Origin of the sequence: Sinorhizobium sp. P24N7, from assembly GCF_042436655.1 — a bacterium.
Lineage (GTDB): Bacteria > Pseudomonadota > Alphaproteobacteria > Rhizobiales > Rhizobiaceae > Sinorhizobium > Sinorhizobium meliloti_A.
Genome location: NZ_JBHMIW010000003.1, coordinates 449485 through 492654 on the forward strand (window position 1 = coordinate 449485; position 43170 = coordinate 492654).

A 43170-nucleotide genomic window follows, 5' to 3' on the forward strand; every position below is an offset into this window, starting at 1 on the left:
CCGAGGTAGGGAAACGCCACCCACTCCGGCAGCGCCAGATCCTGCGGACACGGAAAATAGCCAGGGAGTGGTTCGCCTATCCGCTCCCCAAAAAGGCATATTACCAGATGGCAGTTCGGATCACTGGTACGATTGATGTGTTCTTGCCAGGTTTCATGAGAATTCCAAGCAATATCCGCGTTCTTCCAGTGATAAAGATCGAATTCTTCTCCGCTCGGAAGGGTGGTGTTTAAGCCGTCTACTACGGCCTTGATCATCGGTAAAGTATTCGCCATGTCTCGTGAGCAAGAGACAAAAATCGTCCTTCTTTGAAAACGCTTGAACACGGCGAAACCCTTCAAAAGGACACACCTATAACAAAAGCGGAATGACACGGGCTTCCGAAGCTCGTGTCAAGTGATCGGAATTTGCCGTTCGGCCGCCCTTTTCGCCAGCTCATAAAGCCGTGTCATCGAACCTGGGCTGGCAATATCGCGCAAGCGATAGAGCTCGAGCCATTTGACGTCCTCTTGCAATTCCTGCATTAGCCACTTGCTCTCCAGCATCAGGTTGTAGCGATAGAACGTGAAGAGCGGCGTTCCGGCTACCATCGCGTCACTCAGATCGCCGATTTCCGAATTTATCCACCAGGGCGTCACATTGCGGCTGAGGGCCTGCATCAGCATCAATGTCTGCTGCTCGCTGTCGGTAAGTGCGGAGCGCAGCGTCGAGATCGCAAAAAAACTGGCAATTCGCGACAGCCGGCTATCCCTTTCCACGCCGTAACGGGCGCTGCCTGTACCGATCGACGTGATTTCCAGCCGGTGCGCGCCGATCGGCCAATTATAGCGGTAGGCTGGGATCGTCACTAACAGGAACAGAGCGAGGCATGGATTGTTGTAGGGTGAGACACCTCCGTCGATGAAGGTGCCGGCCTTCTCTCCGGCGACTATGCTGAGCTCTTCCGGATCAAAATAGTGTGGTGCGGCCGTCGATGCACGCAGGACATTTGCGAGGAGGTAGTTGCGGTTGCCCACATAGCTGCCGTCGGCCGGGTCGTCCCAGAATTTTCCTGCCGCGTTGTTGTTGAAAATCCAGACAGATCCGGTGTCGACACGTTTGGCGATGACAGCAAGCCCGGTGCGGATATCCGTGGAATCCAGGCGCCGGTCACCGGCGATCTCGAAGATTTCCCGGCGCAGCTTTTCGGAATCAAAGACGGAGTGAACAAACGGGATCGCGGTCCATGCTCTGCGAAAGACATTGGGCGCGAGTTTGAAATAATAGTGCTTGATCGCAGCGAGTGGCTTATTAAGGGCAAGGGCGGCCGCGATGAGTGCGCCGGTGGATGTACCACCGATGAGGTCGAAGTGCTCATGAAGTGCGATCGGGCGACCGGCATTGACCGAGAGCTTCTGCTCTAAGCGTTCGAGAAAGGCGATGGTGGCAACACCGCGCAGGCCACCTCCATCGAGCGCCAAGACGCGTCGGGGCCTCTCATTCTCCATCCCCCCCCTCCCGCAGGCATTGCAGCTGGTGCATGTCAATCCTGACCCATTTGAGGCTCAGTCTTGCAGTTGCGTCAAGTACCGTGCAGACTAAAGCGATAAAAACGTCGAGAGCGGATTGCTGGCTGTCCTGGCCCTGCGGTGTCGTTACAACAGTGTCCGCTCCCGATCGGATGGGTGGGGGCTGGATTGGGGATGTCCAAAGACGACGATGTTGCCTTTCTGCTTGAAGCGCCGATCGCAGGCGATTGGGTGACGCTGGACCGAGACCATGCCGCGATTCTAGCCGCGCGGTTGGCGGAAACGGGATTCCTGGGGGACGGACTCGTCCAGGTGGATGCGATGCGCCTGTTGCCGCTCGATTTCTATCCCGGCTGGGTGCTCTGCGACATACAGACTGGCCGGAAGCCGGCGGCGACCGAGAACCCCCGAGCAGGAAGGGCAGCAAGGGATCCCGAGCAGGCACTCGGGCGATTTCCAGATTCCGGCATTCACAGCTTCCTTTACGGTCCTGACGGTTTTGCTGCCCTCGATGGAACCGCACCACCGATCCACGAACACAACGAATTGCATGGCGTGGACCTCTCCGACCAGCCGAGGCGCGAGGCTTATTTGAGGTTCTTTTGCTTTTTCGTGCGCGGCGGACTCAGCCCGTTCGAAGTGCTCGATGATGCGCGCCGGCTGGTCTTTCCAGCGGCTGGGGAGGCCGGGGTTCCGCCCATTGTCACTCCGCCCGCAAGTCTCGCCGCCACGGACGAACTGGCCGGCCGGTTCCGTGCTCATGTTCTTTACGGCCGGACATTGTTCGAGGTGACTTTCGAGATGCATCGATCCGGCTTCATCGACATGACTGACGACAAGCTGATCGCAGATGGCGTTGGTCGTGTACCCGATCTTGGTTTCATCAAGACCATGCGCTACCCTCTCATCGCGTCCAAGCCCAACGAGTAGACGATGCAATCGCTCCCATTCTCACAGGCCGTATACGCATCCCATACTAAGCGTTCTCTGCCGGAAAAGCTCGACTCGCAGGGAATTCTGGTCGGCTGGTCGATGGAATACGCTCACGAACGCACGCCGATGGGGTTCACATTCGGCGATCCGGACTGCACGCCCGACAACGGTTTCGTCGACCCAATCCTGATGGAAGGCGAAGGGCATCTGCTGACAATTGCTCCGACCGGTGCCGGCAAGGGCATCGGCTGCATCATACCGGCGCTGCTGCGCCATACGGGACCGGCAATCGTGATCGACCCTAAGGGCGAGAATGCCGTGGTAACGGCTAGACGGCGGCGGGAGATGGGGCACGAGGTCGTGGTCATCGATCCGATGGGCATCACAGGCTGTGATGCTGGTATGCTCAATCCTCTCGATATCATAGATCCACATGATGCAAATGGGGTCGACACGACTGCCGCGCTTGTTATGGCAATGCTGCCATCGTCGTTGAATTCGGAGAAGAACCGCTTCTGGATCAATCGCGGGCGGCAGTTGCTCACCGCGGTTGCGCTGCATGTCGCGGCGGATCTGCCCGAAAGCGAGCGGACGCTCGCCAAGATGCGGGAATGCGTGAACGAAATGGCCGCCAATCCGGCGGCATACGGTGAAAGGTTCCAGGCCTCCAGGCACCCTGAAGTACGAATGATCGACGGCAATCTCAGAATTGGTGCCCCCGAAACGCTCGGGGGAATCATTTCGTTCGCGCAGGAGGGGGTGGATTTTCTCCGCGGTCCACAGATTCAGCAGGCGACTGCCCGCACATCTTTCACTTTGGATCGAGTGACTCGCGGCGATCCGTTAACGATTTACATCGTGCTGCCGCCGCATCTGCTCGAAAGCCACGGACGAATCCTGCGCCTTTGGATTAGCATGCTCTTGACGCTGGTGATGCGCCGCCGCAGCCGCCCTGCCAAGCCCACTCTTTTCATACTCGATGAAGCAGCGCAGCTGGGCGAGCTGGCCGAACTTCGGACCGCCATTACGCTGTTGCGAGGATATGGCTTGCAAACCTGGAGCTTTTGGCAGGACGTCAGCCAGATCAGGCATTTGTATCCGCTCGATTGGCAAACGATGGTGAACAATTGCCGTGTAATTCAGTCCTTCGGGCCGAACAATCTCAATGCTGCAACAGACATGACGCGTCTCGTAGGCTTTCTTTCTCCGGAGCGCTTCCTCGATCTGGAGCGCGGCGAAATGTTGCTCCAGATCGCCGGCGACGAAGCGGTCATTGCGCAACGCCCCAACTATCTGACCGACCCGATCTTCAATGGGCAGTTCGATGACAATCCGCTCTTCGATCCGACGCGTGATCCGGTGCCGAAGCCCAATCACATCCGCGAATACCTGCGCCCGGAAAAGCGCGTTGCACCGGCAAAAGAAGCTGGAGAGGCGAGGAAAGCCGGATCCTTCTATCTCGGTGCGGGCGCGCGAAACCCGATCGACAGCCTGATTGCCGATAGCCTGCTACGCTACTGCCGAGGCAAGCGACCGGCTAGACGATAGAGGCACCAACGCAGCGAGTGGTCGCGTTGCTTCAGATGGCGAGAACCCATTCCGGGGCGCCGATCGCCGTGCCTTCTGCCGGAATGCGGAGAACGGGGCAGCCCTTCTCGAGTGCGGCTGAGACGACTTCAGCCGTGCCACCCGGCTTGCCCGCTTCACCGTTCCAGACGGCGACCAGCAGATCGGCGTTGGCGACGAGGACGGCGCCGAGACCGGAATAATCGGGGCCGCCGTCTTTGCCCCTCGCCAGCACAGTCACGACGACGTTTTCTGCGGCAAGTACGGTGTTAAACGCTGCAACGGACGTCTCGCGATCGCCGGCGGCTTCCTGTCGGAGGTGGGCGCGCCATTCATCGACAGGAAGCGGAAGGACGACCTCCAAGACCCAATGCGACGGTCGTTCGAGCGCTGCGCAAAGATCCGTTCCTTCCGCCATGCCGTTGAGAAGCCTCACCGGGCGCTTCGCCGCGGCGTCGATCGCAGAGAACAGGTCGCGCAGCACCTTTCGCAAGTCGTCTGCAGAGGAAGGGAGAATACGGTTCCAGCGGTGGCCGGTAATAGCAAGGCGCAACGGAAAGGTGTCGTCCTGGCCTGCGAGCAACGCGGACAGGGGCTCGAGAAGGGCCGTCAACAATGGAGGGATCGTGGCTATCGGCGACATCGGTCCAATTTCGTTAGCGTTCTCTCAGCAAGCAGCAAGATGGAGACGAATGCAAGCCATCAAGGGCTTAGCCCGCTCGACCTGGAGCCGCGGCTTTACAGCGGCGCGCGTATTACCAGAGGTGCAAAGGTCGCGTAACACTTTGAATTGCTGCGTCGGCGGGACACGCGTTCGCTTGGTCCGCAATTGAGCGCGATGGGGTTGCAGAAGGAGTGATTTCGTAGCAGCCTTACGGAGATTGCACAGGGGCATGGGGCGATGGCGGGGAAAAGACGCCGCTTCTTCGTATCCGGCGTTTCGAGCGAGTTTCGCCACGTATGCGACGAGATCGCCAACGATCTCCAGGCGCACAGCTGCGACGTTGCCGTTCAGCGCAGCTTTGGCACTGATCCTCGCGCGCCGTCGTTACTCGCCATGCTGCATGACTTCATCCAGGAATGCGACGGCCTCATCGCGCTGATCGGCGCGAGGAGCGGCGATTGCCCTCCGGACGAAGCGGCCGTTGCTTACGCCGATATGCTGCCGGAGGGCTTTGCGCGAGCCAGCTATACGCAATGGGAAGTCTTCTTCGCTGAAGCCCATGGCAATCCCGTTGTCTATCTCCGCGCACGCCCGGATTTCGTGCCCCATAATCCGGTCCCTTCCGATGTGGACTTTCCCGACCTGCAAGCCGCCCACATCCGCCAATTGGAGCGGCTCAACCGCTATATGCCGGAGTTCTCCAACTTGGCCGAAGCCTGCCGGCACGTCGGGCGCGTCCGGTGGGAATTCGCCGATACTGCGGCAGACGTGGCCTCAAGGCACAAGCCGCGCAATCTCCCGCACGGTTCGATCGGATCGCTGTTCAAGGGGCGCGAGCAATTCCTGAACGAGCTGCGCGCCAGCTTCGAAGGGTCTTCCGCGACGACAATCGCCGGCATGGTTGTGCACGGGCTTGGCGGGATCGGTAAGACCAGGGCGGCGATCGAATATGCGCTGAGATATGAGGGGGAATATTCGGCGGTGTTATTCGTCACTGCCAAGTCGCGGGAAGAGCTGCGATCAAATCTTGCCGCCCTCGTCGGGCCGCTGGTGCTGGATCTTCCGCAACAGAATATCGCGGAAGAGGAGGTGCGGCTTGCCGCCGTGCTGCGCTGGCTGGAAGACAATCCCCGCTGGTTCCTGCTGATCGACAATGTCGATACCGAAGCCGCCGCAACGGCGGTCGAAGAGCTGTTGGCACGGCTTTCGGGGGGCCATGTGCTGATAACGAGCCGCGTCGGCACCTGGAGCCAGCAGGTCGAGGCTCTGGAACTCGACCTGCTTGCTCCAGGCCCGGCCGTCGAATTCCTGCTCGAGGCTACGCTGGGGCGAAGGCGCACCGCAAGCGACCGGGAGGACGCCGCAAGGCTCTCCGAAACGCTCGGTCGTCTCTCCCTCGCGCTTGCGCAAGCCGCAGCTTTTATCGATCAGAGGCGGAGTTTCACCGCCTATCTCAAATCCTGGGAGACGGCGCGAAGAAAGCTCCTCGACACCCATGATCCGCGGAAGCTCGCATACCCTTTGCCGGTCGCGATCACTTGGCTCACGACCTTTGAGCAGTTGAGCGAAAGCGCCCGCGATCTTCTGGGGTTGCTTGCTTTCTTCTCCATAGAGCCGATCCCCGAAAGCCTTTGCGACGCCGTGCCAGAGGACGTCCGGCATGAGCTCGATCTTTTCGGGGCGCTTGACGAGCTTGGTCGCTACTCCCTCGTTTCGCGGGACCGCGATCGTCCGGAGTTTTCTGTTCACCGCCTCGTGCAGGCTGTCGCGCGCGACAGAATGAACGAAGACGAGCAGCGGTTGACCATTAACACAGTTGTCAACTGGCTGTCTTGGGCCGTTCGTCACCTCAATCCAGGCGACATTTGGCCCGGTATTGAATCGTTGCAGCCTCATTTGAAAGCCGCGTTTGCCCACCTGGAGAGATTAGCGCCAGGCGCCATGGAAGGCCTGGCATGGCTGTCGGCCAATTCTGGAAAGCTACGTCGGGAGAAAGTCCTTGACCGACAAACCGAGCCGATGTTTCGGCGGGCACTTGCTACCCTGGCAAAACATTATGGGTCGGATTCTGCCTTGGCTGCTCCACTGCTCGAAAAATTCGGCGAACTGTTGATGGACGCCAATCGCCTGGATGAGGCCGAAGCAATACTTAAGCGGGCGCTTGAGATCAGCGAGAGGGGCGGCTCATGGGGTCACTTTCTTGCGGTCGACGTCAACCGCAATCTGGCGAATCTGCTCTTAGCCGCCGGCCGGGGCGAAGAGGCCGAGACTGCGCTCAAGCGATCGCTGCAAGCCTTACTAAAATTCGCGGCGTGGGCCGGCAGTCAACCTGTCGGTCTGATGACAACCGTGCGTGACTACGGCGCAATTCTTGAAGATCGAGGCAAGAGCGCTTCCGAATCCCGTGCCATCATAGACGACCTCTTCCGTGAGGCGGGGGTAGAGCCTCCAAGACGAGACGGCCAGGAGGAGGGCACATGAGGCGGTCGAGGGTCAATCTCACACAGCTCCTCGAAGCGCCCTTGCATTGGCTGGAGCGACTGCACGCAGCCATCATGCCACTCCTGCCGAACCGCGATCGTTTCCTCTTCGTCCTTTTTCTCGTCGCTGTTGGCTGTGGTGTGCTCGGGTTCCAGGCGAGCCGCAGTGCGGTTATCTCTGAAAATTTCGGGAGCAACTTTCTCGACAATTTCTACCGCACGGTTCAGCTTTTCAGTTTCAACTATGAGGTGGAGGAGGCGTGGAAGCCGGAGAGTGGGTGGCTTCTCCTTGCCCGCTATCTCGCCGCCTTCCTGACAACCTATGCGGTTATTACTATCTTTGCGCGGCGCCTGATCGAACGGACGTGGTTCTGGGTCCAGCGCAAGCGACGCGAACACCATGTCATTCTTGGCTTCGGGGTCGTTGGTCGAACCTTCGCAAGGGAACTCCGCCACAGACGCAAGCCCGTGACCGCCATTGATAATCAGTTCGATGATGCCGACCGGGCATTCGCTCGCGATCACGGTATCCTTCTCGTCAGCGGCGACCTCTCGGATCCGGAGACCCTTTCGCGCGCCCGGATCGGCGGTGCGAGGCGCATAATCGTCGCATGCGGAAATGACCTCACCAATGTCGAAATAGGCACCGCAGCGGCTGCGGTCGTCGAGGCTTGGCATGCGAACCGAGTCAAGACCGAACACGACGCGAAGAGACCGGCCGCGCCGCGCCGCTTTGGCTGTAACGCTGAGGGAGAGCCTGTAGTCAAGGTGCACCTCGCCTCGACCGGTCTCCTCGCGGATCTTGCCGAGGGTGCCGGCACCAGTTCGGCCGACAGCGGTGCTTTCGAGAGCTTTAGCCTCAAGACGGACGCCGCACGCGCACTGCTGGCGAAAGCGCGGCTGCCGATGCGTGCGCGCGACTGCGGCCAGTCGCGAGTCCATCTCGTCATCGTCGGCGTCGGCGATCAGGGAGAGGCGATCCTTTTTTCGGCATTGGCTGCCGGGATGGCGGCGGGCCTAAGGCCGCCGAAGGTGACGTTGATCGACCAGTGCGCCAAAGACGTACGGAAAAGGTTAAGTGCACTACGCCCGCGCCTTTTTGATGGGTCGATTCCCAAGGATGCAAGACCCAGTCTTACGTTCGTGAATTTGGACATTGGCGCCGTATCGTTCGACCTCGACGAAAGCGTCCTCGCTATCGACCACGGTGATGACCCGCCGACGGCATGGGTGTTCTGCAGCGGGCGGGATGAATTGGATCTCGCGGCGGGCCGGCGGCTCGAACTCGCCATGCATCAGCGCGGTCGCCGCCCCGCTCCAATCTTCATACGGCGCTGGAGCGCCAGGATGCCGGAGGAGCTTGCGGGGAATGCCGATCCGTTGCGGTTGACGAACTTCTTTGGCGATATTGCCAACACGGTGGAAAAATCGGAAGTGCTGGATGAAAGGGCCTTTCTCTTGCCCAAAGTGATTCACGACGCCTATCGAGGGGGCCCGACCGCGGCAGGATCGCCTATCGATATCGATCAATTTCGCCAAAGCTGGAACCGGCTTCCCGAGAATGTCCGAGAAGCGAACCGTTCGACTGCACGCCACATCGCCCAAAAGCTCATCGACCTTGGCTTTCTGTGGCGGGGAATGGACAACGGCGGTCTTCCGACGCTCTCTGCTGAGACGGCGGGCGCTTGCAATGCCTTGATCGATGCCGCCGGGGAGGACGGGTCTTCGGTGCCGGGTGAGCCCTGCAAGGCCACCGAACGCGACAAAATACTGCGTACTGAACACAACCGGTGGTTGGTCGACCGGGCGATTGCCGGCTGGATGGCTGGGCCGCGCGACGACAAAGGCATTCCACGTCGCGACAACCGGCGGCGCCTACATGACAACATCCGCAGCTTTGACGAACTGGATGCAGAAACGCGAGCCAGATACGCACGGCCGCTTGCTGCGGCCATCCGCATGCTCGAAAGGCCCGATATCGATCTTGATGCGCGGCGCCGCGAAACGGGCGAGATCCGGTTGTGCTCGGCCGATGTGCTCGAAGTCCATTCTCAGGATCCCGACTTCGTTGGCGTGAGCGAGCTGATCATTCGTGTTGGCGAAACATGCACAACGGTCGCTATACCAATCCGGACCACACTGCGCGGGCTTGTCGCGGATTGGGCTGGGCAACGCGCGGCTTGCCGTCTCCTCGTCCTGCTCGAAGGCCCGGTGGAATCCGTGCTGATAGATGATGATGACGAAAAGAAGAGTTTCACGACAATGGAGGTGCTGTGTGAACTCAGAGATTTGTTGGCAAGCGGCATCATCTACGATCTCGCGAGACTTTACCGGTGAGTTCAGCGCGTCGCAGCCCAGGCGAAGATGTCCGCTGAAATTTCGCTTGACAGCGTGGCACGCCCGGACCGTCAGGAAAGGCTCTTTCGGGTTTCTGGTCATCCTCCATGTTGGCGACCATCATGCCGTCACGACGGAGCATAGGTTCTTGATTCCCCGCTGGGGTCAAGCGTCTCAAGTCTGGTCTCTGTCCACAAGGCCTGAGGGTAGCGTCGTGCCGCTTTTCCGCGTCAATCAAGAATCCGGTGTATCGGTGACTCCTCACTTCCTTCGGCTTGTTGCATCGGTTGCGAATGCTGTCGCACGGGAAAGGCAAGCATCCGGTAGCTTATCGCGCGTATATAGTTCTAAGGGAAGAAGTCGTGTGAACGGTGCTATGCAGTTTCTCAACAGTCTGGGTCTGATGGCTTTATTGGCCATCCTCTATGGCTCGTTACTTCGTCGACTCATTTCCGAGAGCCTCCGGAATCTGGTGATCGGGATTTTGTTCGGAGGCGCCGCGGCAATGGCCGTCTTCCAACCCGTCTACCTCGGTTCCGGCGTATTGGTCGACGCGCGCAATCTCATCGTCGGCTGCGCGGCGGCATTTTTTGGGCCCGTCGACGCGTAGGCGACACTGCTGATCACGGCAACTGCCCGCGTCCACGCAGGAGGCCTCGGTGTTCCGGCGTGCGCGTCCGGGTCTTCGCGTCCGAGGCAGCTGGCGCTCACGAGCACGGCAACGCTCGGGCTTGCTCCCGAGCCGGAAAGCGATGGCTTGCGCCACATGTATGCGCGATCATCGATCCTCGGATCGAAGCCGCTCAAGACCGGATATTCAAAGTTTGTCTGCCCCCATCAAACGCGATGCTGTGTAAGGTTCCCCAATCGGACCGTTACGATGGCCATCAGAGCCAAGTATAGGTTCTCTCCAGACTCGGGGAAATCAATGGATCTGCAGAAGATCAAGACGCTTCTTGATTTCGTGGGGCGTTCGCGTGTCTCGGAACTGAAGGTCAGCGACGCCGGCACGACGGTCATCATTCGAAATTCCTCCCCAATGGTGGCTGCCGGCGGGGAGTCTCTCACGCCGGAAACGCAGGTCTCCGTTCCGCCTGAGTTGGCCGACCAGAATAACGAGCCGGACGTTCGGGTTGTACGTGCAGCCGCCACCGGCATTCTCCACCAAGCCCAAAGCCCCGGTGCGGCGCCGCTCATCGCCGTTGGCGATCGGGTCGAATCCGGTCAGGCGCTCTGCATCATAGAGGCGATGAAGGTCTTCACGACGGTTAACGCCTCTTTCGGTGGAACCGTCAAGCGCATCTTCTTCGAGGACGGGCAGGAGGTCGGTTTCGGCGATCCGCTCGTAGAGATCTGCTGATGCCTGCGCCCTTCACCTCTGTCCTCATCGCCAATCGCGGCGAGATCGCCGGGCGCATCGAGCGCGCCTGCCTGGAACTCGGGCTGAGGCCCGTCCGCATCGCCTCGGAGGCCGACAGATTCGGACAGCCAGGACGGGGGGCGGGAGGCCCGCTCGTGATCGGGCCGTCGGCGCCGGGGCGCAGCTATCTAAACCAGGCGGCCATTCTGCTCGCCGCCCGCGTGACGGGAGCCGAGGCGGTGCATCCAGGCTACGGATTCCTGTCGGAAAGCGCCGATTTCGCAGAGGCGATAGAACAGGCGGGCTTGGTTTTCGTCGGCCCGCCGGCATCGGCGATGCGTGTCATGGGCGACAAGATCGCCGCCAAACGCGCGATGATTGCGGCGGGCGTGCCCTGCGTGCCGGGGCCGGGCGAGCCGCTGCCCGATGAACTAGAGACGGTGCGGGCGATCGCGGATGGGATTGGTTATCCGGTCATCGTCAAGGCGGCCGGCGGCGGGGGCGGCCGCGGCATGCGCGTCGTGCGCGAAAGCGCCGAAATTGCCGATGCAGTCGCCATCACGCGCGAGGAGGCGCGTCGCGCCTTCGGCAAGCCGGAGCTTTACCTGGAGAAATTCTTGGAACACCCACGCCACGTGGAGTTTCAGGTGCTTTGCGACAATCACGGCAATGCAGTTTGGGTGGGTCATCGGGATTGCTCGGTCCAGCGGCGGCACCAGAAGGTAGTGGAGGAGGCGCCTGCGCCGAATATCGCGCCGGAACTAGCTGGGCGCATCGGTATGCGCTGCGCGGACGCCTGTCGGCAGATCGGCTACCGTGGTGTCGGCACGTTCGAATTCCTGTACGAAAACAATGAGTTTTATTTCATCGAGATGAACACCCGCCTGCAGGTCGAGCATCCAGTCACCGAAATGACGGCCGGTGTCGACCTCGTGCACGAGCAGTTGCGTGCGGCGCAAGGGGCGGCGCTCGAAAGCGCGCGCTTTAGCGGCGAGGCGCGCGGCCATGCCTTTGAATGCCGGATCAATGCCGAAGATCCCTCTACCTTTGTCGCTGCACCGGGGCGCATCACGGCAGTCCATTTCCCGAACGGCCCGGGCATTCGCGTCGATACCCACATCTCAGCCGGATACTATGTCTCGCCCTACTACGATTCGTTGATCGCCAAGCTGATCGTACACGCCCCGACTCGCGAAGGGGCAATCCGTCGGATGCAAGTCGCCCTGTCGCAAACGCGGATCGAGGGCATTTCTACCAACCTTCCGCTACATGCGCGCATCTTCGCTGATCTCGATTTCGTTCGCGGCGGCGTTGATATCCACCACCTCGAAAAACGGCTGAGGGAGGAACCTCGTGTTGAAGCGTGACCGCGCGCCGGGCGCAGGCGCGATCGGCGATTTCTCCGATCCCGCGCTCATTTCGACGCTCTCCGAATGGCTGGAAGCCTCCGGCGCGCGCGAACTGGAAATCGCTACCGCGGACGGGCGCGCGCTGAAAATCGTGCTTGGTGCGGGCCCGAATCCCGCCGCGCCGAGAGAGAAGCCTGTCGTGCCTGCCGTGCCGCCCGCCGAGCGCCACGCCGTTAAGGCGCCGGTCGCCGGCCGCTTCCGAGACAGGCACCCATCTGCCGAAGTGGTGCCGCTTGCTGGCAAGGGAGGGAGGCTGGAGGCGGGCGCACTCGTCGGCTTTGTTGAGATCGGGCCCGTGCTCCTTCCCGTGCGCGCGAACGAGACGGCTATCGTCGCCGAGATCCATGTTCGAGCCGGGGATCTCGTCGGCTACGGCGACGCAATTTTGACAACGGAGGCTAAGAGATGAATATTCTCCAGGCGGAACCCTTTCCCTCGCCTCCCGCCATCGTTCCCGATACGGAGGGGGTGGCTAAGATCTCCTTTATCGGCACGCGTGCCTTCCTCATCGAGGCGCCCGGGGCCTTCGACCTGCCCAACCAAAGGCGCATCTGGGCGCTCTCCCTTGCTTTGAAGACCCGAAAGGAGGTGGCCGAGATCGTGCCGGGGATGACGAACCTCTTGGTGATCCTGAAGGAGACGCCGGACATGCCGGACGCCGTCGTCCGTGCGCTCCAGGAGGAATGGCGGCGCGCGCGGGGCGTCGATCTTGCCGGCCGGGATATCGAGATCGCTGTCACCTATGGCGGCGAACACGCGAGCGATCTGCCGGCGCTCTGCGACCGGTCCGGTCTCAGCGACCGCGAAGTGGTGCGCATTCATTACGAGGGCACATACCGCGTCTTCGCGCTCGGCAGTGCGCCTGGCTTCGGCTATCTGCACGGGCTTGATCCGCGTATCCACATGCCGCGCAAAACTGTGCCCTCGCTCAACATGGCGCGCGGCTGCGTGACCATCGGTGGCATGCAGACCGGCGTTGCGGTGCTGACCGGGCCAAATGGCTGGAACTCCATTGGCTTTGCCGAGCTGCAGATGTTCGATCCCATGGCCGCTACCCCGGCGGTTATGGCCCCCGGCGACACCGTCCGATTCCGGCCCGAAAGGATCGAACTGTGATTGAAATCGTAGAAACCGGACCGCTGAATACAATCCAAGATCTCGGCCGTCCGGGTTACCGCAATGTAGGGGTGACGGGTTGCGGGGCGATGGACCCGCTAGCGCTCCGGATCGGTAATATCTTGGCCGGCAATCCGGCGGAGGCGGGCAGCATCGAGGTGCAGACCTTTCCCTTTCGCCTGCGCTTTGTCATTCGCGGAGTCTTCGCCGTTACCGGTGCGGATTGTCGGGCAAAGCTTGATGGCGTCGAAATGCCGCCCTGGTCGGCCGCCGAGGCCGAAGCGGGGCAGGTGCTGGAACTCCTTCCGCCGATGAAGGATGCGCGGGCCTATGTCAGCCTAGCTGGTGGCGTCGATGTCGCCCCGATCATGGGCTCGCGCAGCACGTCACTGCGCGGCGGCTTCGGCGGGTTCGACGGTCGGGCGCTGGCGGCGGGTGACAGCATCGCGACGGGCGCGGCCACGCCGCTCTTCCTACCGAAAGGGGGCTTAGGCGTGGTGCCGCCTGCGGTGGCGCTGAAGGACGTCTTTCCCGTCGCCGAGGGCGGCGCGCTTGTCATCCGCGCCTTGCCAGCCGGCGAACACGATCTCTTCGGGGCCGATGCGGAGCGCTTCTGGAACCAACCGTGGAAAATTTCCGCGCGCAGCGACCGCACTGGCTACCGGCTCACCGGCGATCCGATCCATCCGACGGAAGCCGTCGAGATGCGCTCACATGGCATAGTGCCGGGCGTCATCCAGGTTCCGCCGGCCGGAGAGCCTATCGTTCAGATGAGCGACGCCAACACGGCGGGCGGCTATCCGAAGATTGGCGGCGTTATCGAGGCCGATCTCTGGCGGCTCGGTCAGGCGCGCATCGGCTCAATGCTGCGCTTCACGCCGGCGACGCATGGGGAAGCGAAGGCTCTAGAGAAGGCGCTCGCCGTTTATCTCCACGACATCCGGCAGACCGTCGGGCTCGTCGCTGCGGCTCTTGCCGCCATGGCATAGGGAGGATTTCATGCAGGTGGATCTCAATTCCGACATGGGCGAGGGCTTCGGCCCTTACAGGCTCTGCGATGACGAGGCGATGATGGATGTCGTCACCTCCGCCAACATCGCCTGCGGCTTCCATGCTGGTGATCCCGATACAATGGCGCGCATGGTGCGCCTGGCGCGGGCAAGGGGTGTTGATGTCGGCGCCCATCCGGGACTGCCCGACCGGCAGGGTTTTGGTCGCCGCGAGCTGCCCTTTGGCCCGGACGAACTACGCCAGCAGATGCTCTATCAACTCGGCGCGCTGATGGCGATTGCCAGGGCCGAGGGCGTCACCGTCTCCCATGTCAGCTTCCATGCGGCGATGGGCAACATGGTCAATCGCGACCCCGCGCTGGCGAGCGCGATGATGGACGCGATTCGTACCGTCGATTCCGGCCTGATTGTCTTCGGTACGGCTGACAGCAATATCGAGCAGGCTGCGATCAAAGCCGGTCTCAAGACGCTAGCCCTTTTCCTCGCCGACCGTGCCTACGACCCTCAGGGCGCCCTCGTGCCCCGCGGCCAGCCGGGTGCTCTCGTCAAGGACGAGATATCCGTGCGCGCCCGCGTGCGGCAGTTCCTTCTCGATGGAACCGTCACGGCTATAGGTGGGATGGTCATTCCCATGCGGGCGCGCTCCATCCTCGTGCACAGCGATACGCCTGGCTCTCTCGATCTCGCCCGCACCGTCCGCAGCGAGATCGAAGCCGCCGGCGGCGCAGTCACATCCGTCTCCAAGCTGCTGTTATGAGCCTCGTTCCGTCGCCCGTCCCGTCCGTTCAATCGAAAGCACGATCATGCCTGCCACTGCCGACCGCCTGAAAAACGTTTCCGTCTCCGCATCTGCCGCCATGACCCAGCGCGCGCGCGATCTTGCGGCCAAAGGCGTCAAGGTAATTAGCCTTTCCTCCGGCGAGCCCGATTTCGCGACCCCCGCCAATGCCGTCGAGGCCGCCCATGCGGCGGCCCTTGCCGGCGATACGAAATACCCTCCGCTGGACGGCACCCCGGCACTGCGCCAAGCGATTTCCCGCAAGTTCAAGCGCGACAACAATCTCGACTACGACCCCTCCGAAATCGTCGTTGCCGGCGGCGGCAAGCAGATCATCTTCAACGCTGTCATGGCCACCTGCAATCCGGGCCACGAGGTAGTCATCCCGTCGCCTTCCTGGATCAGCTATGCCGATATCGTGAAGCTCGCGGGTGGCTCACCGGTGCCAGTCACTTGCCCGCAGCAGAACGGCTTCAAGCTGCGCGCTGAAGACCTCGACGCTGCTATCACCCCTCGCACCAAGTGGCTGTTCCTGAATTTCCCGAACAATCCGACGGGCGCGGCCTGCACGCGGGCGGAGATGAAAGCAATTGCCGAGGTGATGCTGAAGCACCCGCACGTCTGGATCATGACCGACGATATGTACGAGCATCTGATCTATGACGGCTTCGAATTCTGCACCATCGCCGAGGTCGAGCCGCGGCTGAAAGATCGCGTGCTGACGGTTAACGGCGCCTCCAAGGCTTATGCGATGACCGGATGGCGACTGGGCTTCTGCGGCGGGCCGAAGGATCTCATTAAGGCGATCAGCAACGTCAACGGCCAAAACAGCGGCGGCACCTCCACTATCACCCAAGCTGCCGTCGCCGCGGTGCTCGACGGGCCGCAGGACCTTCTGAAAGAGCGCGCGGCGATCTACCGGGAGCGGCGCGATTTCGTAGTTTCGCGGCTCGGCGAGATCGAGGGCATCCGCTGCCATAAGCCTGAGGGCGCCTTCTACGTCTTCCCCAATATCGCCGAGCTCGTCGGCCGAACCAGCAAGGGCGGGCGAAGGATCGAGACCGATACGGATTTCGTGCTAGCGCTGCTCGATGAGCAGCATGTGACGACCGTGCAGGGAGCGGCCTATGGCATGAGCCCCTTCTTTCGCATCTCTTATGCGACAAGCATGGAGCAACTTGATGAAGCCTGCGGGCGCATCGGTGAGTTCTGCGCGGGGCTCTGCTAGCTTGGCCTTTTGAGGCGCGCGGTCAGCTCCATGAGGATAGACCGCACCGCCAACGCTGGCTCGGAGAGTTCGCTCTGATCGGAAACACAAAGCGACAGTGTCTCCTCAATCTTCGGCGCGACGACCCGCGAGACGAGTGGTTCCGAGGATTCGGCGACAATCCGCTCGGCGATGGCGCGCGGCATGATGGTCGCGCCGACACCACGGCTCACGGCCCGGCCCAGCGTCCGGACGATCTCCAATTCCGCCACGACATTCAGCGACAGGCGGGCGCGGGTGAAGGCGATATCGATGGCGCGTCGGACAAAATTGTAAGGTGGCGGCAAGAGCAGGGGAACTTCGTTGAGGGCGTTCACCGGCAGGGGTGTCTCGGCCGGCTCGATGCCGAAATCGCGGTGGGCAACCAGGTGGAATTCCTCCACGAAGACGGGTTCGAAGCGCACGCCTTTTATAGGGCCTGTGCCGTGGATCAGTGCCATTTCCAGCCGGCCGTTCATGATCATCTGGCTATAGGTTTGGCCGACGCTTTCGGTGAGGTGCAACAGAATGCCCGGATGGCGCTTGCGCGTTTCAGTGAGTAGGTCGACGGAAAGCGTCGCCGCACTGGAGAAGGGCACGAGGCCAACGGAGACGCGCCCCACGAGCGTAGAGCCGGCCGCCTTCACGTCGGCCTGCGCCTGATCCATCTGGCGCAAAATGATCTGGGCATGGCGGTAGACCGCCTTGCCCGCTTCTGTCATGGAGACGCCCTGCTGGCTGCGGATCAGGAGCTTTTGCCGGAAATGATCCTCCAAGGCTGCGAGCTGCTGGCTAAGCGCGGGCTGAGCGATATGCAGCACGTCCGCTGCGCGGGTGATGCTGCCGGTGTCTACGATGACGATGAATGATCTGAGACGCCTGATGTCCATATGCGAGTCTGCCCTTTTCCGCTCCGCATGTTACAGCCCGACGGGGCGGCGGCAAGCCCATAAGCCTTCCTTATCCATCCAGATGCAAACGGTCTTAGTCAGAGCCGGAAAGCTTCGCTACTCTCTCTGTTAATAACAGGGGAACTCCAATGTCATTTTCCGATTACAGAACCGCGCTCGTGACTGGTGCCTCCTCGGGAATCGGCGCAGCCCTCGTCGAACGGCTTCGGCGCGAGGACCTCGAAGTGCATGCCGTCGCCCGCAGCGAGGGTGCACTCGAGGAATTGGCCGCACGCACAGGCTGCATTCCCCATAGCATTGACGTGACGGACCGCGCCGCGCTTGCGAAGCTCGCCGGGGTGGTCGAATTCGATATCCTGATCAACAATGCCGGCGTCGATCGTCCGAAGAAGTTTTTGGAGGCGGAGGATGGCGACATCGACCTCCTCGTCGATGTTAACCTGCGCGCCGTCCTCCACCTCTGCCGGCTTGTCGTGCCAGGCATGGCGGCGCGCGATCGCGGTCATGTCATCAACATTTCCTCGATCGCCGGCAACTACAATTTTGGCGGCAACTCCACCTATCACGCCACCAAGGCCGGCGTCAGCATGCTCTCCAATCAGCTGCGTATCGACACGTTCGGCAAGCGCGTACGGGTAACGGAAATTTGCCCAGGACGGGTCGCCACCGACATCTTCAACCATGTGCACGGCGACGACCCGTCGGTTCGAGAGCGCTTCATCGACGGCTTCGAGCTGCCGCAGGCGTCCGATATCGCCGACGCCATCGCCTTTGCGATCGCCGCACCCATCGCCGTAAACATCGGCCATATGGAGATCACTCCGACGCTCCAAGTGATGGGCGGCCTTCAGACGGCGAGGCCGCAGGCGAAGGAGCCGCAGCGGTGAAGGGCTTCGACCTCGCCGCCATCCTTGGCAATCCCGAATACATGGCCATGCTGGCGCATGGCATCGAAATGACCTTCATCATCGCCATTGGCTCGTGGCTATTGGCAATGAGTCTTGCGATGCTGCTGCTCGCCGTTCGGTTCGCGCCCGGCCGCATCGGCAATTCGGTGGTGGCGGCCTACGTTTCCTATCACCGCAACGTGCCGACCCTCGTGCAGCTCATGCTTTGGTATTTCGGCATCTACACATTACTGCCCTCGGTCGTCTCGGATTGGCTTTCAGCCCATTCGGCGGAAATGATCTTCGCCGTCGTCGGCCTCGGGCTTTGCCAGGCGGCCTATTTCAGCGAGGATCTGCGCTCGGGCCTCCGCTCGATCAATCCGGGCCAGATGGAGGCGGCGCGGGCTCTCGGCCACGGTTATATTTCAGCCATGCGCTTCGTGCTGATCCCCCAGGGCGTGCGCAATGCGCTTCCGGCCCTCGTCAACCATAGCGTCTCGCTCTTCAAGAATTCGAGCCTTGCCATCGTGATCGGCGGGCCGGAACTCAGCCATGCTATCAAGGAAATCGAGAATCTCAGCTTCCGCACCTTCGAAATCTATTTGATCGGCACGGTCCTATACCTCTTTTTCTCTCTGATCATTATGGCTGCAGGCGCCTATCTCACCTGGCGGGCCGATCCGGTGAATGGAGTCACCCGATGATCCACGACCTGATCGCCATCATCGACGAGTACTGGCTGCTGCTCCTCATCGGTCAATATCCGAACGGACCTCTCGGCGGCCTTGCCAACACCCTGATCCTCTCCGCGCTCAGCATTGTCATTGCCTTCCCGTTCGCAATTCTGCTCGCCTTCGCGCGCCTGTCGAAATACCGGGTGCTGCGCTGGCCGGTGACGCTTCTGGTCTACGTGACGCGAGGCGTGCCGCTGCTCATGCTGGTACTTTGGAGCTACTTCCTCGTGCCGCTTTTGACGGGCGCGGACGTCCCGAGTTTCCTGACGATGCTGACAACGCTGGTTGTCTACCAAGGCGCGTTCCTTAGCGAGATCATCCGCGCCGGCATCGTCGCGCTGGGGCAAGGGCAGATGGATGCGGCGCGCGCCCTCGGCCACAGCTGGTTCGGAGCAATGCGTTACGTCATCCTGCCGCAGGCGCTCTACAACATGATCCCGAGCATGCTGTCGACCTTCGTGGCGACGATCAAGGACACGACTCTCGGCTACGTGATCAACGTGCCGGATCTCACCTTTGCGGCAAGCCAAGTCAACAATCAGCTGCTCACGCAGCCCTTCCAGGTCTTTTTGATCCTGGCGCTCACCTATTACGTCATCTGCTGGTCGCTCACGGCGGTCACAAATGTCGTCGAGCGACGCATCACACGCCGTCGCGCCGGCCTCGCCGCCCCGAAGCGTCAGCTTCCGGTTTCCCTGACCCCAAACGCCACGGAGCAGCCATGACCCCTTCAGTATCCGCCCCCGCGAAGGATCAGGAGATCCGGCTTGCCGACGTCCGCAAGAGCTATGGGAAATTCGACGTGCTGAAGGGCATCGATGCCACGGTCTCGCGGGGCGAGGTGGTCGTAATCTGCGGCCCCTCCGGTTCCGGCAAATCGACGCTTATCCGTACCGTCAACCGACTGGAGGAGATCAACAGCGGTTCAATCTTCTTCGAAGGGCAGGACATCCACGCGGCGATGAGTGGCCGCGACCTCAACCGGCTGCGCAGCCGCATAGGCTTCGTCTTCCAGAGCTTCAACCTCTTCCCGCATCTCTCAGCGGTCAACAACGTTGCCATGTCCCCTATTCGTGTGAAGGGCGTACCGGCGGCCGAAGCGGCCGAGAAGGCGCTGAAGCTGCTTGATCGAGTGGGCCTGCGCGAGAAGGCCGACGCCTATCCGGCGCAGCTCTCCGGCGGCCAGCAGCAGCGCGTGGCCATCGCCCGTGCGCTCGCCATGGAGCCGCCCGTCATGCTCTTCGACGAGCCGACCAGTGCGCTTGACCCGGAAATGGTCGGCGAAGTGTTGAGCGTGATGAAGTCCCTCGCGGCCGAAGGCATGACCATGATGTGCGTGACGCATGAAATGGGGTTTGCCCGCGACGTTGCGGATCGCATTTGGTTCATCGATCAAGGCCAGATCATCGAGACCGCGACGCCGGAAGAATTCTTCAACAAGCCGAAACATCCCCGCGCACAGAGGTTCCTCGCCGACCTGCGCCACTAATACCAATCACGAAGGAGAACAGCCAATGAAGTACCAGCATCTTATTCTCGCAGCGACCGTCGCGGCGGCAGCCCTTGTCGGCCCCGCCAAAGCCGACCAGCTTGACGATATCATCGCCAACAAAACGCTGCGTTGTGCAACCTTTGCCGACGTGCCACCGTTTGCTTCTCCTGACCCGCAGACGCGCGAAATGGTCGGTTTCGATGTCGATCTGTGCGGCGCGATCGCAAAGGAGCTGGGCGTAAAGGCTGAGATTAAACCGGTGTCGGTGGAAGCTCGCGTGCCGGAGGTAAAGCTTGGCCGTGTTGATATCACCGTGGCCAACCTCGCTTATACTCAAAGCCGCGCCGAGCAGATCCAGTTCAGCGACCCTTACTACCTTGCCAAGGAGATGCTGATCGTTCCAGCGGATGATCCCGGCAAGTCGAAAGCCGACTATGTCGGTCAGCGCATTGCCTCCACCAAGGGCTCAACGTCGGAAATGTCGATCAAGCTCAACAAATCCGAGCCTCTGACCTTCCAGGATACCGCTTCCGCCTACCTCGCCGCTCAACAGGGCAAAGCGCGTGGCATGGTTGCCAACACCATGACGACCACCAAGTTGGTCAACGAGTCCAAGACGCGCGGCAAGGAGATGCGCATGATCCCCGAGCCCATGCTCTTCCAGCCAATCGGAATTGGCATGGCGAAGGATCAGCCGGCGCTCACGGCCAAGATCAACGAGGTGCTGCGCAAGCTCGACGACAGTGGCGAGATCAACCAGATCTGGGACAAGTGGCTCGGGCCGAGCACCGAGTACAAAATGACCCGCACCGACAAGGTCGCGCCGCTCTCGGAATTGAAGTTCGATCCTATCCCCTGAGGGAAGGGGCTTCCTGTCCGCATCCCAGTGAAACGAACAGCGAGCGGCGGGCTCGGCGTCCGCCGCGACGATCATCCGTGGGAACAATCATGACGCATATCAAGAAAATGCCTATTCGCCCGAGTGCCGCCGAGATCGAAGCGCTCGCCAAGTTCTCGCCGGCCACGATCCACGAGGCGCAGGGTCGCCGCGGCGCGCTCTCTTCGCGCCTCAAGCCAGTCGATTACCGCATGAAGCTGTGCGGCCCGGCCTTTACCGTACGCTGCGCACCGCGGGACAACATCATGCTGCAGCTCGCCATCAACTATGCGCAGCCGGGGGACATCATCGTCGTTTCGGCCGGCGAATACGAGGAAGCCGGTTCTTTCGGCGACGTACTCGCCAATGCCTGCCTTGCCAAGGGTATCGGCGGGCTGGTGACCGACAGTGGCGTGCGCGACACGCTGCAGCTTCGCGAACTCGGATTTCCGGTCTTCTCGCTCAGCGTCTCAATCAAGGGCACGGTAAAGGAGACCCTGACCGCCACCAATGACCCGGTCGTCGTCGGGGGTGAGCTCATCCACCCCGGCGACATCATCGTCGGCGATGCCGACGGCTTGGTCGTCATCCGCCGAGACGAGGCCGCCGAGGTCGCACGTCTGTCACAGGCGCGCGAAGAGGCAGAAGCCGGATACATCGCGGCCTACAAGGCCGGCAAATCGGTGATCGAAGTCAGCAAGCTGGAGCCGATTCTAGAGGCGAAAGGCCTCATCGTCGAGGCATGACCTAAGATGATAAGCCTGATGGAAGTTCGTCTGGCAGCCTAGGTGGCTGCCAGACAAGACCAGTGACCCTCAGCGCCGAGCCTCTTGACTACGCCCTGGAGAACTTTTCGCACCTCTATCGCGGCACGCGTTGCCGGATGGTTGACCGGCATATCCAGAACAAGACGCCTGGTGAGGCCGGGGCGAGTTAGTGCGGCCGCAGATAAAGTCCCAATTTCCTGGTCCGAATGGACTGCACCGCGCCCAAGAACTGATAGTCCGAGGCCGGCGCGGATCGCTGCCTTCGTGCTTGCAACACCTTCTATCTCGCGCACGATATTGAGCGCCCGTCCGGAGATCAGGGCCTGCCGCTCAAGGAGAATGCGGATCCCATGGCGGCGTGTCGGCATGATCAGGGGTAGGTCGAGCACCTGTTCTACGGTCAACTCGGCGTCACGCGCAAATTGCCCGGAAGGACCCACCACATAAAGCGTTTCATCGAAAAGGGACACCGACGTCGCTTTGGCAACACTGTCCAAAGTGACCGCGAGATCGTGGACCCGGGTATCGATGGCTGTCCGAAGCGCCTGACTGTCGCCCTCACTAATCGTCAAGCGGATCTTCGGAAAACGCTGAGAGCATTCTTCGATCACCGGGATCGACAGCGTTGGACAGATTGAACTCAAGATGCCTAGCGAGACGTCGCCGGTCGGATATTTCGCCTGCTCTTTCGTCGCGGCTTCCGCCTGGTCAAGGGCACGAAGGATAGCATTGGCGTGCGAGAGCAGCGTCTGTCCCGCCTCGGTGGCGGTAACGCCTCGGGGGGTTCTGTTCAGAAGTTGCACGCCCAGCTGGTCTTCGAACCCACGCATGTGCAGGCTGAGCGCCGGTTGTGCCACACCGAGTTCGCTCGATGCGCGCGTGAACGATCCCAGCTCGGCAATCTTGACGAAGTAGCGCATCTTCAACAGGTCGAGTGTCAAGGCAAGCTCCGAAAAACTCTATACTGAATCGCTATATCAACTATCTTCAATATATATTTGTTTGAATTTTCCTTCAAATCTAAAACGACCTGGACAGCGCGAGGATGCGCTGCGGAGGAGGAAAAATGAAGCTGAAGCTATTTCTGGTTGCCGCTGCTTTTGCCGCTGCGGCTTCGCATATGACCACAGCATCCGCTGATCAACTCGACGACATCAAGGCCGCCGGCACATTGAACTGCGGTGTGCTGACGAACTCGCCGCCACTCGGCTTCCAGGATCCGAATACACGCGAGCCCGCCGGCTACGAGATTGATCTTTGCGGCATGTTCGCCGCCCATCTCGGCGTGAAGCCCAAGCTCACCCCGGTTTCGCCGCAGACCCGGATGGCGGAGCTGACCCAGGGCCGAGTCGACATCCTGGCGTCGCTCCTCAGCTATAGCAAGGAGCGTGCGGAGCAGGTCGATTTCAGCGGCGCCTATATCGCGGAAGATTTCAATTTCGTCGTTCTCGATGCTTCGGACATCAAGACCGTCGACGACCTCGCAGGCCAGCGCATCGGTCTCGTTAAAGGATCGGTTCTCATTCCGTTGACCGAAAAGCGGCTTCCCGACGCCCGCGTGCTGTCGTTCGAGACAAGCGCTGCGTCGTTCCTCGCTCTCCAGCAGGGCAAGGTCAAGGCGACGGTCTATCGCTACTCCGAGGGCAAGGCTGTCGAACGAAATGCGGGTGACGACATCAAGGCCTTGCGCTTCCTCGACGAACCACTCCTGTCGATGCCATCGGGGTTTGCCTTCCGCAAGGGCTCTCCCGAACTCGTAAAGGCGGCTGACGAATTTCTGGCAAGCATCGAGAAGAACGGTGAAGGGCAGAAGCTCTATGACAAGTGGCTTGGTAAGGACTCGGATCTGAAGGCAACGCGGAAATTCGAGTTCGGTAAACCACAACCGACCTGGTTCACGAACTGATCCTGACGAACGGCGCGGGCTTGCAATATCATGGGCTACCAGCTCGATTTTGGTAAAGTCCTGCAGGGTGAGTATCTTGAACTCATCCTGCAGGGCGTTCAGACCACGATGATACTTTTCGTGCTGTCGTGGATTTTCGGGCTGGTGCTCGCGATTGTCCTGACCGTCGTCCGGGCCATCGAGTTTCGGCCGACGCAATGGCTCGTCGCTGCTTTCGTCGAATATCACCGAAATGTTCCGGTATTGATCCAGTTGTTCGTCTGGTATTTCGGCTTTGCCGTCGTGCTGCCCGACGCCGTCAACGATTATCTGAACGAAATCGGAGCGGAGATCGGTTACGCGATCGTGGCGCTGGCGCTGAACAAGGCCGCCTATATGTCGGAAGATTTCCGCAGCGGAATCCGATCCATTCATCCGGCGCAGATGGAGGCCGCACGCTCTATCGGCCTGACCTACCTCGGCGCAATGCGCTGGGTCATCCTGCCGCAGGCCTGGCGTCTGGCGCTGCCAGCTCTTCTCGGTCAGACGCTTATTCTCTTCAAGGGCACCAGCCTTGCTGCGGGCATCGGCGTTGCGGAGCTGAGTTATCAGGCACGCTACATCGAGGAACAATCCTTCCGGATCTTCGAAGCGTACGGCATAGCGACGGCCATCTACATGCTGATCTCCTTCGCGATCATGTGGCTCTCCTCGGTTCTGTCCGATCGATTCCGGCTGAGGGTGAAATAATGTTCGAGATCATTCGCGAATACGGTCTCATGCTGTTCATCGGCGAATATCCGCATGGAAAGCTGGGCGGTCTTGCCTTGACGCTGATCATCTCGATCGCCAGCCTTGCCTTTACTTTTCCTTGCGCTGTACTGGTCGCGTTGGCGCGAACCGGCCAGTCTCGCGCTTCCAAGGCGATCGCCAGCGGGTTCGTGCACAGCGTGCGCGCCATTCCGCTTTTGATGCTGATCTTCTGGGCCTATTTCGCGCTTCCAATGGTCATCGGCTTCCCGATCGACGCTACCTACACCTTGATCCTGGCAATCGTCATCTATCAGGCCGCCTATCTCGGCGAGATCATCGCCGCCGGGATCGAAGGGTTGCCGAAGGGGCAGATGGAAGCCGCCAAGGCCTTAGGCCTCGGCTATATCCCGACAACCTTCCGCGTGATCCTGCCGCAGTCGCTGTTCAATGTCATTCCCGGTATCGTCAATCAGCTGACTACGATCATCAAAGAGTCTTCACTTGGTTCGATCATCGCCGTCTCCGAGCTTTCCTATGTGATGTTGCAGGTCAATTCGAATGAGGTGACGAAGCCGCTGCAGATCTTCGGGATTCTGGCGGCCACCTATTTCATCCTCTGCTTTGCCCTCAGTCAGGCAACGAGCTGGTTGGAACGGGGCATCGCAAGCAAGCGGACAGGGCGTGTGGTTGTGGAGGCCGTGGCGTGATCGAATTCCAAAACGTCTCGAAGTGGTTCGGGGCCGTCAGCGTACTCAAAGACATTTCCGCAGCGGTCGAGAAAGGAACGACCATCGTTCTATGCGGCCCCTCGGGTTCGGGAAAGTCGACGCTGGTGCGGACCGTCAACCGCCTGGAGCCAATCCAGCAAGGCACGATCAAGGTGGGCGGGAAGGACATCCATGCCAAATCGATGAACGTGAATTCACTCAGAACAGGCATCGGATTCGTCTTCCAGCAGTTCAATCTTTTTCCTCACCTGACAGTCGTCGACAATGTCATGCTGCCGTTGCGCCGGATCCACTGGCAATCTCGCAAGGAAGCATTGCCGACCGCGCTCCTGATGCTTGAGCGTGTCGGCCTCGCGGACAAGGTCAACTCGCTTCCGGCTGACATTTCCGGCGGGCAGGCGCAGCGGGTGGCTATTGCACGATCATTGATCCTGAAGCCTGAGGTCCTGATCCTCGATGAGCCGACCAGCGCTCTTGACCCTGAGATGGTGGGAGAGGTTCTGAGGCTGCTTCGCCAGCTATCGAGCGAAGGCATCACCATGATGTGCGTGACCCACGAAATGGGCTTCGCCCGCGAGGTGTCCGATCGCATCTGGTTTCTCAAGGGTGGCGAACTGAGGTTTGACGCCAAACCTGAACTCTTTTTCTCGAACGACACCCACCCGGATGTGCGGGGCTTCCTGTCCTCGCTCCATTGAACGCAGCAACTCAAAACAGTCGAAGGTCCCCCATGAGCCACATAAAGCAGGTTTTCCAACGGCCGACCGCCTCCGAGATTGCGGCGCTCGCGAAGTTCTCGCCGGCGACGATCCACGAGGCGCAGGGTCGCCGCGGCGCGCTCTCCTCGCGCCTCAAGCCCGTCGATTACCGCATGAAGCTGTGCGGCCCGGCCTTTACCGTACGCTGCGCACCGCGGGACAACATCATGCTGCAGCTCGCCATCAACTATGCGCAGCCGGGGGACATCATCGTCGTTTCGGCCGGCGAATACGAGGAAGCCGGTTCTTTCGGCGACGTACTCGCCAATGCCTGCCTTGCCAAGGGTATCGGCGGGCTGGTGACCGACAGTGGCGTGCGCGACACGCTGCAGCTTCGCGAACTCGGATTTCCGGTCTTCTCGCTCAGCGTCTGCATAAAGGGCACGGTAAAGGAGACCCTGACCGCCACCAATGACCCGGTCGTCGTCGGGGGTGAGCTCATCCACCCCGGCGACATCATCGTCGGCGATGCCGACGGCTTGGTCGTCATCCGCCGAGACGAGGCCGCCGAGGTCGCACGTCTGTCACAGGCGCGCGAAGAAGCAGAAGCCGGATACATCGCGGCCTACAAGGCCGGCAAATCGGTGATCGAAGTCAGCAAGCTGGAGTCCGTGCTGAGCGCAAAGGGTTTCGTTGTCGAGGGATGACCAGAGGACATATCATGAGCAAGATCGAACTATTACAGGTTGGCCCGTACCCGACGTGGGATGAGGAACGGCTGAACGCGTCTTTCAAGATGCACCGCTATTTCGAGGCGGAGGATAAGGCGGTGTTCCTTGCCGAATACGGCTCAGACATCCGTGGGATCGCCACGCGCGGCGAGCTTGGCGCGAACCGGGCGATGATCGACGTGCTGCCGAAGCTGGAAATCATCTCCGTCTACGGCGTTGGCTTCGATGCGGTGGACTTAGCTGCCGCCCGCGAGCGCGGCATCCGCGTCACCAACACGCCAGATGTCCTGACCAAGGACGTCGCCGATCTGGGCGTCGCGATGATGCTGGCGCAGGCGCGCGGCGTCGGCGGCGGGGAAAGCTGGGTGAGGAGCGGCGACTGGGCGAAGAAGGGACTATATCCGCTGAAGGCCCGTGTACACGGCAAGCGCGCTGGCATCCTGGGGCTCGGCCGTATCGGCTATGAAGTGGCCAAGCGCCCCGCGGGCTTCGATATGGAGATTGCCTATAGCGATACCGGCCCGAAGGAATATGCCAAGGACTGGGCTTACATCGCCGATCCGGTGGAACTGGCCGCCCGCTCCGACTTTCTCTTCGTCACACTCGCCGCCTCGGCCGAGACGCGCCACATCGTCGGCAGAAAGGTCATCGAGGCGCTCGGACCCGACGGCATGCTGATCAACATCTCCCGCGCCTCCAACATCGATGAGGTTGCGCTTCTCGATGCCTTGGAAACAAAGGCGCTCGGATCCGCCGCGCTCGACGTTTTCGAGGGCGAGCCGAACCTCAATCCGCGCTTCCTTGCGCTCGACAACGTGCTTCTCCAGCCGCACATGGCCTCCGGTACGGTCGAGACCCGCAAGGCGATGGGCGCGCTGGTCTTCGACAACCTGTCGGCGCATTTCGACGGCCGGCCGCTGCCGACCCCGGTTCTGTGAGGTTTAGATGAAAGCGATCGTCATCCATGCGGCCAAGGACCTGCGCATCGAGGAACGGGAGCCAGAGAGACCCGGCCCTGGCGAGGTGGAGATCCGCCTTGCCGCTGGCGGCATCTGCGGCTCGGACCTGCACTATTACAACCACGGCGGCTTCGGCACGGTGCGCCTCAAGGAGCCGATGGTCCTCGGTCATGAGGTCGCCGGTCACGTTGCGGCGCTCGGCGAGGGCGTATCGGACCTTGCCATCGGCGATCTCGTGGCGATCTCACCATCGCGTCCCTGCGGGGCCTGCGAATACTGCCTGAAGGGCTTGCCGAACCATTGCTTCAACATGCGCTTTTATGGTTCGGCCATGCCATTCCCGCACATCCAGGGCGCCTTCCGCGAGCGCCTTGTCGCGACAGCCGGTCAGTGTGTGAAGGCGGACGGCCTTTCGGCCGGCGAGGCGGCGATGGCCGAACCGCTCTCCGTGACGCTGCACGCCACGCGCCGCGCCGGCGAGATGCTCGGCAAGCGCGTCCTTATCACCGGCTGCGGCCCGATTGGCACGCTGTCGATCCTCGCCGCCCGCCGCGCGGGCGCGGCCGAAATCGTCGCGGCGGACCTTTCCGAGCGGGCGCTCGGTTTCGCCCGGGCAGTCGGCGCGGACCGCACGGTCAACCTGTCGGAAGACCGGGACGGGCTCGTTCCGTTCGGCGCCAACAAGGGGCATTTCGACGTCCTCTACGAATGCTCGGGCGCACAGCCCGCGCTTGTTTCCGGGATCCAGGCGCTGCGGCCGCGCGGCGTCATTGTCCAGCTCGGCCTCGGCGGCGAAATGAGCCTGCCGATGATGGCGATCACCGCCAAGGAGATCGACCTGCGCGGCTCCTTCCGCTTCCACGAGGAATTCGCGATCGCGGTGAAGCTGATGCAGGGTGGTCTCATCGATGTCAAGCCGCTGATCACTCATACCTTGCCGCTCGCCGATGCTCTTGATGCCTTCGAGATCGCCTCGGACAAGGGCCAGTCGATGAAGACGCAGATCGCATTTTCCTAAGGAGAAGCCATGAGCACCCAACTCTTCGACCTGACGGGCAGGCGCGCCCTCGTCACCGGCTCCTCGCAGGGCATCGGCTATGCGCTCGCCAAGGGTCTTGCCACGGCCGGTGCTGACATCATCCTCAACGGACGCGACGAGGCCAAGCTGACGGCGGTGGCGGAGAGCCTCAGCGCAAGACACACGCTCGCCTTCGACGCCACCGACCACGCGGCGGTGCGCAAGGCCGTCGATACCTTCGAGGCGGAGGTCGGCGCGATCGATATCCTCGTCAACAATGCCGGCATGCAGCACCGCACGCCGCTCGAGGATTTCCCCGCCGACGCTTTCGAGCGCATCCTGAAGACGAACATCTCAACGGTCTTCAATGTCGGCCAGGCCGTCGCCCGCCACATGATCAACCGCGGCGCGGGCAAGATCATCAACATCGCCAGTGTCCAGACAGCGCTCGCCCGACCGGGCATCGCCCCCTACACCGCCACCAAGGGCGCGGTCGGCAATCTCACTAAGGGCATGGCAACGGATTGGGCGAGGTACGGTCTGCAATGCAACGCCATTGCACCCGGCTATTTTGATACGCCGCTGAATGCCGCGCTCGTCGCTGATCCGGCCTTCTCCGACTGGTTGGAAAAGCGCACGCCCGCCGGCCGCTGGGGCAAGGTCGAAGAGCTGGTCGGCGCCTGCATCTTTCTCTCCTCCGACGCTTCCTCCTTCGTGAACGGACACGTGCTCTATGTCGATGGCGGCATCACAGCCTCGCTCTAAGGCGGGCTTTCTCCCTCCGCCGCGCCGCATCGTCCTGATGGGTGTCGCCGGCTGCGGGAAATCTGCGGTGGGCTATGCGCTCGCCGCCCGCATCGGTGCGTCCTATCTCGACGGCGACGACCTGCACCCGCCGGCCAACATCGCCAAGATGAGCCGTGCCGAGCCGCTGACGGACGAGGACCGCTGGCCCTGGCTCGCGCTTGTCGCCCAAAAGCTCGCGGCTGCGGACGGGGTCCTCATCGTCGGCTGCTCGGCCCTCTAACGTCGTTACCGCGACCATATTCGCGCCGAGGCAGCCAGCTCCGTCACCTTCGTCCATCTCTCCGGCACCAAGGACCTGATCGCCGCGCGCATGGGCGCCCGCGCGGGGCACTTCATGCCGGCGAGCCTCATCGACAGCCAGTTCGCTGCGCTGGAATCACCTGCCTCCGACGAGCACGCGATCGCCGTCTGCATCGACCGTGCGTTAGAGAGGATTGTTGATGAAATTGTTGAGCATTACATGGCGGATAAGCCGGGTCAGCGGTTCTGATCCATTCAAGGCGAGGGACTGTTCGGTGGCGGTATTCGGAGTCGAGTATTGATCGCCTCGCACACTCGCAGGGAGCCACGCCTCAAGCTGACCTACCCATCATTGGTTTGTAGGACCTTCCGAAGGTTTTGGAGTGCGGCCTCGTGCTTAGCCTCCGGCATCCGCTCCAGGTTCTGCATCTTCCAGCGAACAGCCGGCAACTTATCTGCTCCGTCGACGCCGAGCAGTGACCAGTCAGGGTTTCGAGACTTGAAGGATATCAGGAACCGTTTTTGATCGTCGGTCACCGCCTTGTTGATCTCCACGATCAAGCGCTCGCGTACGTCCAAAAGCGCGTCAAGACTGATTTCTTCCTGAGCCATTTGCAGAAACTCACCTTCGTAGAGGCCGGAAATGTCCTTGCGCACCGGGCGCGCCAGCTCGCCCATCGTTCGGTTGTGGCTAATCAGGTATACGATAAACGTCTTGATGAGATCGGGCGTCAGCCCCTCGTTTTCCATATGGAGCTTCACGTCGAAAAGATCGCGAGGGTGCTGGCGGTCGAGGGCGGCGCAGATTTTGCCGGCATAAAGGTCGGGGAGCGAGAGCAACGGCATCTCGACGTAGCCGAACCTTTCTTCGACGCCGGGCGACAATTCCCGCAATTGCAGAACATTTTCCACTTCGATTTGACGCCAGGTGGAATGACAGCCATCGAGCAGCAGGGCTTCGCTTGAAGCTCGATCTTGATGCGATCGCCTCCTTGCGAGACGAAGAAGCCAATGGACGACCGCGAGACAGCACTGACTAACATTGCGGCCGCACTCGGCCGCATCGCAGATTCAATCCAGAAGGCAATGCCTAGCTCCGAGATCATCCGGTCGTTCGAAGATCGCGCCGATGCGCTCAGACTGAGTAGACGAGATCGATGTCGACCGAGAGGCGCGGGAGATCCCGGATAAAGAGATTGATGGCGGTGCCACCCATCAGGGCGAAGCACGGTTCTTGCGCAACAAGAGGCAGAATGCGCGTCAGGAGCCTGACTTGTCGGTAGTAGGTGCTGGCGGTGTCCACATATCCTCCGGAACGGTTATCATGTACTTCTTGTCAAGTTTGCCGCCCTTGGCCAGCATCCTGTTTCCGCGACCAAGTCCGAGCCCATCGAGGGTGTCAGGCTGAGGCAGTTTCTTGAGCCAAGGGTAGGAGTGACGCTCTGCCATCCAATAGAAGAGTCGCCGCACTTTGACATGGGTGCATTTGCGCAAGAGCCGCTCCATGACGCGAGGCGAAAGCGTTGTCATGCCTTGCAGAAGCTGCTCGGCGTGTTCGAAGGATATAGTCTCCGGTCGTCCTGGAGAACTTCGAGGTATGCCCGTTCGGGTGACGACATGGTAAATGGCCACGCGCTTTTTCGCTGCCCGCGTGTCTCCGGCCTGAAGAGTGTCCGCTCCTGCGAATCGTATTCGAAATTGGAAAGACCGGCCGCTCCCAGATTTGGGAGAGGAAGGTGGCGGACGAATTCTATATCAGGCAGAGCTGCGGCAAGCCATTTCGGAATGGCGTCCTTGCCGTAAAGATGGATTTGGCGCTTACTTGATATCGGGAGATAATGAAGTGAGGCGACCACACTCTCCCAGCTCATCCGCGTGCCTGGCCGCAGATAAACGGCATGAGCTATGGACACAAGCTGGCGGCTCTTTAGCAGATTGTCTACGGCGTGCCGATCCATTGTTGGTTCTTGGCGTATGAGCCATGACCTGGTCACCGGCATCGCCTCGGGGAGCAGATCCAAAAGAAGCAACCCTCGTTCAGCGTCAAGAGGCATGGTTTTCGATCTGAGGCGTTTGCGGCGACTATCGCCGCAAACTGTTCTCACGGTAAATATCATAGTCAATGCAGTTTATAAAACTGTCGACATGCGGCGACCATCGCCGCAAACAACTAAATTCATGTCACTTAGCAATCAAACGTGAGAATGCGGCTGTTTCAGCCGGTTTGCAGTTAATTTGAGAATCCGAGCGACCGGATTCTCAAATTAACTGCAACTGCGAAGACGCCATTGATCGGCACGTATGGGTCATGATCTCACTGATGGCGCTGCTGAAACGCGCTTGATTCTCACCCATCATTTGCCCGCGCAACATTTCGAGCATCTCGGGTCCGGCCCGCTCGACGATGGCCACTCCGGCCAGCAGAGCTCGTCGCAGATGCAGCGGCAGGAGGGGATTTGCCGGTGTCGGCAGGCTTCTCCGTTCGACGACTTCATCGAGATCTAGAATGATTGCGCCGAGCACCCTGAATCGCCACGGTTCGTATCCTCGGGGGATGGGTCTCGGCACGCGACGCATTAGCAGAAGGCGCGCGAGTTCGGTCGGCGCGCTCGGCCTCGTCGTCGAGGAGCCGTTCTCCGATAAGCGCAGTCCCAAGGTAGCGGCCGAAAGGAGACGGGCGGCCATGCCTGCCTGGGTGCCGGAGCAGGCCACCACACAACGGGCAGTTCATGCGCCAGCCGAGAAGCTGGCTTCCAGCCAATGCTGACCTCGCACACATGGCCTGGAGCTTGGAGAACGGCCCACTGGCGGAACATGTCGATTTAAACGCTGTGCGTGAGATCAATCCGGAAATCCTCTCTTTCCGCTCCTGGCTTGGTACGAGCGGACGCAGAGCCCTCGAAGAAGCCTTGGGTGCGAGTGCCACCTGACCGTTAGGTTTCTTGGGGATCCCCGTCGCCGTTTCGCATAGATAACGGCCACAAGAGCTGTCGCAAGTTCGACAACTATCTACTTTCGGAAGCCAACAGCCGACTGTCGGTTTCCACCCCCTAGCTGGACATTCACCGCATAAGCCGACGGCAGCTTTCAGGAGAACCCGCAGTGCGTCGGATCGGCCGTACGGGGCCGCGAAGCGGCGAATTAACCCTGAGGAGACCAAGGTCTCCTCAGGGTCGAAGGGAGCCGTTCTTCAAGAGCCCCATACACGGCTTGTTGCGAGGATGTTCACGTTCTAGGCTAAATGATCGCGTAATGTATCTACTGGATACATGCCTTGCCACGATCCGCTGAACGGAAGTGTGGATCGAAACCAACCCATTTAGGCGACTTGCTGGTCTGCTTAGTCGCGAGGTACTCTTAGGCTCTGGGTTCGCGCGCCGGAAAGGAGATGCTTGATGGGCCATGCCAGCTCCGCAAAGGTCACGATCATCGCACCTGCCGGGCAAGTGGAAGAAATGCTTCGTCAGGTACTGACCCCGGCTGAGCGCGAAGCGGTCAAGCTTGAAGCATTCACGGAGCCGGTTGATCCACTCAGTGCAGAGCGCCACGGCGAATACGAAGTGGCGCGTGTCGTCCTTGAGTACTTGGCAGCCGCAGCCGCGAGTGGCGTCACCTACGATGTTATGAAGAAAATTGCGGCGGCTGCCATTGCGAAGTTCGGACCCAAGAACGTGAAATAGGTTATGGCACGTCTGGACGAATTCTTGCCCGAGCGTATCGGCTCTTCGGGGGATCGGGCTTCCTTTTGGCCGGAAACGCTTTTTGTCGAGAGCGAAGTTCCGGTGGCGTTGAACACTCACTGGGACGAGACGCCTGAGGGACTTCTTTCCGCATCCGGGCTTTTCCATGAAAACATTCATTGGTCCCAATGTAATGCAAGCACCTTGGGTGTCTTCACGTTTCTTCTCCGGCATCGGCGCGCCGAGTTAATTGAGTGCTATTTGCGCGAGTTGAATTTGCGTGAACGTAGAACGGTTTTGCGTCGTTGGGAAAAAGGGGCGCCGTTATGGCGCTTCGACGGGGGCGCCCTGCACATCGATGGCGTTCCTTCGGATCGGATGCGCGTCTCGGCCCATTGGAACGCCCTTCTCGTTTGCGATCTAGTGTTTCGCAGGGGACTTCCGGAAATGGCGGCAAAGTTCTGCCTGCATGAACTACTGAGGGTGGCATACCTTCATGCTGACGGCGCATACGAAGTTGAACACATCACTCGCAGTCCTGATCCGTACTTTTCTGCTGAAGTTCCATCGGAGGCTGATGCACACCCGTCTGAAATATTTTCTATATTCGGGAAGCTATCGTGTCGAGCGTTGGAAGAATGTTCGGCGGTTCTCAATCAGCGGGAGTTTTACGGAAACGGACACCACACTTGGGGGAATGGCGATATTGGAACGGAAATGGCCGCACGCCTTGAGGACGCTCATAGACTGAGGTGGGAGATGCACCAAAAGGACCCTGGGAGACTCTATGTGGCATGCGTGAACTACTTCACGGAAGTTAACAAGGATCTCGACATCAACGACGACGGTGTGCTCGGAGTTTTGTTCGCGATCGTAGATATTTCGCTGAATCCACCTTTGCCTCCGTTCTGTAATCTCTCCCCGCGATTCCCGAAGGATGGTACGAACGAACTCAGAATGGGTGATCTCATACAACTTCACCCTGTCTTCCGTTTTATTGCTCTGGTCGATGCGCTCTCGACAGTGGGTTTACCGAAGGGCGGGAACATCGTTTTACAGGAGCCCAAAGCGTACAACGACTACGCAGCGCGCCTCTGCAAGGCGGCGAACCTGATGGATCCTAGAAAATATCTGTTTTCCAACCCGATACATGAGAGAGGGAGCCCAATTTGGAGAACAATAGACGACTCTCCGCTAACCCATGTCAAAAACCATGTACTGTCACATCACTGCAGGTCAACGCGGATCAGAAGGCGACAACCCTCGGCATTTGCTTCGCCGGCGCACAATCTCCTATATCTCCCACATTTTGCTGAGAGGCTGGAAAAGAATAGTCTCACAAGCGTCCTGGTCGCTCCCATGCAACTGATCGAGGGAACGGGTTATTTTAGCGGTATTACAGACAACGAGTATTTCAACGTTCTCGAATCTGTCAGCTACTCCGAAGCGCTCTCGTCTTTTCTGCGAAGTCCGGGGTCGTTTGCATCTGATGGACTGCCACGAGACGACGTTCATCGACGTTGGGTCGAAAGATCGCAGAAGATGCTGCTGGACCGACTTATGGGGTAGAACCTGCACGTATTATGATGGGTGCGCCGCATTGGGCGGGGCCAGTGGTTCGAATCTGCTCAAGGCGAGAGCATCCGCTTTTTCGCTCGACGAGGATGAAAAAAGGCCCGTCACTGAGGACGGGCCAATCCGCTCACGGGAGTTAGTGAGCGGAGGGGAACTGTGCGTTGGTGTTAGTTATGCGCTACCGCCACCTCTGGAGGGGACCGCTTGTTGACTGCCGCCAAGGCGAGGCCGCCCAGGATGAGCGCAACACCCGTCGCGAAAATCAGCCCAAGCTGGTCGCCAAACAGAACAGAAGCAGCTGCAACTCCAAAAACCGGCTGTAGATATTGTACGCTCGCCGCAACGCGGGCCGGAACCGCTCGCAGTATGAATAGCCACAACAGCAGGCCCGCGACGGACACCATGGAGCCGAGGTAAATAATCGCCCAGATCGCCTGTGTCGTGATCTGAACGGGTGCGTGCGCCATCTCCCATCCGGCGAGGGGAAGGATTGCGACCAGGCCAGCCAGGGAATTCCATGTCGTGACTGCGAGCAGGCCGAATTTTACGGTCAGCTCGGCACTCCAGATGAAGTAGAATGCGATGGCAACGGCCGAGACCAGCATCCAGGCCACACCTGCGACCGTGGTCTCGGACAGGTCGTCGACGCCAGGCCCGCTCCCGACCGCGACCAGCGCAATTCCCACAAATGCCGCGAACAGGCCAACCCAATGCCGACTTGCGACATGCTGTTTGAGGCGTATGGCCGCGAAGATGACGATAAAGATCGGAATCGTTGCGGAAATGATCGTACCGACAGAGGCCGATGTGCCCTGGACGCCGAACGATTGCGCCACGTTTCCGAAAGTGATGCCCATGACCCCAAGCGCGATGATGCTCGGCAACGCTTGCCACGGCAACCGGAGCTGGCGAGCTGACAGGACGAGCAGCAACGGCACCGCCACCAGGAAGCGCATCGCGGTTAAGGTCAAAGGAGGAACCGTCTCAAGGCCAAGCTTTGTGATCGGAATGGAAAGGCCCCACATGATGGCGAGCAACAGCATTGCGCCGAAACTACCCATGGAGATCGCACGCGCAGGTATCTCGATGGAGGAAAGGGCAGTGGAGTTCGTGGCGTTCTCGGTCATGGGCTGAGGCCGATTCGAATTGGCAGCGACGTGCATCTGTGTCATGTCTACTGCCGAGCAAATACTGCTGACAAACCATTTGTCCTCACAGGATGCGTGAACACTGATCACGCATAAGCACCAGATGCCGGACCAACTTCCTCCGCTGCAGACTCTCCGTGCCTTCGAGGCTACCGGCAGAAGAATGAGCATGACTTTGGCGGCAGAGGAGCTGCATCTGACCCATGGTGCGGTGAGCCGTCAGATCAAGGCGCTAGAGAATCATCTGGGCGTTCCCCTTTTCCGTCGCATGACGCGACGGATCGAGCTGACCGACGCGGGTATCTCCTTTTTCGGGGCTGTCACCCGTCTCCTGTCGGAGCTTGCACGCGAGGCTGAAGATGTTCGCCGGAGAAACGACACCACTCGCCTGGTCGTCAGTTCTGGCGTTTCCTTCGCGAGTAAATGGCTGACGCCACGCCTGCATAGGCTGATGGCGCGATATCCGGATTATGACGTCCACCTCGAAGTGACCGATGCCCAGGTGGACTTCTCCACAGGCCATGTCGATGTCGCCCTACGATATGGAACCGGCAACTATCTCGTCGCCACCGCCGAGCGCATCATGAACGAGACGGTGTCTCCAGTCTGCGCGCCGGATTATCTTTCTCACATTGGCGGGCTTCGATCGCCTAGTGATCTGGTCAGGTGCCAGCTTATTCACGAGATCGGCATGACGACGACCTGGGAGCGGTGGTTCGCGATGGTGGACCTGCCATATCCCAAAATGCGCGGTCCCGGGTTTAGTCATGGCAGCATGTCGATCGAGGCGGCGATCAGGGGTGAAGGCGTCGCCTTGGGCCGCAGCGTGCTGGTTGCAGAAGACCTTGCCCAAGGTCGACTTGTCGCACTGTTCCCACATGCCAAGCTGGAGGTCGAATGGGGATACGACCTTGTCTATCGGATCGGCAATCAGGATCACCCAAAGGTTAGAGCATTCAGAAACTGGATGGCGGACGAGGTACGGGAGTTCACGGGCGCCAATGTCACGGAGTAGCAATCGCCGTTGCGCACCGGAACAAGGATTTGCTCACCTCTGATTTTCCATCATCAAAGTCCGAGAGTGAGTTGGTAGCGCGGAACATGGGTGCCCGCGGTGGCGAGCGATGAAATGGTCACCCCAAGCAACCGGACAGCAGGGCGTTTGAACGGATGGACGGCAGCAAGAAGTTGCGATGATGCGTCCAAGATTTCAGCCGTGTTGGCAAACGGCAATGACACAGTTCGGCTGCGCGTCGCCTGGGTGAAGTCCGAGTATTTGATTTTCACGGTAACCGTCTTGCCGCCGATGCTTTGCGCCTCGCAGTAGCTCCAGACCCTTTCAGCAAGGGGTTTGATCAAGGCCACCAAGTACTCGTCTTCGACGATCAGGATTTTTGGGCCGCAAGAACTTAAGTTCCATCAGCATTCCGCACCATCTGGTGGGATATCCGGAAGCTCGATCTGGATCGTGCAGACTACTCCGGTTGGCTGAAATTCGCGATGAACCGTGGCCCCGGGCAAACTCTTCTCGATCAACACGCCGCCGAAGCCTTGCGTCATCGGCGGGTCGACGTGCGGGCCACCTTGCTCCACCCAAATAACGGTGAGATGGCGTTCGTTGTTTCCAAGTTGCCAGCTGAGCCTGACCTGCCCGTTTTCGGTAGAAAAGGCCCCGTATTTAGCGGCATTCGTGGCGAGTTCGTGGAGAACGAGGCCGAACGGCGTGGCGAGATCCGGCGGTAGCGTTACCGGCTCGCCCTCGATCTGCAATCGGCGCTGATCGTTGCTGACGTAGGCCTCGAGCTGGCGGAGCGCGAGGTCGCCGAGTTCGGCCCCACGCCATTCCGAATCAAGGAGCAACTTGTGGGAATTCGCAAGCGCGGTGAGACGTCCTTCGAAGCGCTGAACGAAATCCTCGCTTGACTCAGTGGTACGCAACGTCTGCCGCACAAGAGATTGCACGACTGCCAGTGTGTTCTTTACCCGATGGCTGAGCTCGTTCTGCAGCAACTGCCTGCGCCGTTCCCAGCGCTTGCGATCGGTCACATCGCGGGTGCTTTCAAGAACCAAACGGCGGTCGCCCAACGGTAGGAGTTCGATCTGGCTCTCCACCGTCAACACGTCCCCACCTTTGGTGGTGTGAAGCAGCTCGCCGCTCCAGTGGCCCCTTTCGATAAGCGTCTGCCGAAGATTTTCAAAGGAGGAGCCTGGAACCGCGGTTTTGAGCAGTTGCTCCTTTTGTTTCCCGGTGGCTTCCTCACGGGAATAGCCGTAGAGCTCCTCACTGCCACGATTCCACTGTTTTATGCCGTCATCGAAGTCCCACACGAAGATCGGCGAGCGTGAGAGCTCGACAAGGCGCATCTCCTGCTCGAGCCGCTGTTTGCTGTCCCGTGCAGTTTCTTCGGCCTTGCGACGCTCCGTGATGTCGACGAATGTCGCCACGACGCCGTCGATTTTGTCGTCAATCGTGCGGTAGGGACGCATCCGAACAAGATACCAACCGTCCTTGCGGCTCTTTACCTCGCGTTCGATCGGGGTGAGGTTTTCCAATACGGATTGTGCGTCTTCAGCCAGATCGGCATATTCGAGATGATGCGTAAAGTCGGTAATTGGCCGTCCTTCATCATTCAAGGTCACGTTGAATATGTCGGTCAAACGGGGGGTAAAGCGTTTGATGCGGAGCATAGGGTTCAGGAACAACGTCGCGATGTCGGTTGCCGCCATTAGATTCTGCAGATCACTGTGTGCGCGCGAAACACTTTCCAGCTTAAGCTTGAGCTCGTTATTGACTGTCTGCAGCTCTTCGTTGATCGACTGGAGCTCCTCCTTGCTCGTCTCGAGTTCTTCCGCCGTCGAACGATATTCCTCATTCATTGACTGCAGTTCTTCGTTCGCGGCACGCAGTTCCTCGTTGGCCGCTTCCGATTCTTCCCTCGTCGCCCGGAGCCGGTTCTGTGCGAGTTGCAGCTCCTCCTGCAGTTGCCGTACCCCTTGACCGGGCGGAAGGCGCCCATCGGTCGGTTCGTTAGAGGCATCTTCGGATGGATCGATCACATCGCCCTCGATGAAAAATACAAGGGCATGGCGCGTCGGGTCGCTTCCTTGGAGAACAGGCTTTACCTGGAGGTAGACGCGATGAGGTTGTCCGTCGAGGTGAGTTAAGATCGGCATGCTCAGAGTGGCTTCGTTCCGCTCCAGCGCGCGGTGTAGCGCCGCCCGAAGGTCGAAGCGGAATTCCTCACGCACGAGGTCCGCTGCTTCGGTGCTGACCGGACCGCCTGAGGGCTGCAGGAAGCGTCCGGCACTTTCGGAAAGATGAATAGCGCGATGACTTTCATCCACGAGCAAGCTCGGCGGCGCAATCTTCTCGAGCATCTGCCGATGCAAAGCGGCCTCGTTGACGCTGCCGGTCGCCGATAGCGGGCGCGAGACGATGGGTGCCCTTTCCACCCGATGGTGGGGGCCGAGCAGCACCGGCAGTGCCGATCTCTGGTCGCCGGTGCCTGCCGCGGACCTGTAGATGCGCGCCTCGCGATCGACCGTGCGGAAGAGACCCGCGGGATGGTCGGCACTTTCCGATGACCCGAGAAAAAGGAAGCCGCCCGGTTTGAGTGCATAGTGGAAGGTATTGCATGCCTGTTGCTGAAGTGGCCGATCAAGATAGATTAAGAGGTTGCGGCAGGAAATCATGTCGAGATGGGAGAAGGGCGGGTCTCTGAGAAGGCTATGGCTGGCGAAAAGAACGACATCGCGCAGCTCTCGTCGGACCCGATAGTGATCACCTTCCCGTTGAAAGAACCGCCGCAATCTTTCCTCGTTCACATCGGCCTCGATCGTCGCCGGGAAGCGTCCCTCGCGCGCAACCGCAAGAGCGCCTGCATCAAGGTCCGAACCGAAGACCTGGATTTCCGGCGCGAGATCGCGACGCGCCGCTTCCTCGAGCAGAAGGATGCCGATCGTGTAGGTTTCCTCTCCGGTGGCGCATCCGGGCACCCAGACTCGGATGCTGTCGCCGGCTTCCTTCCCTTCGAACAATTGCGGGATGACCTTGTTGGCGAGCGACTGGAACGCTCCCGGGTCGCGAAAGAACGTCGTAACAGATATCAGAAAGTCACTGAACAGTGTTTGGGCCTCTTCGGGATTCTCGCGCAGATAGGCGTGGTAGTCGGCAAGCGTCTCCTTTCTGGTGACCTGCGCCCGGCGGCCGATGCGGCGCAAAATAGTCGCCCGCTTGTACTGCGAAAAATCATGTCCCGTCCTGACGCGCACATGCGCGAGAATCCGCCCGAGGAGATCTTCGTCGCCGGCGCCGACATGGCCGGGTGGAAGATGGTCGCGGCCGGCGAGCAGTTCGGTTAGCCGCTCCGCAATTTCGCGGATTGGAAGGACAAAATCTGCGGCCTCGGTGGCAATGGCGTTGCGGGGCATTGATGCATATTCCGCCTCGCCAGGATCCTGCACGAGCACGATGCCGCCGGCCTCCTTGATGGCTTTGACTCCAATCGTCCCATCTGCTCCGGCACCCGTTAGGATGATTGCAAATCCGGCTCCGTGCTGCTCGGCAAGCGACCGAAAAAACACGTCGATCGGGGCTCGGGCCGAACGCGTCTCTTCGAACGGGAGCGCGGCGATCGAGCCGTCCGCGATCTTCAATCGCCGATTTGGCGCAATGACATAAACGTGGTTGCCCTCGAGTCTCGCCTGGTCCTCTACCTGCGTAACGGGCATCTGCGTGCGTGATGCCAGAATATTGGCGAGCTCGCTCCTCGCTCCCGGATCAAGATGAATGATGACGACGAAGGCGGCGCCGGTATCGGTGGACATGTGGTCGAAGAAGGTCTGGAGTGCCTGAACGCCCCCGGCAGAAGCTCCGATTCCGACGATCGGTGGATCCAGTTCCTGATCCATGTTTACCTCCCGGCGACCTCTCCCAACGGGACCATGGTCTCTGTCCGACATACTTTCGTCCGTGAAGCTTAAAAGCCCCTGAGCCGGATCCGTCGGCATTCTACACCGAACGACGCTCCCGGCGCGATCTTCTTATAGCAGCGGATGAGCTGCCCCCAATAGGGGTTGGGAAAATCCTCCCCTGCGCCCAGGGAGCCGCAATTAAGTATTGCACCGAACCTATCCCGTCGTGGCACGTTGTAGGGGAAATGGAGCATGCCATGGGCCGCCGCAACGTCATCGCAATCGGGGGATCGTTGGGAGCGGTCGGCGCGATTAAGCAGCTGCTTCGCGAGTTTCCTCCTGAATTCGCCGCCACCGTCTTCATCGTCGTTCATGTCGGTGCGCGCGGAAACAATCTGCTCGCTGATATTTTCAGCGACCATTCGCCGATTCCGGTCACAACAGCGGCCGATGGCGAGCAGATCGAGTGCGGGCGTGTCTATATTGCCCCGGCGGATCACCACCTGCTTGTCATCGATGACGTCATTCGGCTTGGCCGTGGGCCGCGCGAGAACCTCGCTCGACCAGCAGTCGACCCGCTCTTTCGATCCGTCGGAGTGAGCTACGGCCCACGAGCCATAGGCCTCGTCCTTACCGGCATGTTGAACGACGGAGCGGCGGGTCTTGCCGACCTGAAGCGATGCGGAGGCGTGACGGTCGTCCAAAATCCAACGGATGCTGCGGCGCCGGAAATGCCTTTGGGCGCCCTTGCGGCAACAGACGTCGACTATAGAGCGCCGCTTGCGGACCTGCCGCATTTACTCGTCCAGCTTACGCGCGAGGACGCTGGGTCGGCGGTTTCCATCCCGCGCGACGTGGGCTTCGAGGTCGAAATCGCCCTCGGCCGCCCGGTCGACGCGGCATCGATTGCGAGTATCGCTGTCGCGGCTCCGCTGTCATGTCCGGCCTGCGGCGGCGTTCTTTCCCAGATCAAGAGCTGGCCACCCCTCCGGTTCCGCTGCCAGGTCGGTCATGCCTATACCTCCGACACGCTGGCGGCCGAAAGTGAGGGATCCGTGGACGAGGCGATGCGGGTGGCGCTCCGGATCATCGAGGAGAGGGTGACGCTCAGCGAAAAAATGGCCGACGATGCGCGGCGCAGCGGTCGCGAGGCCGCAGCGGCCGCAAACAGTCGGCGGGCAGAAGAGAGCCGAGGTCATGCCGAAACATTGCGTCGCGCTATGCTTGGCAAAGCAGAGAGTGTAACTGCCGACGAGCTTGAGGACATTGAATAATTCAACAGGCGTCTGGGTACAGCGTTGCGAGCCTTGCCTGCCGATTCTCTCGATTGTACCGTTTTGGAAAGAATTGGCTCTCTGGGCCATGCGAGCAGGAATCCTTTGAGGAAGGGAACCATTTCGCGGACTCGCCGGTCGACATCGAGGCGAGGGCATTCCAGTTTACGCCGTTCGGCAGTTTTACAACACGAAATACACGACGGCGCTTAGACAAAGGCCGGCCAATGTTGCCCTCGCGCCTTTCCGACTACGCGGCAGATCGATTGGGAATACAGTAAGCGGGTAGGCCATCCCACGTAGCGCGGCATCGAAAGATCGCTCATTTTCGGCATAATCATGCGGAGAAACCTATGAGCGACAGTGTGAATCAGGCTCGTGCCTTTGAGGTTCTGACGGCGACACCAATACGGACGAGGCGCAAGCCACGAGATTGGCCGGATGCTGAGAAGGCTCGGCTGATTGCGGAGACAATGCTGCCGGGGGCGAATGTATCAGCGATCGCCCGCGCCGAGGGGCTAGATCCCTCGCAGCTTTACGGCTGGCGTCGCAAGGCATGATCGTGTCTCAGGAAGTGGTGTAGCTTCCGGCAAGCGGCCGTGCTTTCCGGCGCAGGCCGGAGGGGATATCAGCGTGCGACTGCAGGCAGGCTGATTTGCGGATCATCGCTCATTGATGCCATTGT

Annotated in this window: 43 protein-coding genes and 1 pseudogene (1 of these 44 only partly in view); 32 read left to right on the forward strand and 12 right to left on the reverse strand. The window is 60.3% G+C overall.

Translation table 11 applies throughout. The annotated features are described in order from the left end of the window. Both ACFHWW_RS07315 and ACFHWW_RS07320 read right to left on the reverse strand, forming a co-directional pair. Positions 1–257, reverse strand: partial view of an ankyrin repeat domain-containing protein gene (locus ACFHWW_RS07315; RefSeq protein WP_379937836.1) — the beginning only. Its footprint begins 4696 nt before the window's first position; the window shows 257 of its 4953 coding nt (coding positions 1–257); its start codon is at positions 255–257; its stop codon lies off the left edge, out of view. 135 nt (positions 258–392) lie between these two features. Then, positions 393–1487, reverse strand: coding sequence for a patatin-like phospholipase family protein (locus tag ACFHWW_RS07320; protein WP_379937837.1), 1095 nt, complete (start codon positions 1485–1487; stop codon positions 393–395). Between the two features lie 195 nt (positions 1488–1682). Here ACFHWW_RS07320 and ACFHWW_RS07325 point away from each other — a divergent pair, with 195 nt between their 5' ends. Both ACFHWW_RS07325 and ACFHWW_RS07330 read left to right on the forward strand, forming a co-directional pair. Then, a complete protein-coding gene (locus tag ACFHWW_RS07325) occupies positions 1683–2438 on the forward strand; it encodes a hypothetical protein (protein WP_379937838.1) in 756 nt (251 codons plus the stop codon). Positions 2439–2441: 3 nt separating this feature from the next. Next, positions 2442–3989, forward strand: coding sequence for a type IV secretory system conjugative DNA transfer family protein (locus ACFHWW_RS07330; RefSeq protein WP_379937839.1), 1548 nt, complete (start codon positions 2442–2444; stop codon positions 3987–3989). A 31-nt stretch (positions 3990–4020) separates the two neighbouring features. On the opposite strand, the gene ACFHWW_RS07335 is transcribed toward ACFHWW_RS07330, so the two are convergent. Next, positions 4021–4650: a hypothetical protein gene (locus tag ACFHWW_RS07335; protein WP_379937840.1), complete on the reverse strand. Its 630-nt coding sequence runs from the start codon at positions 4648–4650 to the stop codon at positions 4021–4023. A 258-nt stretch (positions 4651–4908) separates the two neighbouring features. On the opposite strand from ACFHWW_RS07335, the gene ACFHWW_RS07340 reads away from it, so the two are divergent. The 10 genes from ACFHWW_RS07340 (at position 4909) to ACFHWW_RS07385 (ending at position 16389) form a co-directional block, all read left to right on the forward strand. Next, entirely contained in the window at positions 4909–7152 is a 2244-nt protein-coding gene (locus tag ACFHWW_RS07340) for a tetratricopeptide repeat protein (protein ID WP_379937841.1), read from the forward strand. Between the two features lie 41 nt (positions 7153–7193). Next, positions 7194–9488, forward strand: a complete 2295-nt coding sequence (locus ACFHWW_RS07345) for an NAD-binding protein (RefSeq protein ID WP_379937842.1) — start codon at positions 7194–7196, stop codon at positions 9486–9488. Positions 9489–9864: 376 nt separating this feature from the next. Next, on the forward strand, positions 9865–10098 hold the full coding sequence (locus ACFHWW_RS07350; protein WP_379937843.1) for a hypothetical protein: 234 nt from the start codon (positions 9865–9867) through the stop codon (positions 10096–10098). Positions 10099–10416: 318 nt separating this feature from the next. Continuing rightward, complete coding sequence (locus ACFHWW_RS07355; RefSeq protein WP_379937844.1) at positions 10417–10848, forward strand: acetyl-CoA carboxylase biotin carboxyl carrier protein; 432 nt, start codon at positions 10417–10419, stop codon at positions 10846–10848. Further along, entirely contained in the window at positions 10848–12215 is a 1368-nt protein-coding gene (locus ACFHWW_RS07360) for an acetyl/propionyl/methylcrotonyl-CoA carboxylase subunit alpha (RefSeq protein WP_379937845.1), read from the forward strand. The genes ACFHWW_RS07355 and ACFHWW_RS07360 overlap by 1 nt, the downstream gene beginning before the upstream one ends. Continuing rightward, positions 12202–12666: an acetyl-CoA carboxylase biotin carboxyl carrier protein gene (locus tag ACFHWW_RS07365; protein ID WP_379937846.1), complete on the forward strand. Its 465-nt coding sequence runs from the start codon at positions 12202–12204 to the stop codon at positions 12664–12666. The genes ACFHWW_RS07360 and ACFHWW_RS07365 overlap by 14 nt, the downstream gene beginning before the upstream one ends. After that, positions 12663–13373: a 5-oxoprolinase subunit PxpB gene (pxpB, locus tag ACFHWW_RS07370; protein WP_379937847.1), complete on the forward strand. Its 711-nt coding sequence runs from the start codon at positions 12663–12665 to the stop codon at positions 13371–13373. Before ACFHWW_RS07365 ends, pxpB begins: the two co-directional genes overlap by 4 nt. Next, a complete protein-coding gene (locus ACFHWW_RS07375) occupies positions 13370–14362 on the forward strand; it encodes a biotin-dependent carboxyltransferase family protein (protein WP_379937848.1) in 993 nt (330 codons plus the stop codon). Before pxpB ends, ACFHWW_RS07375 begins: the two co-directional genes overlap by 4 nt. Positions 14363–14372: 10 nt before the next feature. Then, positions 14373–15140 carry a LamB/YcsF family protein gene (locus tag ACFHWW_RS07380; RefSeq protein WP_379937849.1) on the forward strand — a complete coding sequence of 256 codons (768 nt, stop codon included), beginning with the start codon at positions 14373–14375 and terminating at the stop codon, positions 15138–15140. A 46-nt stretch (positions 15141–15186) separates the two neighbouring features. Then, positions 15187–16389, forward strand: a complete 1203-nt coding sequence (locus ACFHWW_RS07385) for a pyridoxal phosphate-dependent aminotransferase (RefSeq protein ID WP_379937850.1) — start codon at positions 15187–15189, stop codon at positions 16387–16389. Here ACFHWW_RS07385 and nac read toward each other — a convergent pair. Then, complete coding sequence (gene nac / locus ACFHWW_RS07390) at positions 16386–17297, reverse strand: nitrogen assimilation transcriptional regulator NAC (RefSeq protein WP_379937851.1); 912 nt, start codon at positions 17295–17297, stop codon at positions 16386–16388. The two genes, ACFHWW_RS07385 and nac, sit on opposite strands and share 4 nt — an antisense overlap. A 149-nt stretch (positions 17298–17446) precedes the next feature. Here nac and ACFHWW_RS07395 point away from each other — a divergent pair, with 149 nt between their 5' ends. The 6 genes from ACFHWW_RS07395 to ACFHWW_RS07420 all read left to right on the forward strand — a co-directional run bounded on the left by ACFHWW_RS07395 (position 17447) and on the right by ACFHWW_RS07420 (position 22054). Next, a complete protein-coding gene (locus ACFHWW_RS07395; protein ID WP_379937852.1) occupies positions 17447–18205 on the forward strand; it encodes an SDR family oxidoreductase in 759 nt (252 codons plus the stop codon). After that, positions 18202–18909, forward strand: coding sequence for an amino acid ABC transporter permease (locus ACFHWW_RS07400; RefSeq protein WP_379937853.1), 708 nt, complete (start codon positions 18202–18204; stop codon positions 18907–18909). The genes ACFHWW_RS07395 and ACFHWW_RS07400 overlap by 4 nt, the downstream gene beginning before the upstream one ends. Continuing rightward, positions 18906–19664 (forward strand): amino acid ABC transporter permease, encoded by a 759-nt coding sequence (locus ACFHWW_RS07405; protein ID WP_379937854.1) that lies wholly within the window; start codon positions 18906–18908, stop codon positions 19662–19664. Before ACFHWW_RS07400 ends, ACFHWW_RS07405 begins: the two co-directional genes overlap by 4 nt. Continuing rightward, positions 19661–20428, forward strand: a complete 768-nt coding sequence (locus ACFHWW_RS07410) for an amino acid ABC transporter ATP-binding protein (RefSeq protein ID WP_379937855.1) — start codon at positions 19661–19663, stop codon at positions 20426–20428. The genes ACFHWW_RS07405 and ACFHWW_RS07410 overlap by 4 nt, the downstream gene beginning before the upstream one ends. 25 nt (positions 20429–20453) lie before the next feature. Next, on the forward strand, positions 20454–21290 hold the full coding sequence (locus ACFHWW_RS07415; protein ID WP_379937856.1) for an ABC transporter substrate-binding protein: 837 nt from the start codon (positions 20454–20456) through the stop codon (positions 21288–21290). 89 nt (positions 21291–21379) lie between these two features. Next, positions 21380–22054: a 4-carboxy-4-hydroxy-2-oxoadipate aldolase/oxaloacetate decarboxylase gene (locus tag ACFHWW_RS07420; RefSeq protein ID WP_379937857.1), complete on the forward strand. Its 675-nt coding sequence runs from the start codon at positions 21380–21382 to the stop codon at positions 22052–22054. A gap of 38 nt (positions 22055–22092) precedes the next feature. Here ACFHWW_RS07420 and ACFHWW_RS07425 read toward each other — a convergent pair whose 3' ends face one another. After that, positions 22093–23016, reverse strand: a complete 924-nt coding sequence (locus ACFHWW_RS07425) for a LysR family transcriptional regulator (protein ID WP_379937858.1) — start codon at positions 23014–23016, stop codon at positions 22093–22095. 125 nt (positions 23017–23141) lie between these two features. On the opposite strand from ACFHWW_RS07425, the gene ACFHWW_RS07430 reads away from it, so the two are divergent. The 9 genes and pseudogenes from ACFHWW_RS07430 (at position 23142) to ACFHWW_RS07470 (ending at position 30144) form a co-directional block, all read left to right on the forward strand. Beyond that, positions 23142–23981, forward strand: coding sequence for a transporter substrate-binding domain-containing protein (locus ACFHWW_RS07430; RefSeq protein ID WP_379937859.1), 840 nt, complete (start codon positions 23142–23144; stop codon positions 23979–23981). A gap of 30 nt (positions 23982–24011) precedes the next feature. Further along, on the forward strand, positions 24012–24710 hold the full coding sequence (locus ACFHWW_RS07435) for an amino acid ABC transporter permease (protein ID WP_379937860.1): 699 nt from the start codon (positions 24012–24014) through the stop codon (positions 24708–24710). Continuing rightward, positions 24710–25420 carry an amino acid ABC transporter permease gene (locus ACFHWW_RS07440; protein WP_379937861.1) on the forward strand — a complete coding sequence of 237 codons (711 nt, stop codon included), beginning with the start codon at positions 24710–24712 and terminating at the stop codon, positions 25418–25420. The genes ACFHWW_RS07435 and ACFHWW_RS07440 overlap by 1 nt, the downstream gene beginning before the upstream one ends. After that, positions 25417–26139, forward strand: a complete 723-nt coding sequence (locus ACFHWW_RS07445; RefSeq protein WP_379937862.1) for an amino acid ABC transporter ATP-binding protein — start codon at positions 25417–25419, stop codon at positions 26137–26139. The genes ACFHWW_RS07440 and ACFHWW_RS07445 overlap by 4 nt, the downstream gene beginning before the upstream one ends. A gap of 32 nt (positions 26140–26171) precedes the next feature. Continuing rightward, positions 26172–26846 (forward strand): 4-carboxy-4-hydroxy-2-oxoadipate aldolase/oxaloacetate decarboxylase, encoded by a 675-nt coding sequence (locus ACFHWW_RS07450; RefSeq protein ID WP_379937863.1) that lies wholly within the window; start codon positions 26172–26174, stop codon positions 26844–26846. A gap of 14 nt (positions 26847–26860) precedes the next feature. Then, entirely contained in the window at positions 26861–27808 is a 948-nt protein-coding gene (locus ACFHWW_RS07455) for a 2-hydroxyacid dehydrogenase (RefSeq protein WP_379937864.1), read from the forward strand. Positions 27809–27815: 7 nt separating this feature from the next. Then, positions 27816–28847, forward strand: a complete 1032-nt coding sequence (locus ACFHWW_RS07460; RefSeq protein WP_379937865.1) for an L-idonate 5-dehydrogenase — start codon at positions 27816–27818, stop codon at positions 28845–28847. A 9-nt stretch (positions 28848–28856) separates the two neighbouring features. Beyond that, a complete protein-coding gene (locus tag ACFHWW_RS07465) occupies positions 28857–29612 on the forward strand; it encodes an SDR family oxidoreductase (protein ID WP_379937866.1) in 756 nt (251 codons plus the stop codon). A 37-nt stretch (positions 29613–29649) separates the two neighbouring features. Further along, positions 29650–30144: pseudogene (locus ACFHWW_RS07470) on the forward strand (gluconokinase). A 92-nt stretch (positions 30145–30236) separates the two neighbouring features. Here ACFHWW_RS07470 and ACFHWW_RS07475 read toward each other — a convergent pair. The 4 genes from ACFHWW_RS07475 to ACFHWW_RS07490 all read right to left on the reverse strand — a co-directional run bounded on the left by ACFHWW_RS07475 (position 30237) and on the right by ACFHWW_RS07490 (position 32417). Next, positions 30237–30806 (reverse strand): nucleotidyl transferase AbiEii/AbiGii toxin family protein, encoded by a 570-nt coding sequence (locus ACFHWW_RS07475; RefSeq protein WP_379937867.1) that lies wholly within the window; start codon positions 30804–30806, stop codon positions 30237–30239. A 223-nt stretch (positions 30807–31029) separates the two neighbouring features. After that, complete coding sequence (locus tag ACFHWW_RS07480; protein WP_379937868.1) at positions 31030–31197, reverse strand: nucleotidyl transferase AbiEii/AbiGii toxin family protein; 168 nt, start codon at positions 31195–31197, stop codon at positions 31030–31032. Next, positions 31155–31424 (reverse strand): type IV toxin-antitoxin system AbiEi family antitoxin domain-containing protein, encoded by a 270-nt coding sequence (locus tag ACFHWW_RS07485; protein WP_379937869.1) that lies wholly within the window; start codon positions 31422–31424, stop codon positions 31155–31157. The genes ACFHWW_RS07480 and ACFHWW_RS07485 overlap by 43 nt, the downstream gene beginning before the upstream one ends. A 729-nt stretch (positions 31425–32153) precedes the next feature. Next, a complete protein-coding gene (locus ACFHWW_RS07490; protein ID WP_379937870.1) occupies positions 32154–32417 on the reverse strand; it encodes a hypothetical protein in 264 nt (87 codons plus the stop codon). Positions 32418–33289: 872 nt separating this feature from the next. Here ACFHWW_RS07490 and ACFHWW_RS07495 point away from each other — a divergent pair. Both ACFHWW_RS07495 and ACFHWW_RS07500 read left to right on the forward strand, forming a co-directional pair. Next, the gene (locus tag ACFHWW_RS07495) at positions 33290–33574 is read left to right on the forward strand and encodes a hypothetical protein (protein WP_379937871.1); all 285 of its coding nucleotides are present in this window, start codon (positions 33290–33292) and stop codon (positions 33572–33574) included. 3 nt (positions 33575–33577) lie between these two features. Then, positions 33578–35143 carry a hypothetical protein gene (locus ACFHWW_RS07500; protein ID WP_379937872.1) on the forward strand — a complete coding sequence of 522 codons (1566 nt, stop codon included), beginning with the start codon at positions 33578–33580 and terminating at the stop codon, positions 35141–35143. Positions 35144–35316: 173 nt separating this feature from the next. On the opposite strand, the gene ACFHWW_RS07505 is transcribed toward ACFHWW_RS07500, so the two are convergent. Next, positions 35317–36210: a DMT family transporter gene (locus ACFHWW_RS07505; RefSeq protein ID WP_379937889.1), complete on the reverse strand. Its 894-nt coding sequence runs from the start codon at positions 36208–36210 to the stop codon at positions 35317–35319. Between the two features lie 190 nt (positions 36211–36400). Here ACFHWW_RS07505 and gcvA point away from each other — a divergent pair, with 190 nt between their 5' ends. Further along, complete coding sequence (gene gcvA / locus ACFHWW_RS07510; protein ID WP_379937873.1) at positions 36401–37312, forward strand: transcriptional regulator GcvA; 912 nt, start codon at positions 36401–36403, stop codon at positions 37310–37312. Between the two features lie 53 nt (positions 37313–37365). On the opposite strand, the gene ACFHWW_RS07515 is transcribed toward gcvA, so the two are convergent. Together ACFHWW_RS07515 and ACFHWW_RS07520 are read right to left on the reverse strand one after the other, a co-directional pair. Next, on the reverse strand, positions 37366–37662 hold the full coding sequence (locus ACFHWW_RS07515) for a hypothetical protein (RefSeq protein ID WP_379937874.1): 297 nt from the start codon (positions 37660–37662) through the stop codon (positions 37366–37368). A gap of 54 nt (positions 37663–37716) precedes the next feature. Continuing rightward, positions 37717–41208: a chemotaxis protein CheB gene (locus ACFHWW_RS07520; RefSeq protein WP_379937875.1), complete on the reverse strand. Its 3492-nt coding sequence runs from the start codon at positions 41206–41208 to the stop codon at positions 37717–37719. A 260-nt stretch (positions 41209–41468) separates the two neighbouring features. On the opposite strand from ACFHWW_RS07520, the gene ACFHWW_RS07525 reads away from it, so the two are divergent. Both ACFHWW_RS07525 and ACFHWW_RS07530 read left to right on the forward strand, forming a co-directional pair. Continuing rightward, positions 41469–42485: a chemotaxis protein CheB gene (locus ACFHWW_RS07525; RefSeq protein WP_379937876.1), complete on the forward strand. Its 1017-nt coding sequence runs from the start codon at positions 41469–41471 to the stop codon at positions 42483–42485. 353 nt (positions 42486–42838) lie between these two features. Further along, positions 42839–43045 carry a transposase gene (locus ACFHWW_RS07530; protein WP_379937877.1) on the forward strand — a complete coding sequence of 69 codons (207 nt, stop codon included), beginning with the start codon at positions 42839–42841 and terminating at the stop codon, positions 43043–43045. Positions 43046–43170 lie beyond the last annotated feature (125 nt).

Excerpts from the sequence above, each read along its gene's own strand:
- ACFHWW_RS07465 (WP_379937866.1), top strand. The coding sequence starts at position 28,857 with ATGAGCACCCAACTCTTCGACCTGACGGGCAGGCGCGCCCTCGTCACC.
- ACFHWW_RS07525 (WP_379937876.1), top strand. The coding sequence starts at position 41,469 with ATGGGCCGCCGCAACGTCATCGCAATCGGGGGATCGTTGGGAGCGGTC.
- ACFHWW_RS07355 (WP_379937844.1), top strand. The coding sequence starts at position 10,417 with ATGGATCTGCAGAAGATCAAGACGCTTCTTGATTTCGTGGGGCGTTCG.
- ACFHWW_RS07485 (WP_379937869.1), bottom strand. The coding sequence starts at position 31,424 with ATGACAACGCTTTCGCCTCGCGTCATGGAGCGGCTCTTGCGCAAATGC.
- ACFHWW_RS07495 (WP_379937871.1), top strand. The coding sequence starts at position 33,290 with ATGGGCCATGCCAGCTCCGCAAAGGTCACGATCATCGCACCTGCCGGG.
- nac (WP_379937851.1), bottom strand. The coding sequence starts at position 17,297 with ATGGACATCAGGCGTCTCAGATCATTCATCGTCATCGTAGACACCGGC.
- ACFHWW_RS07395 (WP_379937852.1), top strand. The coding sequence starts at position 17,447 with ATGTCATTTTCCGATTACAGAACCGCGCTCGTGACTGGTGCCTCCTCG.
- ACFHWW_RS07325 (WP_379937838.1), top strand. The coding sequence starts at position 1,683 with ATGTCCAAAGACGACGATGTTGCCTTTCTGCTTGAAGCGCCGATCGCA.
- ACFHWW_RS07450 (WP_379937863.1), top strand. The coding sequence starts at position 26,172 with ATGAGCCACATAAAGCAGGTTTTCCAACGGCCGACCGCCTCCGAGATT.
- ACFHWW_RS07380 (WP_379937849.1), top strand. The coding sequence starts at position 14,373 with ATGCAGGTGGATCTCAATTCCGACATGGGCGAGGGCTTCGGCCCTTAC.
- gcvA (WP_379937873.1), top strand. The coding sequence starts at position 36,401 with ATGCCGGACCAACTTCCTCCGCTGCAGACTCTCCGTGCCTTCGAGGCT.
- ACFHWW_RS07405 (WP_379937854.1), top strand. The coding sequence starts at position 18,906 with ATGATCCACGACCTGATCGCCATCATCGACGAGTACTGGCTGCTGCTC.
- ACFHWW_RS07410 (WP_379937855.1), top strand. The coding sequence starts at position 19,661 with ATGACCCCTTCAGTATCCGCCCCCGCGAAGGATCAGGAGATCCGGCTT.
- ACFHWW_RS07520 (WP_379937875.1), bottom strand. The coding sequence starts at position 41,208 with ATGGATCAGGAACTGGATCCACCGATCGTCGGAATCGGAGCTTCTGCC.
- ACFHWW_RS07430 (WP_379937859.1), top strand. The coding sequence starts at position 23,142 with ATGAAGCTGAAGCTATTTCTGGTTGCCGCTGCTTTTGCCGCTGCGGCT.
- ACFHWW_RS07385 (WP_379937850.1), top strand. The coding sequence starts at position 15,187 with ATGCCTGCCACTGCCGACCGCCTGAAAAACGTTTCCGTCTCCGCATCT.
- ACFHWW_RS07455 (WP_379937864.1), top strand. The coding sequence starts at position 26,861 with ATGAGCAAGATCGAACTATTACAGGTTGGCCCGTACCCGACGTGGGAT.
- ACFHWW_RS07500 (WP_379937872.1), top strand. The coding sequence starts at position 33,578 with ATGGCACGTCTGGACGAATTCTTGCCCGAGCGTATCGGCTCTTCGGGG.
- ACFHWW_RS07530 (WP_379937877.1), top strand. The coding sequence starts at position 42,839 with ATGAGCGACAGTGTGAATCAGGCTCGTGCCTTTGAGGTTCTGACGGCG.
- ACFHWW_RS07435 (WP_379937860.1), top strand. The coding sequence starts at position 24,012 with ATGGGCTACCAGCTCGATTTTGGTAAAGTCCTGCAGGGTGAGTATCTT.
- ACFHWW_RS07420 (WP_379937857.1), top strand. The coding sequence starts at position 21,380 with ATGACGCATATCAAGAAAATGCCTATTCGCCCGAGTGCCGCCGAGATC.
- pxpB (WP_379937847.1), top strand. The coding sequence starts at position 12,663 with ATGAATATTCTCCAGGCGGAACCCTTTCCCTCGCCTCCCGCCATCGTT.
- ACFHWW_RS07340 (WP_379937841.1), top strand. The coding sequence starts at position 4,909 with ATGGCGGGGAAAAGACGCCGCTTCTTCGTATCCGGCGTTTCGAGCGAG.
- ACFHWW_RS07335 (WP_379937840.1), bottom strand. The coding sequence starts at position 4,650 with ATGTCGCCGATAGCCACGATCCCTCCATTGTTGACGGCCCTTCTCGAG.
- ACFHWW_RS07360 (WP_379937845.1), top strand. The coding sequence starts at position 10,848 with ATGCCTGCGCCCTTCACCTCTGTCCTCATCGCCAATCGCGGCGAGATC.
- ACFHWW_RS07460 (WP_379937865.1), top strand. The coding sequence starts at position 27,816 with ATGAAAGCGATCGTCATCCATGCGGCCAAGGACCTGCGCATCGAGGAA.
- ACFHWW_RS07320 (WP_379937837.1), bottom strand. The coding sequence starts at position 1,487 with ATGGAGAATGAGAGGCCCCGACGCGTCTTGGCGCTCGATGGAGGTGGC.
- ACFHWW_RS07415 (WP_379937856.1), top strand. The coding sequence starts at position 20,454 with ATGAAGTACCAGCATCTTATTCTCGCAGCGACCGTCGCGGCGGCAGCC.
- ACFHWW_RS07330 (WP_379937839.1), top strand. The coding sequence starts at position 2,442 with ATGCAATCGCTCCCATTCTCACAGGCCGTATACGCATCCCATACTAAG.
- ACFHWW_RS07505 (WP_379937889.1), bottom strand. The coding sequence starts at position 36,210 with ATGGGTAGTTTCGGCGCAATGCTGTTGCTCGCCATCATGTGGGGCCTT.
- ACFHWW_RS07350 (WP_379937843.1), top strand. The coding sequence starts at position 9,865 with ATGCAGTTTCTCAACAGTCTGGGTCTGATGGCTTTATTGGCCATCCTC.
- ACFHWW_RS07440 (WP_379937861.1), top strand. The coding sequence starts at position 24,710 with ATGTTCGAGATCATTCGCGAATACGGTCTCATGCTGTTCATCGGCGAA.